Genomic DNA, 57,671 nt, shown 5'->3' on the forward strand with positions numbered 1-57,671 from the left:
CCCCGGCGCCCACGAGGCGGCAGACGCTGTCTGATGCCTGGGGAGCCCCGCAAGGCCTGAGGCGCGTGCCTCGGCGGCGTCCTCACGATGGGGAATATCCCGATAGGAGCTTTATCCATGCGCTTCGGTGGAGTCGAGGTGGGGCGCGGTGACGTCCAGGGCCGGCGGCGCCGAGTGCAGACCGCCCCTTTCGGTGGGGTCTTCGCCGAGTGGCCCATCGTCCCGGTTCCACCACCCCGCTCATCGAACCGGACGTGCGGATTTCCCGCATCCGGCTCTCCGACTGGTTTCATGCGTAGGCTCACGGTGGGGACCCCAGATGCAGCGTTCGCAGCCGCAGGACTCCGAGTTCACCGAAGATCCGGTCGGCCGGGAAGCGCCGGGTGCCGCGCGTCGGCACCTTGTGGCGTCGCCTGAGAAAGTGGCGCACGCAGTGGTAGACATACTGGTCCACTGCCCGATATGCCAGGGTGCGCGTTCCGTAGCTGAAGTAGGTGGCCCATCCCCGCAAGGCGCGGTTCAGTCGCGTGACCACCTCGGGCCACGGGGCTTGATTCCCCGGCCGCAGGATCCCTCGCACCGCCTGCTTGACGCGGCGGACGCTCTTCCGGGATGGCTGCGCGGCCACGTACGTGTGGCCGTCTTTCCGGTAGCGTTCGATCCCAAACCGATACCCGAGGAAGTCGAACGTCTCTCGGCGGGCGTTGCGGATGCCGGTCTTGGTCTCGTTCAGGGTCAGCCCGATCGCTCGCATGACGCTCCGTGTCCACTCCAGGGCCGCCGCCGCGTGGCCGCGGCTGACGATCACCAGGTCGTCCGCGTAGGTGATGATGCGCGCCCGGTACTGCCAGTCCTTCCCCTGTCGTCGCCACGCCTTGAGAATGCGGTTCATGTAGATGTTGGCCAGCAGCGGGCTGATGACGCCGCCCTGGGGCGTGCCCATCCGGCTCCGCTTGCCGCCTGTCATCGTCCGATTCCCGCGCTCATCGCGATCTTCGACCGGCACCTTAAGCCAGTTCTTCACCAGCTTCAACATGCCTCGGTCCACCACCCGCCGCGCCACGCTCTGCATCAGCTCGGTGTGCGGGATGGTCTCGAAGTACCGCGACAGGTCGGCGTCGACCACGTCCGTAAATCCATGACACAGGGCCGTGTGAACGACCTTCACGGCTTCCTGTGCGCTTCGCCTAGGCCGATAGCCGTAGGCACTGTCCTCGAAGTCGGCCTCGAAGATCGGTTCCAGCACCAGCTTGGCGGCGGTCTGTACCACTCGATCCCGAATCGTCGGAATCCCGAGCGGTCGCTCGCCGCCTCCCGGCTTGGGGATCATCACCCGTCGCACGGGGTCTGGCTGGTATGTCTTTTCGTGCAACTGCTGTCTCAGCCCCGCCAACCACGTCTCCACGCCCTGCGCCTCAATGTCCGCGAACCGCACCCCGTCCACGCCCGGCGCTCCGCCGTGTTGCCGCGAGAGCCGGTATGCATGGGCCAAGATGTCTTCCCGGTACACCTTGTCGTAGAGCCGGTAGAAGCGGTACGCGGGCTCCGCCTTCGCCTTCGCATACAGCTTCCTCTGGAGCTGCCGGATCAACTCCGGGGTCTCAAGGCTCACGCCAATCCCCTTCCGCTCGCTCCGTCCGAAGCCCCCAGAAGTGAGGCCCCTTCCCTCCCCCGGCGTTACCCGGCTTCGTCAGTACTATGGGCCTCTCCGACGCCCGCTCGGGCGGTGGCCTCACGCCACATCGAGGGTCGCGACCCCTCACCCGTCCGGGCCTCCCACGTTTCGCACAGGACCTTCCCCACGTGCCGTCCCCATTACCCCGGTGGACCGCGCAGGGTGCACTCATCGGCTGCTTCCCCCACGCGCGGCGGCCTTCCCCGTTATTCAGGCGGGTCGGCGTCCACGACATCACTTTCGAGGCCTGCTCAGGGTTCACTCGCGTTACGGCCCATGACGTTGCGCACCCACCCACGGTGGGCGATGTTCGCCGGGGCTTTGACGGCCGGCGTTGCCACCGTCCGCCACCCGGGTCGCTACCCAGTTGAGCCGACCACTACTGGGACGGATCTCTCATCCGCTGGTCCTCTGCGCCTTCGTGGCGCACTGAATAATGCGGGCTAAGTAGATCGTACAGCCAGTCGCGACTCACTCCGGGGACCACGCTGCTCAAATGGTCTGCCCAAGCATCAAAGCTTTCCTTTGATACCCCAACAAATGGCAACCCTTTGAGAGTAGTTCCGTCCTTCCAGAGAGCGGACAACCAACCCACAATTTCCTGGAACGTTTCGTCGTCGGGTCGAGCTTCGGCGGCCCTCTTCCACGACTCGACCAGACCATGACCACCGTCGAATAAGCGGTGTTCCCCGCCACCGATATGCGTGCGGAGATACGTGGCGTCAAGTGCACGATCGTACACGGTTGCCGCACCCTCCGTGATGCCTTTGCTCCAACGAAGCAATGCATCTGGAGATAAAAAAGCCGCTACCGGGCTTACGTAGTCAACGGCGTACCCCGCAGCGGACTTACCCACCTCGAGTCCGCGAGCCATGAACTCTGAAACTTTCGCAGCTGTTTGGCTGTCACTTACCGCAGCCCATTCTTCTCTCGCACGCTTTCCCCACGACTGTGCTTTTTCACGGGCTTTACGCCAGATATCCTTTGAGCGATTGGGCTCGGACATTGGAACTCCTTGTACACCTAACGCCAAAACTAACCCGCCGGCCTCCGACATAACGAGCGAAGCGAGCGGCCCCGCTGGCACCCGGTCGGGTTGAGTGCCGGGTTAGGCGATTGGATCAAAACCCAAAGAATCTCATTCTCACCATGGTGAATACCGTACCGAAAATGAGGAAGCCTATGATCCCATATATGAACCAGTTCCACAAAGTGCTGCGAGTTCTGCTCGTACGAGAGTCGAACGAGCTGTATGGTTTAAAAACGATTCTTGAAACCCAATAGAACACGACGAGGCCAGCCGACACCCAACTCGTGATTAGCCAGATATTCTGACTTCTTAGGGTCATCGCAGGCGAGAAGAACACGACGAGAGGAGAAAGGGAAAAGACAATGAGCTCTACGACGATTGGGGGGTTATAAAACCAATTAAAGTTGCGGTGCGGCTCTAAGAGTCTTTTCAATCCATCGCACAGCGCGGTCGCTAATTCTCTTGCATTCCGTGCATGGCAATTGATAGACAGTTCTGAAGAGGCTCTGCGACGATGAAAACGCAGTCTGACCATTAACAACTCTTGCTTCGAGTAAAGACGACTGGCCTCGACTGTAATCCCCTGGGTCCGATCGGAAAACAAGGCTGGGCCAAAGTCAGAGATACTCTTAAGAACCTCGGTACCGAGGCTATCGGTTATAGACAGAGTATATTCATCGCGAAACGCTTCTTGCTGGTTACCATAAAGATTACCCATGGCAGTCTTGAGGTAATCTTCCAGACCACGGAGTAAATCCTTATCTACGCAGCAAGAAGGGAGGATCATCTCCAATCTAAACTCTGTCATCGCGCCCGCTATGACTCCGATCCGGAAAGCCTAACAGCAAAACTAACCCGCCGGCCTCAGAGCCAACGAGCGAAGCGAGTGAGCGCCGCCAGCAGCCGGTCGGGTTGAGTGACGGGTTAGGCAGCACTCAGTCATCGTCAGTTGTACTGTCCGACTCGCGGAAGGCGGCTCCGTGAAATCCTCTCGCCTCACCGACAACAGGAAAGCCGGGATCATTTGGATCTGAGTATCCCGCGGAACCGCGCTTTCGGGCGCGGCGACCGGCGAAAACCAGGAAGAATCCCAGCAGTATGAGTCCGACTCCAATGGGATAGTAGACGATGGCCACCCAATGACCAAATGGGAAAACCATCGCGCCAATGCCCGCTATCAACACCCCGATAAGTTCTCGTGGACTCATGTGTGGCCTAACGCCCGAACTAACCCGCCGGCCCCCGGCACAACGAGCGGGAGCGAGCCGCCCTGCCGGCACCCGGTCGGGTTGAGTGTCGGGTTAGACCGCTTATGGGTCTCGGGGTTTGGCGATGGCACGTGTTTGTGCCTTATGTCCAGGCAAGTTCTCATTCTCCCAGTTAGCGAACGCGTCTAGACGAAGACCGACAGGTTTCTCCAACCATTGATCAGAGAAGAAGTGTGTCCAGACGTACTCTTTGAGAAATCCAGCTCGGTCAACATCAGCCAGCTGATCGAAATATGAGTCCACAGGGGTAGGAGACTTTTCTTTCAGGGAGAGCCAGTACTCAACAAGATTTCTTCGCGCATCCAGCTCTTCCGAGAAGGAATAACGATAGACGCCTTGACCCGGAAATGTCCTTATGAACTTCCAATCTATCCACTTTGCCCTCGCGTTTGCGTACACCAGCCACCCGACCAGCACCGATTCGTTTGTCTTGTCGAGCGTATCATCCACCACGATAACGGATGTTGATGGCTCAAACGACAAAGTGGCTGTCACGCAATAGTGTAGAAACAGAACGGTCAGGAATAGCAGCCGGCCTCCATAGCGCCATGGAGTGCTCACTATCGATACAGTGGGTAGCATCAACTCAATCGCGGTCTAACGCCAGAACTAACCCGCCGGCCTCCGAGCCGACGAGCGCAGCGAGTGAGCCCCGCTAGTATCCGGTCGGGTTGAGTGCCGGGTTAGACCTGCCATCTCGTGAGTAGATTGTTGACTTTGCCGTCGGCGTGAGCCTTCCGACCACTTGGCAGTACCAAGCACACCGAACCTTCTGGGAGCTGATAGTCGCGCTCAATACGCCGAGTGATGCCGCCCACCGTTGCATCGACGCGCGCCGCCCTGAACCGCACTGGATTCTGCTTCTTCGGTTTCCTCTTTGCCATTCCGAGTCTCCTCGTGTGGAGGTCTAACCATTGATTGACTTGCCAAATTGCCCTGATAGTGCGATATTGGCGGGGTTTTCAGGCAGTGTTACCCCATACCGTTATCACCGATCAGGGCACCGTGGCTCCAACCTTATGCCTGACCTGACGGGAAGTCAACGACCCAGGCTCCTGGACGACGTGCGGAACGTGCTCCGCCTTCACCACTATTCCATTCACACCGAACGATCCTACGTGGATTGGATCGTCCGGTTTGTTCGTTTTCACCGGATGCGCTCACCACAAGGCGGCGGTTCGACGCGCCGAGTTGACCAAGCCGATCAGCGCGCATACCTTTCGCCATTCCTTCGCCACCCATCTCCTTCAGCGCGGAACTGACATCCGAACCATTCAAGCACCTCCTGGGGCACACCGATGTGTCCACCACCATGATCTACACCCACGTCCTGCAGCAGGGCGGTCACGGCGTCGTGAGCCCACTGGACGATCTGGGTGCCTGATCATCCTTCCGTTGGCTTAGATGCACGAGGGACCGGCCCCGGGCGAGGTTTTCGAGAGCCGGAAGATTTATGCGGTGGAGGCGATGACCCCCCCGCCGACCACCACGTTGCCGTCGTAGAACACGATGGACTGGCCCGGAGCGACCGCGCGCTGGGTCTGGTCGAACACGACGCGCAGCAGCCCATCGCGATACGGACTGAGCGTGGCACAGGCCTCGGGTGTCTTGTAGCGGTACTTGGCGGACACCCTGGTCGGCTCGGTGATGGCGGCCACCGCACCCAGGCGCACGTCCTCGACCTCGCACGCGTTGGTGTACAGGTCCGCCTCGCCACCCAGCACCACCAGGTTGCGCTCGGCGTCCAATTCCGTGACGTAGCGCCGCTCGCCGGCAGCCACGCCCAAGCCGCGGCGCTGGCCCACGGTGTAGAACGCCACGCCGCGATGGGATCCGAGGGCTTCGCCGCCCACGCCCACCATCGCGCCCGGCTGTTCGGTCTCGGGCAGTTGAGCCGCCACGAACTCCCGGTAGTCCTTCTGCGTGACGAAGCAGATTTCCTGGCTCTCCGCGATGTCGTCCACGGGCAAGCCCATGGCCTCGGCCCGCTGCCAGACCTCGGCCTTGGTGAGTCCACCCAGCGGGAACAATGTGCGGCGGAGCTGATTCTGCGAGAGCCGATACAGGAAGTAGCTCTGGTCCTTGAGAGGGTCGACGCCCTTGAGTAGGCGATGGCGACCGGAGCGTGCGTCGTGTTCCACGCGCGCGTAATGCCCGGTGGCCAGCAAATCAGCGCCCATTTCTTCGGCAGCTTCAGAGAGCAGCGCGAACTTTACGCGCTCGTTGCACAAGACGCACGGGTTGGGCGTGCGGCCGGCGGCGTACGTAGCGCAAAAATCGTCGATCACCGCGCGACGAAACCGCTCCCGCGCGTCGATCACTCGATGCGGAATCCCCAGTTCCTTTGCGACGTATTCGGCGATCCCGATCTTGCAGCACGAGCGATCCTGCCAGCGCTTCTCGCGTTCACCCGGCTCGGACCAGGTGCGCAGCGTCACACCCTCGACACGATACCCGAGAGCGACGAGCATCGATGCCACCACCGCGGAATCCACCCCGCCGCTGAGGCCGACCACAACCTTTTTCCCTCGGTTCATCATGCTTGTGTTGGATTATAGGGCAAGCCTAGAGCCTGCCCAAGGCGTGTATCTTCGCTATTGTGGGTACTAAATGCAAGGGCGGCCACAGTGGCCGCCCTTGTTGGCCGCCCAGAAGGCGGCGGATGCAAGGCGGAACGAAGCCTCGCACCGCAGCGTACTGTATCGTACGTGAGGATGCGAGGCTGAAGTGACAACGCAGCAGCCGCCGCCTTCTGGGCGGCCGGCCGCGCCGGTTAGTCGTTCGCCGCGATGGCGAGCGGCTCGCGATCCAGCATCACTTCGGTCCGCGCCTCACCCTTCATTTCGCACTGCCCGTTGAACCGTACGCCGGCTTCGATCATCAGCGCGGGAGTTTTGATCGAGCCGGTGACCACGGCGGGATTGAGCAATTGGACCTTCTCGGTCGCCGTCACATTGCCTGTGATCTTGCCGCCGCAAACCAGCGTGCCGACCGACACTTCCGCGTCGATCACCGCGGTGTCGCCCACCACCAGCGTACCGCTGGAAACGATTTCTCCCTCGATGTGCCCATCGACCCGAACCGTGCCTTCATACGTCACCACGCCTTTGAACCGCGTGCCCTTGCCCAAAAACGCGATGATCTCGTCGGGATTGCCGCTTCGCTTTTCGCGATCGTCCACTCTCCTGTTCAGCATCTCGTGGTCTCCTCTCTGTACGTGCCTTGCGGGTCGGGGGCCCTCATAGCCCTTTCGATAAACCGGACGCTGCCGGTCCAGCCTCCAGCCATTCTAGCAGACGTTCCAGCTCCTCGCTCGACGCGTACTGGATACGGATCTGCCCGGCACGGGCCGTTCCGACAATCGACACTCGCGTGCCGATCGCTCGCCCGAGGCGAAGTTCCAGATCCGCGACTTCCACCGGCACCGAGCGACGACGGCTCTTGCGCGAGCCCACGCCGGCCAGGGCTTCGGTCTGTCGCACCGACAGTCCTTCGACCATGACGCGGCGGCCCAGCGCGAGCTGTTTATCAGGCTCCAGTCCCAACAGAGCCTTGGCGTGGCCGTGGCTTAACCGACCGTCGAGCACTGCGTGCTGAAGTTCCTCCGGGAGTTGCAGCAGCCGTAGGGTATTGGCGACGCTCGACCGGTCTTTATGCACGCGATGGGCCAGATCATCCTGGGTCAGACCGAACTGCATCATCAGCCGGCGGAACGCATGAGCCGCCTCCATGGGGTTCAAGTCCTCGCGCTGGAGGTTTTCGACCAGCGCGAGCACCGTGGCATCCTCGGGCGAAGCCTCCTTGATCACCGCCGGAATCTCGGCCAGCCCCGCCCGTTGTGCGGCGCGCCACCTCCGCTCTCCGGCGATCAACTCATACCCATTCGGTATTTTTCGAACCACCACCGGCTGCAGGACCCCTTGGGACTTGAGGGAAGCGGCCAGCTCCTCAAGGGACGACTCGGCAAAGCGCTTGCGCGGCTGGTGCGGGCTTCGCGTGATCAGGTGCACCGGGATCATGACACCCTGGCCCCGTTCTGGAGGTGGGCTCGCGTCTCCCAAGAGCGCCTCCAGACCCCGTCCCAATGCTTTGCGCTCGCCTCCGGGGCGGGCCTTCACCGCCGAGGCGGCGTGTTGATGTTCTATGCCGTCCGTTTGAGCACCTCCTTGGCAAGCTGCATGTACAACTGCGCGCCGCGCGATGCGATTTGGTACAGCAGGACTGGTCTGCCGTGGCTTGGGGCCTCGGCAAGCGTCACGTTGCGCGGAACGATCGCATCGAACACCAACTCCCCCAGATGACTTCGCACTTCGGACGCGACTTGCACCGACAAATTGTTGCGTGGGTCGTACATGGTCAGCAAGATCCCTTCGATACGCAAATCCGGGTTCACGGATTGCTGCAGATGGCGGATCGTATCAAGCAATCGGCTGAGCCCTTCCATCGCATAGTATTCGCACTGCACCGGGATCATGACCGACCGCGCGGCCGTGAGCGCATTCACCGTCAGCAGCCCGAGCGAGGGGGGGCAATCAATGAACACGAACTCATAGTCGCCCACCACCGGATCCAGCGCCCGCCGGAGAAACAACTCGCGTTCAGGCAGGCCAACCAGCTCGACCTCCGCGCCGGTCAAATGCACGTCAGCCGGAATCACGTCCAGGAACTGCAGATCGGTCTTTCGGATCGCCTCGGCCGCCTTGCACGCGCCGATGAGCGCGGCGTAGCTCCCGGCTCCAGGTTCACCGTGCAGACCGACCCCGCTGGTGGCATTGCCTTGGGGATCGAGATCAACGAGGAGGACGCGTCGCTCAGCCACGGCAATGGACGCCGCAAGGTTGACGGCAGTGGTGGTTTTTCCCACACCGCCCTTCTGGTTGGCGACTGCGATGACGCGGCTGGCTCCGTCCATGGTCCGCTCAACGGGCCGCATGGTAGCACAACCACGCGATCAAATGATAGACGTGGACAATTTTTGTGAGAGATGTTCCACGTGGAACATCTCGATGTGGTCTCACGTGGTCGTACGCGCGACCAGCAGAGCAGAGGCGATGTTCGTTTCGGGGAGGTGGTACCGATGGACGACGAACCCTGCTCCAGCGCGATCCGCCTGCTCCCTGGACGCCCAGATCACGACTCGACCGCCCGAAGCGAGCAACGGCACAGCGAGCGCCTTGGCCATTCGGGGCTCGGTGACCGCGCGCATCAACACACAGTCGAATCGATGGCCCAGGTCCGTCGGCATCTGTTTGAGCGAAATCGTCGTCTCCACCACGGTCACTCGTTCGAGCTTGAGTAGGGCGCAGACCGTGGTCAGAAACGCAGCACGTTTCTGACGCGGCTCGATCAAGGTCATGCGTAGGTCGGGTCGAGCCATCTTGATGGGAAGGCCTGGAAACCCAGCCCCCGATCCTAGATCAGCGACCTCCGCGCCCGGAGGCACATCTGCCAACACGGCAAGGCCAGCCAAGGAATCGAGCACATGCCTGCTGATCAGTTCTTGGAGATCAGTGGTCCCGGTGAGATTGATCCTGCGATTCCACTTCTGGAGTTCGACGAGATACCGTTCGAACTGACCGAGTTGGGCTGCAGAAAGGTGCGCGCCCAGTTCAGCGGCGCCACGTTCGAGGATCTGAAGCGGGGTGACAGCTTTCACCCGAGAGTGATCAGGCGGGCTGGAGCCTGGTGGTTGATCCGCCACGGCGTTCACGTTCAAGCGCCACGAGCAGAAGCGAGAGCGCGGCTGGTGTCACGCCGGAGATGCGCGAGGCCTGGCCCAGAGAGCGCGGGGAGACAGCAGTCAGTTTCTCGACCACTTCTCGGGACAGCCCAACGACCTGGGCGAACTGGAATCCGATCGGGATCTTCCGATCCTCAAACTGTTTGAATCTGGCAACGTGCTGCTCTTGCCGCTTTAAGTATCCCTCGTACTTGATCTCCAGCTCAATCTGCTCTGCCAGCTCGGGATCAAGTGCTGCGAACTCAGGCCACATCTCAGCCAGGTCAGCCAACCCGACTTCCGGGCGCTTCAGGAACTGAGCTGCTGTAATATCCGACGAAAATCCTGGCCGAGCTGATGATGGCGCGACAGCCGACACACGGGTGCGCGAGAGCTTTGCGATTTGTCCCTCTATCAAAGCCCGCCGCGCCCTAAACCGCTGGTGGGTCTCAGCATCGATCAGGCCGATCTCTGCTCCGAGGTCCATCAGGCGGACATCCGCATTGTCGTGCCGAAGCAGCAACCGGTACTCGGCGCGAGACGTAAACATCCGGTACGGCTCGTTCGTGCCCTTGGTGACAAGGTCGTCAATCAACACCCCGATATAGGCTTGGGAGCGCTCCAACACCACGGATTCGCGCTCCTGCACAGACAGCGCCGCGTTGATACCCGCCATCAGGCCCTGTGCCGCGGCTTCCTCGTATCCCGACGTCCCGTTGATCTGGCCCGCGTGGTAAAGGCCCGGCACCAGCTTGGTCTCGAGCGTGGGCCAGAGCTGCGTGGGTGGAACAAAGTCGTATTCAATCGCGTACCCGGGCTTGATGAACTCCACGCGTTCGAGGCCAGGAATCGTCCGCACGAATCGATGCTGCACATCGACCGGCAGGCTCGTGGAAATCCCGTTCGGATAGTAGATGGGAGTATCCAGACCATCCGGTTCCAGGAACACTTGATGGCGCTCTTTGTCGCTGAACCGGTGGATCTTATCTTCGATCGACGGACAATACCGCGGGCCAGTGCCCTGGATCACACCGGTAAAGAGCGGGGAGCGATCGAGATTGTCGGCGATGATCTGGTGTGTCTCGGCGCTCGTGTAGGTCAGAAAACACGGCACCTGCGCCTGGGAAATGCGGTCCGTACGATAGGAAAACGGCCGAGGGGGATCGTCTCCGTGCTGCGGTGTGGTGACGGAAAAATCGATCGTGCGGCCGTCCAACCGCGGCGGCGTGCCGGTCTTCAGCCGGCCGAGCGTGAACCCCAACGCTTCCAAGCTGCCGGATAGTCCCTCCGCTGCAGGTTCGCCCGCGCGCCCGGCGGAAAACCGAGTCAGGCCCACATGGATCAGCCCTCGCAGAAACGTGCCGGTCGTGACGATCACGGCCTTTGCGCGATACAGCGTCCCATCCTTGGTCACCACGCCCTCAACGCGTCCATCGCCCGCTACCACACGATCCACCTGTTCGGGCACGATCGTGAGACTCGGTTGGGCCTCCAGCGTGGCCTGCATGGCCAGCCGGTATCGCACGCGGTCCGCCTGCGCCCGCAGCGCCCGTACCGCCGGGCCCTTTGATGTATTCAGCATTCGGAACTGAATACCAGTCTCATCAATGGTGCGCGCCATCTGCCCGCCAAGCGCATCGATCTCCCGGACCAGATGTCCCTTGGCAATCCCGCCAATGGCCGGATTACACGACATCTGGGCAATGTTCTCGTAATTCATCGAGAAAAGGAAGGTGTGGCACCCCATCCGAGCCGCTGCCAGCGCCGCCTCACACCCTGCATGGCCGGCGCCGATGACGATGATATCCAAGTTTAGTCCGGTCTTCATCGCACCACTTTGGCGATCATTCGGTGACTGTTCCACGTGGAACAGTGGTTTTGATCGATTGCATGTCGTAGAAGACGCAGCACGTTCCAGCTTTGGGTCGCAATGTTGCCCCGCAAGCGCGACATTCGTAGCTGATCAGCCATGCGTCAAGAGGCATTATTTCCTTGATCTCAGCCCGGCACTGTGGACACGTGATCGTGGTTGAGGTCATCATTTTCCAACGCAGAATCTGGAAAATATCTCGTTCAACACGTCGTCTGTTGTCACGGTCCCCAAAATCTCTCCAAGCGAATCGACGGCACCACGCAGATCCAGGGCAAGACACTCGTGAGGGCCGCCCTGATCCAGTGTTTCCTGCAGGTGCACAAGAGCGGATTCGGCGCGTTTGAGCGCATCGACGTGGCGGAGCTTGGTCACGAATGCACCATCCTTGGCCGCCACGCCTCCGTTGAAACGGGTCACGATTTCGCCGATCAGGGCTTCGATGCCTTGGCGCGTGACGGTGGAGACCCGGTGGACTGATGTTCCGCCCAGCGCTTCGGAGATCGCGTCGACATCTACACGCTGTGGCCGATCCGCCTTATTGGCCACCGCGATCACTGGACGCTCTTTCATCTCAGCCAACAGCGCTTGATCATCGTCTGCCAGCGCCTCGGAGCCGTCAAATACAGCCAGGATCAGATCAGCGGTATCGACCGCGTTCTTTGTGCGGCGAATGCCTTCGACCTCCACCGGGTCGGTCGTCTGACGCAGGCCGGCGGTGTCCGATAATCGCACAGCAATCCCGCCGAGGTCGGCCACTTCTTCAATCGTATCGCGCGTCGTGCCTGGAATCGGGGTCACGATCGCGCGGTTCTCGCGCAGCAACACGTTGAGCAGGCTGGACTTGCCCACGTTGGGCCGACCTGCAATCACGATTGATGCTCCTTCGCGGACGATGCGCCCGCGATCGGCTGTGGCCAGCAGCCGCCGGAGTTCGCATCGCGCCTCGTCCACCGCTGCCACCAGCGCTTCGCGCGGGAGAAACTCCAAGCCCTCTTCGGAGAAGTCGATGCTCGCCTCGATCTCGACCAGCAGGCCGACCAACCGCTCTTGCAGGGTGCGGATTTCTGCCGACAGCTCGCCGCGCAAGTGCGCCACCGCGGCGCGCGCACCCGCATCGCTCTGGGCGCGGATCAAGTCCATCACGGCCTCGGCCTGCGCCAAATCGATGCGGCCGTTGAGGAACGCGCGTCGGGTAAACTCGCCGGGTTGAGCCATGCGCACGTCAGGAGCGAGCAGCAGGCCGACGACCCGCTTGAGCACGTGCGGTCCACCGTGGCAAGACAGTTCGACCACGTCCTCGCGTGTGTAACTCTTCGGGGCCCGCATCACCGTGATGAGGACCTCGTCGACAATACCTTTATGGGATTCATCGATCACGTGGCCGAACGCCACGCGACGATCTTCGAGGGCCTTCACCGGCTGGTTGGACTGCAGGCGCACCACGCGGTCGGCCGCGGCAATCGCCGCAGGTCCGGACAGACGGATGACGCCGATCGCGGCCTCGCCGGGCGCGGTCGCGATCGCACAGATGGTGTCAGGCGGAGCTGAACGAGCCGGCATCCGAACCCTCGGTCACGTGGACAACCCTTTGGGGATCACGAGGGGTTGCGGCTTATAGTACCGCAGCGTCACGTACTGTTGCAGGATGGTCAGAATATTGTTGGTCATCCAGTACAGCACCAACCCGGCGGGAAACGCCAGGAAGAAGAACGTGAAGACGATCGGGAGCATCAGCATGATCTTGGCCTGACGGGGATCCATGGTCGTCGGCTGCATCTTCTGCTGAACGAACATGGTCACCCCCATAAGGATCGGCAGCACGTAGTAGGGATCCTGAACCGACAGGTCGCTGATCCAGCCGACGAACGGCGCCTGCCGCAATTCGATGGAGGTGTAGAGGATGTTGAACAAGGCGATGAAAAACGGGATTTGGACCACCATCGGCAAACATCCCCCAAGAGGATTGACCTTGTTGGTCTTGTACAAGCTCATCAACTCTTGGTTCAGCCGCATCTTGTCGTGTTTGTATTTTTTCTGCAGCGCCTGGGTTTGCGGCTGCAGGGCCGCCATCGCCTTCATGGACACGAAGCTCTTGTGCGATAACGGCGCGAAGGCCGTCTTGATCAGCGTGGTCAGCAAGATGATCGCGACGCCGTAGTTGCCGGTGAACCCGTGCAGGAACTGCAGGAGCAGGAACAGCGGCTCGGCGATCAGCCGCACGAGCGACCAGCTCCCGTAGATAAACCACCCGAAGTCGATCGTCTCCTGCAAGCCGATCTGGAGCGCAGCCAGTCGGTCGTACTCTTTGGGGCCTGCATACAGACGGACGGCCACGGGTTTGCCGTCCGCGGGCGCGGTTTCGCGAAGGCCGATGGTCAGCCGCTTCTCCGCGAATCGCTCGGCGACCACCGTGCCGATGGGCGACGCGGGAATGAGCGCGGTCAGGAAATACTTGTCCTGCAGCGCGGTCCAACTCACGCGCCCGGGATGCACCGCCGGCTGCTCGAGCTTGGACGGCTTGTCTTGGATGACCCTGCCATCGACCAGGCTGCTGGGCCCGATATAGCCCACGAACGTCGCGTCGCCCCATTCGCGAATTCCGAAGTTCTCGCCCAACGTCAGGCGATAGCTCCCCTCGAGTCCCCAGGTCGTCACCTCAACATCCACCAGGTACTCGTCGTGGTGGAACGTCAGTCGTTTGACGAGGACGGCTCCACCGGGCGCTCGCGCTTCGAATCGCAGGGTCCCGGTGGGATGGTTCGCGGTCAGGCGTAGATCGTCGCCTTCCAGCGTGAACAAGCCGTCCTGGAAGGTGCGCCGCACCTCCTCGTCACTCCCGTCGACCACCACCGATAGCGGGCCCAACCCCCCGGCGGGAGGCGGCGTCAACAAGTCGATCGGAGTCTGGTTCTCAGGGCCGTTGGTGTACCGCGCCAACCGCCACGAGGTGATCACGCCGCCGCGCGTGGACAACGCGGCTCGATACAGATCCGTCTCCACCACGACGGTCCGTTCCGCACCCGCGACGGTGCCAGACGGCGCAGGGGGTAAAGCCGCGACCGCCTCCGGCGGCGCCTTAGCGGGCGCATTCCCTCCGGACCCGGGCTCGCTCGTCGAGCTCGCTTGACCCTGCGCGCCATCACCGGTCGGGGGAGGCGGCGCGGGAGGAAACAGCACCGAGTACCCGATGATGATCGCAATCGACAGAATGAGAAACAGGACGGCGTTGCGTTCCATGGCGTCGGAGAGAAGACGTGCCGGTCAGGTGCCGGCGGCAGGCAGCGGAGCAGTCCTCACGGCACCGGATCGTATCCGCCCGCGTGCAGCGGGTGACAGCGCAGCAGTCGGCGGGCCGTCAGCCACACACCGCGGGCCGCGCCGTGACGGTCCACCGCCTCGGTCGCGTACGCCGAACAGCTCGGGAGGAAGCGACACCGTGGCGCGAGCAGCGGAGACACCGCCGCGCGATATCCCCACAGGAGCGCCAGACACGTGGTCGCGGCGGGCTTCTGGCGGAATCGATTCCAGGATGAACGCAGCCGTCTCATCGCTTTTCGGGATGTCTCCAGTTGTCAAACAGCGCGGAGACCCGCTGGCTCAAGGTGACCGAGGACCACACTCCGGCCGGCGCGCGCGGTAGCAGAATCCAGTCCCAGCCTGGCGGCACGGTGTCGGGGTGCGTGCGAAGCAACTCCCGCAACCGACGCTTGATCCGGTTGCGCGCAACCGCTCCGCCGAACCGGCGCCCGACGATCACCCCGACCCGGCGCATCTCCCGACCCGGATCCTGGCGAACGCCGATCAGAGTCAGAGGGCCTCGGGAAAGGCGTCGACCGCGGTCAAAGATCCTTCGGATCTCCACACTGCGTGTGATCCGCCCCACTGGGCCCGCGCCGTTTACACGGTCAGGCGTTTTCTCCCCTTGGCGCGGCGCCGCTTGAGCACACGACGCCCATCGGTTGTGGACATGCGTTTGCGGAATCCGTGAGTGCGCTTGCGGCGCAATTTGCTGGGCTGCCTGATCGTGACCGACATCGGTGTGGACCCCCGTGCTTGTTATTTCCGAAAAAACGCCATATTATAGGGAACCCCCCTGGGGGTGTCAAACCCTACGACTCGACCACACAGATGCACGGCACACCAACGAACGCAGCGGACCTCGACGAGCGATCCGCGTCCCTTTCCACGACGACCGCCGCGGATCGCGACACGCTGCTTCGCTTGCTCTTCGAGCGGGGATTCCGGTTCAGCCAAGAGCCGGCGTTTCGACTGGCGTCCGGTGCCCTCAGTCGGTACTACCTGAACGGCAAACTGGTCACTCTCGATCCCAAAGGCGCCACACTGGTCGGCCGGCTGGTGTTCGAGCGCGTCCGGGGTACGGATATCCGCGCGATCGGCGGGCTCACCCTGGGCGCCGATCCGATCGCGCTCGCCACCGCAATCGCCAGCGAGGCGGCGGGCGCCCCGATCGCCGCTTTTGTGGTCAGGAAGGAACCCAAAGGCCATGGCACCGCCGGGTGGATCGAGGGCCCCCTGCCCCCCGGAGCGCCGGTCGCCGTGGTGGACGACGTGGTGACCACCGGCGGATCAACCGAAAAGGCGTTGGACGTCTTATTTCAGCTCGGGCATCCGGTTCGGAAGGTGATCGCTCTCGTTGACCGCGACGAGGGTGGCCGCGAGGCGATCGCTCGACGAGGCGTGCCGTTCGAAAGCCTGTACACCATCAGCGATTTCTTGGCCCTGTGGAATGCCAGCGCTTCATGAGCCGTCTTATAACCAGTCGGGCTGCGTCAGGCGGTCCGCGGGACGGCTTCTGAGGGCGCCGGCATCCGTGAGATGCCCGTCCCAAGCCGCAACCGACATCGTGGCCGGCGCGAGGTCCCGCCTCCCTGAACAAGCGGACACTCCGTCGCCTCATCGGAAAGGAAGGGACGTGTGAATCGACGCAGGGCTGTTTTGGCACTCGGCTGCCTCGGTGCGTGGTTAGTGATCGCGCCCGCGCAAACCCAGGCTTCGCTTCTGGCTTCCGAGATCGTACAGAAGTCCGAGGATGTGCATCCCGGAAAGGATCAGCGCGCGAAGTTGACCTTTACGATCAAGGAGGCGGACGGCGGCGAACGGAAATCGGTGCTTCGCCGCTACTGGAAAAACTACCGCGGACAGAACGGACTGGACTTCAAGGTGCTCGTGTTCAACGAGTATCCCCCGGACGCAAAAGGCAGCTCGTTCATGTTGTGGTCATACGATCCCCGAAGCGGCAAACCCGCGGACCGGTGGTTGTATATCCCGATCCTCAATAAAGTCAACAAGCTGTTGCCCAATGCGGAGACCGCGGGGATCGCCAGCTCCGACCTGAACCCAAACGACATGGTGTCCCGTCCGGTCGACCGCGACGTCCACAAGCTGATCGGCGAAGAGGTGGTCGGGAACCGCTCCTACTACGTGATCGAAAGTACGCCCAAAAAACCAGACCCGTTGTACGCCTACAGTAAAGTCGTCAAATGGATCACCAAAGACGCCTTTTTGAAGGAACGTGTGGACTACTACGACCTTCACGGGAAGCTGCTCAAAACGCAGTACATCACCTGGAAACCCATCAAAGACGCCTGGGTGTGGGAGAAGGTCGTCATCAACAACGCCCAGACCGGTTCCGAGACGTATCTGAGCATCAACGATATTAAAACGGACTCCGGGCTTCAGGATTCCTTTTTCAGCGAACGATCGATGAAACTGGGGCTCGATCACTTGCCATGACCACCGGGGAAACCGGGCGACCCACTCGGTTTCGCCTGCGGCTATGGCGGCCGCGGCTCAAAACTCGCCTCGGATTGTTCATGCTGACCGCGGGCCTGGTTTCAGGCGCCGTGGCGCTCGGCTTCATCTATTTCATCGGCACCGCGACGCTCAAGACCGCGATCGGGCGCAGTTTCGAGGAGCTTGCGTCATCGACCAGCGCCAACATCGACACCCTCTTCAGCCACCACATCGAGGAAGCCCGACTGCTGGCTTCGGCACAGGCCGTCCTGTCCTTGGTCGAGGAATCCAACGCCTTCTTCAGCAGTGACTCGCCGGAACAGGTCCGCGCCAGAATCCGCGACATCGACGATCGCTGGCGGCACGCCCAGGGCGTCGACGCGTTCCTCCTCGAAATTCAAGGCAATCGCGCCACCGCGTCGCTGAGGAGGTTCGTGTCCCAGGCACCCGACCCCAAATTGTACGTCGCCATCCTGGTCACCAATACCTACGGAGCGCTGGTGGCAGCCGCAGGCCAGCCCGCTCGCTACGACTACAGCGAGGAGGCGTGGTGGACCAAGGCCTCCCAGAACGGAACCGGACGCCTCTTCATCAGCGGTCCTGAAGGAATCACCGAAGCCGGAGACTCGGCCATCGTGATCGCCACCCCCATTCTCAAAAACGAACAGGCGATCGGCGTGTTGGCCGTGGTCACCCGCGCCGACACGCTGCTTCGTGGCGTGACCTCCGCCAAGATCGGAACAACCGACCACACGATGATCGTCACCAAACGCGGAGACGTGGTGTTCTGTCCGATGGCGCCTGCCAAGAGCCATACCCTGACCGCCGCACAAATCGCCGCGGTTACGCAGGACCGCGCAGGGTGGATCGCCACGCGCGATGACGTCCACTACCCCGGACGCGAGGCCCTCAATGGTCACGCCCCAATCATGATCACGCAACGCCTGGACCTCGACAACTTCGGCGGTCAGCCGTGGTACGTGGTCACCAGCCAAAATCCCTCCGAGAGCTATGCCTCGATTTTCACCCTGCTGCGCTGGATTGCCGTCGCGGGATTGGTCGGCACCCTGATTTTTGCCCTCCTGGGACTCCTCGCCGCCCGTCGGATTGTCCGACCCATTCAGGTGTTGCAGGCAGGCGCCGACTTGATCGGTCAAGGAAATCTGAACCACCGCATCGAAATCGCGACCGGAGACGAAATCGAGGACCTCGCCAACCAATTCAACAAGATGGCGCACAAACTCAAACTGTTTTACATCGGGCTCGAGGAGAACGTCAAAGAGAAGAGCTGGAAAATCGAACACCAAAATAGAGAGTTGTCGATCCTTTACGCGATCGCCGCTACGCTGAACCAAGCCCTGCCACTGCGGGAGCTGCTCGACCTGACCTTGAATAAAATGCTTGACGTCATGGAGGCCGACGGCGGTATTATCTGGATGGCTCAGCCACCGCCTGGGTCATCCCCGATCACGGCGACCAAGCTGCCGACGCTGTCGCCGGGGCAGATGAGTAGCCTGATCGAGTTGATCCACCACATCAGTCTCCAGGTCCGGCAGACCGGGGAGCTGTGGGCGACCGAGAACCTGGCGGTGGACGGCCGTCTGGAAGGGGTGCGATCGAGCGATCCCGGGTTCGTGTCGCTGGCGGGTATTCCCTTGATCGCCCGGGATCATGTACTGGGCATTTTGTTCCTGCTGTATCGCGATATACGGGCGCTGACGTCGCGGGAGGAAAAGCTGCTGGCGTCCGTTGGGAGCCAGATCGGGGTGACCATCGAACACACGGCGTTGGCTGCGCAGAGTCGGGAGGCCCCATCCTCCCCCTAAACGCTCGATCCGACAGGAGAATATTCTCCTAGTACGAATGGTCTAAATTGTACAATGCTTGGCTTTAACGGACCAGAGCAGGCCAGGAAAACCGAGTTCGAAGAGCTAACGCTCCCGTATCTCGACTCGCTCTACGGGTTCGCCATGATCCTGACGGCCAACAGCGACGATGCCCACGACCTTGTCCAGGACTCGTATCTGCGGGCGTTTCGCTTTTATCATCGCTACGAACACATCGCCAACTATAAGGCCTGGTTGTTCACCTTGACCAAAAACCTGTTCATCAACCGATATCACCAACGGGCCCGTGAGATCTCCTTGTCGGACATCGATATCGTTGACGATGAACCGTACGAATCACCCGCCCCGTTGTTGCTGTTTGCGTACGATCGTCACGAACGGGGCGTTTTCCGGCGCGACATCCAGCTGGCCCTCATCGCGTTGCCTGACAAATTGCGGCTCGCCGTGCTGCTCAAAGACGTCGAGGGCTTCGATTACAAAGAAATCGCGGAGATCATGGGGTGTCCACTGGGCACAGTGATGTCGCGACTGTCTCGAGGCCGCAACCTGCTCAAGAAGTCGCTACGGGATTACTGGCACCCCGGCGAAGGTCGGCAGGCCGACCGCCCCGCCCACAGGGACGCGTCCTGATGTACGACTGCTCCACCATCATGAAGTTGGTGCACGCCTACCTCGACGGTCAATTGGACGTCAAAGAATCGCTTCGCGTCGAATCGCATCTCCAAGAGTGCCAGGACTGCCGAGAGAACTTTCTCGCCGAGAAAGAATTCCAGAGCCTAGTGCATCGCAGCGTGACCGTCGCCCCGGCGCCTGAATTCACTTCCCGGTGCCTGCAGGCGGCATTGGACCGAGAAGTCAGACATCGCGTTCGAGCGCAGCGTTTTCGTCGTCTGCCGTGGATGGCAGCCGCGATCGCGCTGACCGCTGCCGTGGCCGTATTCGTGGCAATGAGCGAGTCGAAAGCCCGCGTGCCCCGCCTGGTCACACTCGCGGTCGATGCGCACGCCACCTATCTGCGCGACCCGGCCGCGCTGGACGTCACGAGTACGGATGGCACGGTGGTGTCCTCATGGCTGTCAAACCAACTACCCTTTGAAGTGGCTATACCCAGCAGAGGACTGCCCGGGTTTGAATTGGTCGGCGGGAAAGTCATCGCCGATTCCCAGACGCCAGCCGCGTACCTCGCCTACGGAACAGGCGGGGAGACCGTCTCGCTTCTCATGATGCCTCCCCAGGAAACTCGTCTGACCGGGCGGGAGGTCATCAGCTTCCGCAATATCCTGTTTCACCCCGCCGACGTGTCCGGCTACCACACCTTAGAGTGGTCCGACAACCGGTACACCTACGTCCTCGTATCCTCGAGTCGCAGGGCCGTGGATCAGGCGTGCCTTCTCTGCCACCAGTCAAGCGCCGGTCGCGAACTCGTCTCAGGCTTCGCGAACGGCCTTAACGGAATCTGATCACCACCAGCGATTCGTTTTCTGCCTAACTGATCTTCCTCGACCCATCGCAGAACTCTCCCTGTCGCGGGGACCGAGGTCGGTTGCTGGAGCTTGTGCGGATCAGGATGCACGCACGGGCGTGCGGCGATGCTACGCGGACTTGACTCCCATATCCTGGTCGTACACCAGGATGGGTTCCGCGGTATTCTGGATCGCTTCTTCCGTGATGATGCATTCCTTGACGTTTTTCGAGGAGGGAATTTCGTACATCAGCTCGAGCATGACGCGCTCAAGAATGGCCCGCAGGCCGCGGGCACCGGTCTTCTGCGCGTAGGCACGCCGAGCCACCTCGGCCAGCGCGCCGGCCGTGAACTTGAGTCGGACTTTTTCAAACGAGAACAACCGCTCGTATTGCTTGACCAGCGCGTTCTTGGGCTCCGTGAGGATCTTGACCAGCGCGTGCTCGTCCAAATCATCCAACGTGGCCAGGACCGGAAGCCGGCCGACAAACTCGGGAATCAGTCCGAACTTCAGTAAATCCTCGGGCTGAACCTGTGCCAGCGTGTCGCCAAGCCGACGATCCTCGCGGCTCTTGATGTCGGCTCCGAACCCCATGACCCGGTCCTGCAGGCGCTGACCGATGAGCGACTCGATCCCCACGAAAGCGCCCCCGCAGATGAAGAGAATCTGACTGGTATCGACCTGGATGAATTCCTGGTGGGGATGCTTTCGCCCCCCTTGGGGCGGGACGTTGGCCACGGTGCCTTCGACCAGCTTCAACAGCGCCTGTTGCACCCCTTCACCCGAGACGTCCCTCGTAATCGACGGCGAGTCGCTCTTGCGGCTGATCTTGTCGATTTCGTCGATGTAGACGATCCCTCGTTCGGCCTTTTCGATATCGTAATCCGCGGCCTGGAGCAACTTGAGAATAATGTTCTCAACGTCTTCTCCCACATAACCCGCTTCGGTCAATGTGGTGGCGTCCGCGATCGTGAACGGCACGTCGAGGATCCGCGCGAGGGTTTGCGCCAACAGGGTTTTGCCGGTGCCGGTCGGGCCGATCAAGAGGATATTGCCTTTTTGCAGCTCGACGTCGCTCGCAGCCGTGCCTGCGTTGATGCGCTTGTAGTGATTGTGAACCGCCACCGCGAGCACCTTCTTCGCCCGCTCCTGCCCCACCACGTACTGATCGAGGATGCGTTTGATCTCCACCGGTTTGGGTAACGACGAGGAGGTGACGAGCTGTTTCTCGGTCTCGGCTTCTTCGGCGATGATGTCGTTGCAGAGGTCGATGCACTCGTCGCAAATATAGACCGTCGGGCCGGCGATCAACTTGCGGACCTCGTCGCGGCTCTTTCCACAAAATGAGCATCGCAACGCCTCCGGCCGGTCTGCTTTTCGCTTGTCGTCCACCCTCATCCTCTCACGCGGCGCCCGCCTTCAGTAACGGTCCGCTTAGGTTTTCGCCCCGACTGGAACCCGCTCGAGGACGCCGTCGATGAGGCCGTATGCCTTGGCTTCTTCACCCGACAGGAAGTAGTCCCGCTCCGTGTCCAACTGGATCCGCTCCAATGACTGACCGGTGTGTTTGGCCAGAATTTGATTGAGCCGCTCGCGCGTCCGGAGGATCTCTTTGGCGTGAATACCGATGTCCGTGGCCTGCCCTTGGAACCCGCCGAGCGGCTGGTGGATCATGATCCGCGCATTCGGCAAGGCGAAGCGTTTCCCGTGAGCCCCGGCCGCGAGCAGCAAGGCCCCCATGCTCGAGGCTTGGCCGATGCAGATAGTGGACACGTCGGACTTAATGTACTGCATCGTGTCGTAGATGGCGAGGCCCGCCGTCACCAACCCGCCGGGGCTGTTCACGTACATGCTGATGTCCTTCGCCGGGTCTTCCGCTTCAAGGAAGAGCAACTGCGCGATGATCAGGTTCGCGGACACGTCGTCGATCGGCGCGCCGACAATAATGATCCGATCCTTCAGGAGGCGTGAGTAGATATCGTACGCTCGCTCGCCTCGGTTCGTCTGCTCAATCACCATCGGTACCAGCATGCTGCGCTCCTTACGAACTCAAAAGGGAAATCCCTCTCCCGTGACTACCTAGGCTCCTGACCGCCGGTGGAGCCGTCTTCTTCCCTGACCTCCGCGTGCTCGATCAACCAATCGAGGGCCTTCTCTCGTCGCAACGTGGCGCGAAGCCCGACGAACTCCCCGCTGTCGCCGGCCAAGATGCGACGCATCTCCCGGACGTCGGAGCGAGTTTCGGCTGCCAGACGCTGTACCTCGTGTTCAATTTCGTCCGATCCCACATCGAGCGCTTCCCGCTCGGCGATGGCTTCCAGCAGGAGGTCGCCCTTGACGCGTTCTTCCGCAGCGACCGCCGCCTGGCGCGTTAACGTTTCCGGGTCCACCCCGGGAACCGGTCGGGCTTGCGCGGCGGCTTCGAAGTGACGCTCCATCCGGTCACGGATCAACGCCGCCTCCCGTTGGACCAGGCTGGGCGGCAAGTCCACCTGATGTCGATCCACCAGGGCCTTGAGGAGGGCTCGGCGTTCCTCGGCGCGTTGGTCGGCTTCTTTCCGCCGGGTGATCTCGGAGCGCACCCGATCGCGCAGCACCGCCAGCGATTCCACTCCAACGTCCTTGGCCAATTCGTCATCCAACGCAGGCAACACCTGTCGCTTCACGTCCACCACGGTCACTCGAAACAGCACCCGCTGACCGGCCAGCTGCGGGTTATGGTGATCGGCAGGATACGTCACCTCGGCATCGAAGTGGTCCCCCCGGCGGCGACCGCTGAGCGCGGTTTCGATTTCCGGTACCACGGATTTCGCCCCGACGTGAACCACGTAGGCTTTAGCCCCGGCGTCAGGCAACGGTTTGCCGTCAACGGAGCCCTCAAAGTCGACGATCGCGAAATCACCCTCCGCGACGGTGTGACCCTCGTCGGTGCTCACCAACTCCGCTTGGCGTAAGCGGAGATTCTCGATCGCCGCGTCCACCTCGGGCACATCGACCACGACGCGACGCCGCTGGAGCGGCAGACCTCGATAGGGCTGCAACGCGATCGCCGGTCGCACTTCGACCACCGCTCGAAACGACAGGGGGGCGTCTCTGGACACCGAGAGCTGGTCAATCGTGGGGAGCTGGACCGGCACCAAACCGGCTTGCTTGATCGCTTGGTCGTAGAACCGCGGGACCAACCGGTTGACCACGTCGTCGGTCACCTCGCGGTGAAAACGTTTTTCGAGAACCGCCAGGGGCACCTTGCCCGGTCGAAAGCCCGCGACCTTGACCCGACGCCCCAACTCCGCGTAAGCCGACGCGAACTCGTCCCCCACCACTGATGGTTCAACTTCGACGGAAAGCGCGCGTTTGACTGGGGAGAGGTGTTCTACCGAAACCTTCATATCCGGTCAGAGCGATGGCACCGCAGGGTGACTACTGGTCCAAACGGACACGATCACACGCGAGCGGATCGTGGTGCGAGAGGGGGGACTTGAACCCCCACGGGGGTGACCCACCAGATCCTAAGTCTGGCGCGTCTGCCAGTTCCGCCACTCTCGCATGCATCGAGTACTACAATTCCCTTCCGTCGGTCCACGTCAATCCACCAGCCGCGGCGCCCATACATCTCTACAAGTCGTGTTACTGAGTCCTGCGGCATCAGGCGTCGCTAAGAGGCGGGTTGGTGAGCCGTGTAGGGATCGAACCTACGACCCGCTGATTAAGAGTCAGCTGCTCTACCAGCTGAGCTAACGGCCCACGAAACTGGACAATGGCGCGCCTGGAGGGAATTGAACCCCCGACACATGGCTCCGGAGGCCATTGCTCTATCCGCTGAGCTACAGGCGCAGGACCCAGCACCGCGCGGGCGGCTGCGGGCTTTCGCGCCAACCGGCACCCCGCTCCACCATACGCCCTTGAAAAGCGCGCGTATTCTACCGGAGCCCTCGGCGGTTTGTCAAAATCATCGATCGTCGGCCACCAAGTCAGCAGCATCGTCTCCTGAGCCGCACACGGCAGCCTGTGGTCTCGCGTGTTCAGATTCCGCGGTCGATCTGCCGGAATCGAGAGACGTTGGTGGTGGGTCCCGAGACCGCAGTGGGCTCAGTATCCCGCACGAAAATCTCGATCTTCGCCGACTGGCCCGGCGCGGCCAGCCCGCCGGTTTCGGGGTCCACCTTCGCGAACACGATGCCGTCCGGAATCGGGAACGCTTGAACCGGAAGCTGGGTGAACGCTTCCTTCATGAAGGTGATCCAGATCGGCAGGGCCACGGAGGCGCCGGCTTCACGGTCCCCCAGCGAACGGCGGTCGTCGAACCCGACCCACACACCGACCGCCAGGTTCGGCGCGTACCCGACAAACCACGCATCACCAAACTCGTTCGTCGTCCCGGTCTTACCGGCCACCGGCCGACCCAGCACGCGAGCGCGAATTCCGGTTCCGGACTGGACCACGTCTTCAAGCATGTTGGTGACGATATAGGCCGTCTCGCGGGACACCACCGCGGCCGGGGCCGGCTCGTAGTAGGCCAGCACCGTGCCCCCGTGATCGGTGACGGATCGCAACCCGACCGGCTCCACACGGTGCCCTTCCGCGGCAAACACGCCCAGCGCGGACGTCAGCTCCAACAATCCGACGCTCGAAGAACCCAACGCCAGCGACAGGTCCTTCGTCAACGGGCTCGTGATGCCGAGACGGCGCGCGAAGTCGACCGTCGACTGGATGCCCACTTGTTCCAGCAGCTTGACTGTCGCCACGTTCCGAGAGTGAATGAGTGCATCACGCATCGAGATCGGCCCGTAAAAGCGATCTTCATAATTGGTGGGCTTCCAGACGCGCTGGAGGACGGGATCATCGTACATCACCGGCGAATCCACCAGGATCGATGACGGCGTCCACCCTTTGTCGATCGCGGCGGCATAGATGAACGGCTTAAATGCCGAGCCGGGTTGTCGACGAGCCGACACCGCGCGGTTGAACTCGCTCCGCTTGAAGTCGTAGCCGCCCACCATGGCACGAATGGCCCCGGTTCTGGGGTCGACCGCAATCAGCGCCCCCTCTACCAGCGGCTCCTGTTCCAGGGCGAGCGAAAACGCGCCGTTGGATTCCCGTCGTTTGACGCGAACCAAGATGCGGTCTCCCGCCGCGAGAATCTTGTTCAAGGGCGCCTGTGGGCGCAGCTCGGCCGTGACAAAATCCGGCGGCCGTAAGCGTTTGCGCGCCCATGCGCCGTCCTCGATCGCCAACACGCCCGACCCGCCCGTCGCCAGGTCGACAACAGCCTGCTGCGGCCCCACCTTCGCGACCACTCCCTCCACGATGTCGCCCGGCTTGGGCGGCGGCGCGGTCAGGCGTCCGCCGGAGGAACCCGTCTCGGCCTCCGGCGTCTCCCCGCTGCGCCCCAAGGGCCCTCGGTAACCTTGGCGTTTGTCGATGGCCCGGAGTCCGTCCCGAAGCGCGTCCACCGCGGCCTTCTGCATATCGACGTTGAGCGTGGTGTAGACGTTGAGGCCCCCCTTGTAGACCATCTCCTCACCGTACGTCGCGGTCAGTTGTTGGCGAAGGTACTCCAGAAAGTACGGGGCGATGGCTTCCTGCGGTTGGTATTTGGCAAAGTACAGGTCCTGCTCGTACACGTCGCGAAATTCCTGGTCGGTCAGGAACCCTTCGTCGAGCATTCGCTTGAGCACGACGCCTTGGCGCTGTTTCGCGCGGTCGGGACTGAAGTACGGGGAATAGTTGTTGGGGGCTTTGGGCAACCCCGCGACAAACGCCATTTCAGCCAGCGTCAACTCGCCGACGTCTTTTGCGAAGTAGGTGCGGGAAGCGGCCTGGACGCCATAGGCTCCGTGGCCGAAATAAATCTGGTTGAGATACATCTCCAGGATTTCGTCTTTCGACAGCAGTCGCTCGATCTTGAGCGCCAGGAGGATCTCTTTGGCCTTGCGACTCAGAGTTTTCTCTTGGGTAAGGAACAATGACCGTGCCAGTTGCTGCGTAATCGTACTTGCGCCTTCGCGCAACTGCATCGAGACCAGGTCCACCACCACGGCCTTGATGATCCGGATCATGTCCAGGCCCTCGTGCTGATAGAACCGTGAGTCTTCCACCGCGATCACGGCGTTGATCAGCCCCTTGGGGATTCTGGCCAGTGGGGTGAGCACTCGCTTTTCGACAAAGAACTGCCCAATCTGGCGGTTGTCGTCCGCATACACCCGCGTGACGAGACTGGGCTGGTAGGATCGCAGCGCGCCGATGTCGGGGAGGTTGCGCGAGAGCGCCCAGACTGCTGCACCCCCCGCCACGGCTGCCACCAGGATCAGGACACCCGCGGCCATCACCCACGGTGCGAGGCCCCTCCACGTTCGCCGCAATCGATCGATGTTCACGTCCGACTCAGTGTGCCAAACGGCGATCCAGATTCCGATACTGGATCGCCTCCGCGACGTGGCCCGGCAACACGCGCTCCTGCTCAGCAAGGTCCGCGATCGTCCGGGCAACTTTGAGAATCCGGTGGTAGGCGCGCGCGGAAAGCCCCAGACGAGCCATGGCGTGCTCGATCAGGCGACGCGACTCGGGGCCGATTTCGCAGTACCGCTTCAACAGGCGGGGACGCAACTGGGCGTTGCAGAACAGGCCGTCACTCCTGTACCGATCTTGCTGCCGGGCCCGCGCGTTAGCGACCCGGGTGCGCACCGCGGCCGAGTCTTCGCGCACGCGATCACTGGCGAGGTCTCCGAACGGCACGGCCGGCACTTCAAGGTGCAAGTCGATTCGATCCAACAACGGCCCGGACACTCGCGTGCGATATCGCTGGATCTGGGTCGGCGTGCAGGCACACGGGTGGGCGCGGTCCGAGAAATACCCGCAGGGGCACGGGTTCATGGCCGCCACCAACATGAACCCTGCGGGATACGTCACGGAGGCCGATGAGCGGGCGATCGTCACTTTGCCGTGTTCCAGCGGCTGGCGCAGCACTTCGAGCACATTGCGTTTGAACTCCGGGAGTTCGTCGAGGAACAAGACGCCGTGGTGAGCCAGACTGACCTCCCCTGGCTTGGGAACTTGGCCGCCGCCGATCAACCCGGCGTCTGAAATCGTGTGATGGGGGGCTTGAAACGGGCGCCCGGACAGAAGCGGGGTCTCGGGTGACAACAGGCCCATGACGCTGTGGATCTTTGTACACTCAAGGGCCTCATCGAGGCTCATCCGCGGCAGAATCGCCCCCAACGCCCTGGCCAGCATCGTTTTGCCGGACCCGGGAGGCCCGACCATCAGGACATTGTGCCCTCCCGCCGCAGCGACCTCCAACGCGCGTTTGGCATGCTCTTGGCCCTTCACGTCGGCGAAGTCGTCGGCGTCGGCGAGGGAGCGGGGCGGTGACGCCCCGGTCTCGGCGGGACGGAGCGGCTGCCGACCCTCCAGAAACTCGATCACCTGGGGCAACGTGCTGACGCCGTATACCGGGAGGCCGTCCACGATAGCCGCTTCGCGTGCATTGTCCTGAGGAAGGATCATCCCCCGAAGACCCGCTTTCTTGGCTGCTAACGCCATGGGAAGGGCGCCACGAACCGGACGAATCTGCCCATCCAACGAGAGCTCGCCGACGAACGCATAGGGGGCGACCCGATGGGGCGCGAGCGCCTCTTCCGCCACGAGAATGCCCACGGCCATGGCGAGATCGAACGCCGAACCCTCCTTCTTGACGTCGGCCGGTGCCAGGTTGACCGTGATCCGCTTGATGGGAAAGTTCAGGCCGGTATTTTTCATCGCGGCGCGCACGCGGTCCTTGGCTTCTTTGACCGCCAGATCGGGCAACCCCACGATGGAAAACATCGGCAGTCCCTGTGCGATGTCCACCTCCACATCCACCAGGTACCCGTCGAGGCCAAACACCGCGCTGCTCTGCACCTTCGCCAGCATCGACGTCCTTCGAGCAGTGGATCGCCAACACACACGGTCAGGTAGGACCGCCCCGCGCAGACTGCTGCGTGAGGCGAGGGAGTGTACCACAGGAAACCGAAATTTGGCAGACAGGAGGAACGAGGGGTTCAGCGGCCTTGGACCCCGACCGTGGTCCCAACCTGGGTGTTCTGTGTCTGGGTGGTGTCGTTCGCGCCCAACGCCGACTCTACCGTAAAGCTGCCTTCCACCGGGCGAGAGGTCTTGGCGTCGTGGTCGATCAACGTCACGCTGAACTGCAGGGCGCCCAACTCCGGGATCGTAAGCGGCACACGAACCTCCCAACGCCCCTGGGTCGCGCCCTCGATCCCGGGCGCCAGCACCCCGAGATCGAACTCGTTGTAGCTTTGCCGCCCGGACGTGGGACCGTTGATATCCACGATCAGTGTCTCCAGCCGGTTGGCGAAGCGGAAGACCACCGTCACATCGACGGTGACCAAATACTGCGTCGGTTCTCCCGACGGCGTCATCAGCGCCGGGGTGCTGTACTGCTCCAACCCCACAAAAGTCAACTCGGGGACGCTGTCGTCGAGCGCCGTCGGATCAGTCGGCGTGCCACATCCTGCGGCCAGGATGGTCGCTGCCAACACGCCCAGGCCCTGTAAAACAGCCCCCGGAAGACCGCCGTGACGCACGAAACCACTCTAAACCACACGAGGGAGCGGAGTAAAGTGGCGCACCGAACCGCTGGGCTTGGGGCCTTCTCAACTGCATCGCTAACAAGGACTAACGGACTAGATGTACGGGCAGAAGTCTCCCTGCAGCGTGCCGATCGGGTGGGCCACCGGGGTCTGGCTGAGCGCCGCCGAGCCGTCTTCAAAACCCAGTTCCAACGCGCGGTTGATCTGGAGTTTCTTGTGAAAGTCCATGAATCCCAGGCCCAGGGTTTTGGACGGCGTAATCACGGTGAGGTCCACGAACTTGTAGCCGCTGCCTTGTGCCGTCAGATTGATGCGACGAGCCAACTCGATGTCGACGAGCAGATTCGAGCGCTGGGCCAGGTTCATCACCTGAATGGCCCACTCCAGGTTGTTGCGCGCGGCCCGTCGATGATCATCGGGATGGTCGCACACCACGGCATAGATACGTTCGGCGCCGGCCGAAATGGCCGGCTTCAACGGCCAGACCGTTGCCCCTAGATCAACGTATTCTTGTCCGTTCATCTCGACCGGCGGAAACACGAGCGGAATCGAGGTACTCGCCAGCAGCGCACGGTGCAAATCCGGAAAGTGGTTGTCGAATCGCTCGACCCGGTGCAGGGTTTGGTTGTAGCAGGTCACGATCAGCGTGCGGGAACTGGATCGAATCTTGTCGAGCCTCACGTTCTCGCGAATCAGGCGCGCAAGGGGCTCGGAACTGTACGCAGGATACCGATAGGGACGAATGAACGACAGAAAGAACTGCACCCGCGATCGCAGCCCGTAGACGTGGGACGGCGTCAGATGCCGCCAGATCTCGGCGAGCCGCGCCTCTTCACCCGCGACCACCATTGCGGCCACCAGAGCGCCGACCGAGGTCCCGGACACGATCTCCGGACAAACTCCGTGCTGGGCGAACGCAAGCGCGACGCCCGCATTATATGCGCCGCGGGCTCCGCCGCCGGAGAAAACAATCGCAGTCTTCGAAGGAATCGCGCCCACCGTGCCGTTCGCCACTTAAAACGTACCGTCGCGCCAACCGCTTGTCAACGCCCGGCGGGACGATCACAGCGGGCGGACCTCCGCCTACACGTTCACCGCACGGCTCTCGGTGGTGGCTTGTCCGGCCACGCTGGCTGATGCCGAACTCCTCACCAGCGTCACCGTCAGTCCGTCGACCACAACCACTGAACTCTGGCCCCCCAGGCTGTCCTGCACCACCAAGCCATTGCTGGGATCCTCACGCCATTCGTCGTCGATCACGAATTTATATTGGTAGCTGCCTGGCGCGAGGAACACGAACTTTTTCCAGACGCCCCCCTCTTCCTTCAGGCTCAACACGTCGCGATCGGGCACCCAGCTGTTGAAGTCTCCCGCCAGCTTGACGTCGTGTGCGCCCAACGCCCGGATCGAAAACAACACGCCGGACTTGGACTGCGGGCCCAATGCCACCGCTGCGTCCGCTGCGCGGGGCTTGGTCTTCTCCGAGGCGATCACCTCCCGAGCCAACGCCATATAATCTTTGAATCCGGCCGAATCCGGCGCATACTCGGTGATCGGAAGCCCCAAGCTCACGGCCTCTCGAAGCTTGTCGTTCAGGTTGATCGTCGTGGCCATCGTGATCGGAGCGAACCGCTCCCTGATCTTCGTGAGCACTTCTTTCGCGTAACCGGCGCGGCGGTCGAATTTGGTCGGAAGGATCCGCACCGCGATCTCATGGCCAATCTTTTCGCTGATCAGCTTAATCGTTTCGGACAGCTTCACGACCCCTTGGAGGGAAAAGAAGCTGGTCTCAACCGGGACAATCGCCTCCTGGCAAGCGATGAGCGCGTTGAACGTCAGCAAGCCAACGCTGGGCGGGCAGTCGATCAGGATGTAATCGAACCCATCAGCCAGCGTGGCAATCCGCGCGGCGAGCTGACGCTCTCGTTCCGGGGTACCTGCCAGAAACTGTTCGATTGCGCTGAGCGCGATGTTCGATGGGGCCAGCGACAAGTTGGGCAGAATCTGCCTGACCACGTCCTCAAGGGGAGTTTCGCCGATCAACACCTCGTACATTCCGCGTTCGGCTTCCTCCGGTTTGATGCTCAACCCCAACGTCGCATGGGCCTGGGGATCAAGGTCAATGAGCAAGACACTGCGCGATTGCGCGGCAAGGCACGCCGCCAGATTGATGGCCGTGGTCGTCTTTCCACACCCACCCTTTTGGTTCACGATTGCCATCACACGCATGGTCCAGCCTCCCTGGTGGCAAGCGGCCCTCTCCGGAGCCGCATCACACAAACCCTCGCATCACCCGTCGCTAAATAGCACATAGCTCTACTAATTTGTGTCTCTGCTCTCACCTCCTTCCCCTTGATCCCCGACTCTCTCGCCGTCATAACTCGTCAATAATGCGTTATATTTTCTATACTGATCTAACAGGTACAGGTTCGTAACACAGCAGACTAGCGTTGTCAAGAATAAAAGTAACTAACTTGAGATTTGTGCTGATCGAAATCCACGGGGACTCGGACGGTTAGACTGTTTGGGAAGAACGAGAGAGAACGCGCTAGACCGGGTGCGGCGAGGGAAGTCGATCGACCTCAAACCCGAGATCCTGGACCATCGCCACCGCGTCGGCGGCGGACTGACCACCGGTTGTCAGGTAACCGTTGATGAAGAGCGAATTCCCGGGATACAACGCCAGCGGCTGCAGACTGCGCAGGTTGACCTCCCGCCCGCCCGCAACGCGAATCTCGGTTTTCGGCAGCAGGAAACGGAACAGGCAGAGGATCTTGAGGCACCGCCAGGGGGTCAAGACATGCGTCTCTGCGAGCGGAGTTCCGGGAATCGGGTTCAGGAAGTTGACCGGGACAGAATCGACGCGCAACGCGCGCAACGCACGCGCCACGTCCACCAGGTCCTGATCGCTCTCGCCCATTCCTGCCAAGACACCGCTGCAGGTGGAGAGCCCCGCGGTTTGCACTGCTTCGACCGTAGCCACGCGGTCCGCATAGGCATGGGTGGAACAGATCGCTGCGTAGTGTCGCTCACTGGTATTCAGGTTGTGATTCACCCGATCAACGCCGACCTGCTTGAGGCGTTGCGCCTTGTCGCGATCCAGCAATCCAAGAGAACAACAGACCTCGATCGGCACCGAGGTTTTGATCGCTTGTACCGCACGGGTTACGTCGTCCAGCTCGTGATCCGTGGCGCCTCGACCGCTGATAACGATACAGAAGCGATGGGCCCCTGATTGATAGGCTCGTCTCGCGGCGTCGCGAATTTCTCCGGCGGACCTGAGAGGATAGCGCTCGATGTCCGAGGTAGCGACCGAGGACTGCGAACAATACCCGCAGTCTTCAGGACAGAGACCGCTTTTGGCGTTCATGAGCACATGAAACTGCACGCGCCGGCCGAAGGTCGCTTTGCGCACACGGAACGCGGCGTCCAACATGTTGGGGAGATCGTCAAGCGGGGCTGCGAGCAGTTGAAGGCCCTCTTCTTCAGTCAGAACTGCTCCGCCCAATGAGCGCTCTGCAATGCGTTCGTAGTCCATCCCTGGCCCCTCTGAAGCGAAACGTGCGGGCAAGCTATACCCCTTTTGGAGTTTTTTTTCAACACAATCTTAGGGTTATAGCCTATCCGGTTAGCGCCCTACGAATATCCGATGGATCTCACTGGTTTTTATCGGTGTGAGGAGCCCGAATCTGATCGGTCTTGGGGTGGGTGCCTGCCTCCTTGCGGCATGCGGAGCAGGGCTACCGCCCGAAGAGGACTCGGGGGCGCAGGCCGCGGGTCCACTAGGGTGCGAATCAGTCGGCCAAGGGATTGATTTTCCAATTGATAACAACGCGGGAACGATTTTCTGGGCCGCAGATCCTCGGATCAATCCAGCGGATGCTACGGTCCAGTCTCAGATCAAGTTCTTGTTCGATATCCCCCAGGGTCAGTTGCCCACCGGGGTGTCCTCGGCCCGAATACGGATCAGCCCGGTTCGCAACAACCTTCTCCCGGCTGGGGGCCATGTTGATACCGCCTTTGAGATCAGCGCCATCGAACCGACCGACTTGACGGGTTTTACCGGAACTGGGGATGTAACCCTGAGGCTGACCGTGCGGTACGATCCGGTCGCGTGCGAGATCCCGGCCGAGACCGAGCCGAACCTCGTGCTCGGGCGCTTTACCGCCAGCGGAGCATGGCAAGAGGTGTGTGGGGATCCCGCGAACGTCGGGTTGGCGATCAGCGAGGTCTCGTGTTCGGACGGCGACCTCAGCTTCGGGATCTTCGGCGTCATCCCGAAGCCCGGGGTGACCCTGGAGGACCCGACACCGCCTGTCTTTCCTCAAGGTAGTTTGTCGCTGACCCTCCGCAGTCGCTGTGACACCTGCCCGGTCCCATCCATCGAACTCGAATGGGGTCCGGCGTCCGATGGCAGCGGCAGTGGGATCCTCGGTTACTGGATCTACGTGGACGGGGTCCGGAACACATTTACGTCGGATATCGCGACCAACCCCGTGCGCTTCACCCTCCAGTCGTCTGGAACCACGTTGGACACCACGCAGGAGCACCTCTACCAGGTTCAGGCCGTCGACAACGCCGGGAACGTTTCGACCCTGTTCGGCGCCCTGCGGACTTAACGCGGCGCGAGGTGTTGCGTTCGCGACGATCCGTTCGCTACCATACAGCCTGACAACCTGACTTCATTGACCGTGCGCCCCCTCCGGCCGGCGTCATGCGACCAGCGATCGTGAGCACCGCGACCCCATCCAACGTGACGACCTGGTCCAGGATCCTGAGACGGGGCTCCGCACAGCGGCTGACCGCCGAGGCGCTGCTCGGCGCGGCCGCGTTCCTCATGGTCGTCGCGTCGCCCGGGTACGCCGAGTCCGACGCGGAGCGCCACGCCCGGGCGCTCAAGCAGGCGATCGTTGCATTTGCCGCGTCCGCGCTCACCTTGCGCGAGGCTCCGGTATCTCCTCCGGCCCACCTCGAGATGTTGTTCGGGGTTCAGAGCCGCGGCGAGCCGGTTCACGCACACCACCTTCCTGGTTGGCTCAAGGTTTCGCTGGATGGGCTGCCGGCGGTCGAACACGCCTATACTGATCGAGAGTGGCATGCGCTTGCCGATGGTGGTCTCCACCTGCTTCTGACCGCGCCCAACACGTCGGGATCACGCACCCTCACGGTCCACTTTAAGGGCATCGACCGGAACGGGAAACCCTACCTGCGAACCAAGACGTTTTCCTTCGAGGCGTCTCGCCCCTCGGACCACCGTGTGCTGTGGTTCCGCGCCGCAGCGAACGAAGAGCCGAGTCTCTCGCTCGACACGCTCGGCGAATCGCTGCTGCGATCGCCGACGACCGGGCAGCCGACGGATGAACCGTTCTATCGAATCGGCCTGTTCGAATCTGCCTCCGGAAGTCACGCCACGGCCGCCGCCTATTTTCTGGCCGCGCTCGAGCCCAGGGTCTCCGGCGCTCATCAAACCGAGGCCCGCCTTCGCTTGGCGGAATCGTACGCCGAAGTCGGCGCACCCGAGGAGGCCGAAGCGCTCCTTGAACAGGTCGCGACCGAAAACACGGATCCCGTGGTGCGCGCGCGGGCCTGGCTGTTCGTCGAACGGATCGCGGCGCGTGAGGGTCGTCACCGCCGGGTGCTCGAGGCCCATGCGCGCATCGGCCCGGCGCTCCCGCCCGAGCTCGCTGGCGAAGCGCATACGCTGGCTGGACTCAGCGCGCTGGCCCTGCGCGCGTACCCGCAGGCAGGGGGGCTCTTTCGTGCGGTGCCGAAGTCGAGTCCGGACGCTCCGTTGGCGCTGTTCGGACAAGCCCAAGCGCTTGCGGGCCAAGGTGACGCCTACACGGCCGGGACCTTGTTTGCCAAGCTCGGCGACACGCGCGCCCTGTTCAACCCGGTGCAATCGCGGGTCACCGAATACGCGCACGCCGCGTTGGGGTTACAGCTGGTCGCACAGGGGCGATACGAAGAAGCCGTCGCTCAGCTTGGACGCGTGCCGTCCGATCATCCGTTGTCGGAGTCCACGCTGTTCGCCATCGGCTGGTGCCTGCGGGAAACCGGTGAACACGTCAAGGCCATCGCGGTGTTTGACGATCTCTTGGCCCGCGCACCCGGCGGGCGTTACGCGCACGAAGCCCGACTCGCCACGGCCGCCTCCTATGCCGACCTCCGCGCCACCACTCGCTCCGTCGCCGCGTACCGCGCGGCCTTGGACGCGTTGACCGCGTCCAGCGCCGCGCTCGATCAGTGGAACGCCGTCGTGCGCGATCCGGTGTGGGACCCGTTGGCTCAAGATCAGTCCGCCGTGCCCGCTGACGCCCGCACCATGGTGCTGGAGGATCCCGCGATTGTCCGGGCGGTGGCGCGGTATCGCTGGCTGGTTCGGTTTGGACAGGAATTGCGGCGCGCCCTGGACCGATTTCCGGGGTTTTTGGCGGCCCCCCAAGGCCCAGCCACGTTGGGAAGCCGCCTTCAGACGGTTGACGGATCGCACCTGATCAGCCGGGGACAGGACCTGATTGCTCGGCTCGATGTCGTAAAGAAGGAGTCTCGCGACGCCCTGTCGATGCTGATCACCCAAACCCTGGCCCGCGAACAGGAGCGGCTCGAAGAGTGGTCGGTTGCCGCCAGCCTGGGGATCGCACGTAACCTCCGCGACGATGTCAGCGGGGAGGTCCTGACCCTTGAGTAGCGGTTCACGTTGTCCCCAACGCTACTGGTCGGTATTGGCCGTGGGTGCCCTGGCGTTGACGCTCGGCCTGCCGGCTCAGGGACAGTCGGCCCAGGACCAGCCGATCGTGATCGATCCCGCCAAGCGCCGGGCCATCACACAAGAAGTGCTGTCGAGCCAACGAGATCCGCGAGGGAGAGAGCAGAAGCTGGAAGCGCTCCGGGCGTATGAGCGGTTCGTGATGGAGGATTTGGTGGGGCGATCCGCGCTGCGCGCGGAGGCCATGCACAACTTGGGCGATCTGTACTCCGAGATCGAAACCGCGACCGAGCGCACCGCGCGTGGGCGGAGCAGCAGCGTGCCCAGCCCTTCGCGTGCCAAGTCGATCGCGGTCTACGAGCGGCTGCTGGCGCTCTACCCCGGTCGCGCCGAAAACGACGGGGCCCTGTATCAATTGGCACGAGCGTATTGGGAGACCGGGCGGTTGGATGACGCCGCAGCACGCCTGCGCCGAATTCTCACGGAACACTCCAAGAGCGCGTACGCCTCCGAAGCCGCCTTTCGACTGGGGCTTCGCGCCTTTTCGGTTCGCGACTTCTCCGGCGCGGCCGACCTGTTCGCAAAGGCCGCGCGCGGACACGATCCCGAGCTCGTGGCAGCGGCCCGGTTCCACCTGGGGTGGACGCTCCTCAACCTTCAGGAATATCGCTCGGCCGCCGACGCCTTTGCGTCGATCCTCGACACCGCGGCCACCAAACGCCGGGCAACCCCGAACAGCTTCACCCTGTCCGAATTTCCCGAGGCCGAAGCCACGTTCCTGTCCGAGGTCGTGAAAGCGTTGCTGCTTGCGTTCGACTACTTGGGCGGGCCCGACGCCATGGCCGCCTATTTCAAGGCGGGTGAGCGGCGCCCCTACGAAGAGACTCTTTACCGAACGCTCGGCGGGCTTTATCAAGAGCAGGACCGCACCGCCGACGAGGTCGCGGCGTATGAGACGTTTCTAACCGTGGCACCGCTGCACCGAGAGGCGCCGCGGTTTCAGGTTGCGGTCGCCGAGACGTACGCGCGCGCGAAGCGCCAAGCCGCGGTGATCCAGGCGCGTGAGCGGCTCGCGGAGCGATATGGTTCCGGTACCCCCTGGGCCCGCGCCAATCCCGAGGCCGCCAAACAGGTGGCCCAACCGCTCGTCAAAGACGCGCTCTACCAGCTGGCGCTCTATGAACACGCCCAGGCCCAGAACACGCGGCGGGTTGCCGCGTGGGAGAAAGCCGTGGGGCGCCACGATCGCTTCCTCGCGTCGTTTCCCAGGGACGTGAACGCCGCGCGGGTGACGTGGCTGCGCGGCGAAGCCTTGTTCGAACTCCAGCGATATGCCGAGGCAGCCGACGCGTACCAGCGCAGCGCGTACGACTACCCCCTGCACGCTCAGACACGGGAAGCGGCGTACGCCGCGGTCGCGGCCAGGGAGCGTCTTATCCCCGCCGACGGCGCCGTAGCGCCGGACGCCGCAGAACGCCTCGCGGCCACGGCGTCGCGGTTCGTCGAAACCTTCCCGGACGACGGGCGCAATCCAGACCTCCTCATGAAAGCGGCTCAGTCCGCGGAGCGCGCGAATCGAACCGACTTGGCCGACTCGCTGGCGCGCCGGCTCGTCGAGCGCTACCCCACGAGTCGGTGGGCCGCGCCGGCGCAACGGATTATCGGGCAGTCTCTGTACGACAAGGGCCGGTTCCTGGAGGCAGAACAAACCTTTCGCCGCGCCCGCACCGACGCCGCGGACTCAGAGATGGCCGCGTTGAACGCGCTCGCCGCCTCCGCGTTGTACCAACGCGCCACCCAGGACCGACGCGACGGCCGCACCGTGGACGCCCTCAACGAATTTATCCGGGTCGCATCGGATTACCCGTCCACGTCGTTGGCCCCCTCCGCGTTGGCCGAAGCGGCACAGATCAGCGACACGTCCGGTCGGTCCACGGATGCCGCGGCACTGCGACGGCGCCTCGTGGACACGTACCCCAACAGTGCCGAGGCACCGGCCGCTCTCCGGATGCTCGCCGGAGCGGCCGAAGCATCCGGCGACCTGGCGGGCGCCATCGAATGGTACGAGCGCCTGGCGGCCCGCAGTGAGCCCGCCGCGCGGGACGAGTTGGCCTGGACGGTCGCGGCGCTCGCCGAACGGGCGTCCGATTGGAAGCGCGCCGAGTCGACCCTTGGCGCTTTGGCCGCACGGTCGGATCTGCCGGCCGCTCAAACGGTCGAAGCAGGGTTTCGCGCCGCGGACGCCGCTGCGCGGCAGGGCCGAGGAGCCGCCGGCGCGGGCTTCCGCGAGGCAGCCCTTGCGCGGTACCGCACGTGGCGAACCCAGGACCCGGCTCGCGAGCTCACGAGGGCCGACGTCCTGGCGGCGCAGGCACTCGTGGAATTGGGCGATCAACGCGCAGCCGCGTGCGCGGCGATCCACTTGCGCGAACCCCTCGAACGGACGTTGTCCGACAAACGCGCGGCGCTCGACGCGTCCCTGGACGCCTATACCGAAGCGGTCACGGTGCGGGTGCCGGAAACCACGACCGCGGCCACCCATAAAATCGGCACGGCGTTGGATGAGTTTTTCCAGGCACTCCTGGCCTCCGAACGCCCGAGCGGACTGACCGACGAGCAACGCGAACAATACACGTTTCTGCTCGAGGAACAGGCCGCCCCGTTCGAAGAGCGTGCGGTCAGCGCCTACGAGGCCAACGTCCGACGCGCGCAGGAACTCGGCCTGTACGACGGCTGGATCGCCAAGAGCTACGAGCGACTGGCCGCGCTGAGACCTGTTCGGTACCACCGACCCGAGGCTCCCGAGTTGGTGCACAGCGATTGGGATCGCGCGCCATGACCCGGTGGATCATGCGGGCGCTCTTCGCGGCCGGCTGCGTGCTGCTGCCGGCGTGCAGCGGGTCCGCGGTACGTCCGGACCCGCCGGCGGACGCGCCCCGGGCGCCCGATGCGCAGGCGCTCTTCGCCCGCGCGTTGGCCGCTCAGCAGGCCGGCGAACGCGATCGAGCGGAAGCGTTGTGGAAACAGGTGATCGCGGCCGCTCCTGAGCACGCCGCCCCGCATACCAATCTCGGCATCGTGTACCGCACGAGCGGACGACTGGAGGACGCGATTCACGAGTACGAGACCGCCATCCGGCTCGACCCCGCCGATGCGGTGACGTATCACAATCTCGGCCTGGCCCAGCGCGCCCGCGGGGCCTGGACCGATGCGGAGCGAGCCTACCTCCGCGCCCTGGAGCTGCGCCCGCAACAGGTCGAGACGCATTATAATCTGGCCATTTTGTACGAACTCTTCCTCGATCGACCGGAGGATGCGTTGACGGAGTATCGCGCGGTACTGTCGCTCGGCGGTCCTGAGGCGGACGCGGTGGGGCAGTGGATTCGAACCCTTGAGCGGCGGCTCGCGCTGCGCGAACCGGCCGTTTCGGGAGCGCCGTGACCCCGCATACGCTCATTACGGTGATCGCGACCGCCGGCCTGATCACCACGGCCGCGCTCACGCCCGCGCTGGCGGCCCCGTCGGGTCAGGCTCCACCGGCCGCCCAGGCGCCGGTCACCCGCGATCAGCCCGCGTCCAAGACCAAAACCAAGCCCCGCCGCGTCATCATCTTCGGGACCACCATCGTCGGGGACGTCCTGAAACCCCCGATCGAGAAAACGGTTCCCTGGCAGCGTCCCGCCGCGTTTCAATCCAACGCCGCCCCGCTCGCCCACGACTTTCTGACCGAACTATTGACGCCGCTCGACCGTGATGCGATTCTTCAGGACGCTGGAGACCACGCGCGTTGAACTCCGCCGGCGTCTCACGTCCCACAAAGGAGTCTTGATGGAAATCGTTCAGTTTCTGGTCGCCAACTTCAAAGCCGGCGGAATCTTCATGTACGGCATTCTGTCCGTTCTGGTGCTCGGGACCGCGATCGTGGTGGAGCGCGCGCTGGCGTTGCTGATCCGGGGACGCGTCAACGCGCGGGCGTTGTGGCAGGACCTCGACGCCTTGATCGCGCACGATAAGCTCGCGGACGCGCTGCAACGCGCCCAAGCCGTGTCAGCCCCGCTCGCGCGTGTCTTGGCCGCTGGCCTGGCAGCGGCCCAGCGAGGAGAAGGCCGCGAGAGCGTCGACCGGCACCTCGAGGAGACCATCCGCGAGGTCCTGCCCCAGCTCGAAAAGCGCATTCACTATCTGTACACGCTCTCCAATGTCGCGACGCTGATCGGCTTGCTGGGCACGGTCGTGGGGTTGATCACGGCGTTCACGGCCGTCTCGCTCGCTGATCCGGCTCAAAAAGCCGCGTTGCTCGCCAACGGAATTTCCCTCGCGCTCAACAACACCGCGTTCGGCTTGATGGTCGCCATCCTGCTGATGCTCGCCTACTCCTTCATGCAGTCACGCGCCGCGCGGCTCGGAGACGAGATCGACGAGTTCTCCCTTCGCCTGGCCAATCGGTTGAGCGACCGGGCGGGACGCTGATGGTCCCACGGCTCGCCACCCGCCGGCGCCGTCCGGTCGCAGACGAAGCGATTCACATCGTGGCGCTGTGGAATTTGATGATCATTCTCATTCCGTTTCTGTTGCTGTCCGCCGTCTTTTCGCAGACGTCGATCCTCAACCTGTACCTGCCTCCGCCCGCGGCGGCGCCCGCGCCGAACCAGACCGCTCCCGACAGCGTCGCGAAGCCCGTGGTCTCGATCCTGCGCGACGGATACGTGTTGAGCGACGGACCGCAGGTCATCGCCGCGGTTCCGTTCGATGAGGACGGCCGCTACAACACGCGCAAGCTCACCGAGCTCCTGGTCGCCATCAAACAGTCGATCCCGACCCAACAGGATATCGTGATTCTGAGCGAAGCCGAGACCTCGTACGAAACGATCGTCCAGACCATGGATGCGGCGCGGGAATGGGTCTCGCGCGAAGACGATCACGCGGCGGTCCAACCGCTGTTCCCGAACATCGCCCTGGGGCGGGTAGGCGGCGCAGGCGCGGCGCCGGTGCAGAGCACGCCGTGAAACACGAACCTGGCGTGCGCCGTCATCTCGAACCTCCGAGACTCAACCTGACCGCCATGGTCGACGTGTTCACCGTGCTGTTGGTCTTCCTGCTCAAAAGCTACTCCGCGGAGGGGACGCTGACAGCCGCGGCGCAAAACCTGGAGCTGCCCGCATCCACCTCGAGTCTGACTCCGCAGCCCACGATCACGATCACGATCTCTGAAGACACCCTGTTCGTCGACGACGAACGGGTGGGGGCGCTCGTCGAGCTCACCGCCGGGGATGCTCCCTATATTCCGGAACTCGGGCAGGCCCTCAAGGCTCGCGTGGACAAGGCGCGACTCATCGCGGGAAGTAACCCGTCGCATTCGTTTCAGGGTCGGGTCACGATCCTCGGGGACAAGAACACCCCGTTCGCCACACTTGAGCGAGTCATGTACACCGCCTCGCTCAGCGAGTTCGGCGACATCGCGTTGGCGGTGTACCAGAAAGGGAGAAGCGGGTGAGGAGCCGGTGGCTGGCCGGAGTCGAGCCAGAGGACCGAGAGTTTCTCCTGGTTCTCGGCGCGTGCACGCTCGCGTACGGCCTTGCGGTCTGGGGTCTGTCCTTCGTGCCCACGCCGACGCGGTCATCAACCGATGTGGCCAGCCTGCCTCCTCGGATCGCCAAGCTCATTATGGAGGCGCCTCCGCCCCCCCCGGTCGCGCTCAAGCCGCCCGAACCCGTGGCAACGTCCCCAGCGCCCGCCAAAGCCACTCCTCAAAAAGCTCCGAGCAAGGCCAAGACCGAGGCCAAGCCTGCTCCGGCCCGCGAGGTACCGCCTCCTCCCGAGCCTGTTCCGTTGTCCGAGGAGGAGCTGCAGGCACGCGCCGCCGCCGCGCTCGAGGAGGCCCGGTTGCGCCTGGAAGCCGAAACCGCGGCGCGCCGCGAGCAAGCCCGCGCCGTCGCCAAGCAGAGTGGTCTCCTCAAAGCGCTGGCGGACGCGGGCGGGGGAGGAGGCGTGGGCCAAGGGCCTGCGCTGGACCGCGTTTTAGGGGACGTGGCCGTGCTCAGCAACCCGGCGTTGCCGCCGAGCGGGTCGGCTGGTTCAGGAGCGGGGTTGGGCCAAGGAACTGGTCAAGGGGTGGGACCCGGGTCTGGAGGCAGTCGCTTGAGCGTGGACGAGATCGTCGCCGGGCTGAAAGGAGACGGGACCGGTGAGGCCGTGGTGCTCGCGGGAAAAGCCACTGCTCGGGTGAGCAGCGCACTCAGTGTAGAGGAAGAATTACTGGCCAAGCGGAGCGACGAATCGATCTACAAGATGCTCAAGACCCTGGACCCATGGCTGAAACTCAAATACCACGCCGCGCTCAAGGATCACCCCGGGCTGGGGGACTTTTTGAGCGTGCGCTTTACCATTACCCCTGAGGGCGATGTGGTCGACTGCCAGGTCCGCGAAAGCCGCCTCGGCTATCCGCCGTTGGAAGAGACGGTCCTGAAGCGGATCTGCCTCCTCAAGTTCCCGCCCCTCACCCAAGGCATCGGAGAAGTCATCGACGCGACCTACACGATCGACTTTACGCGCTTTAGCTAGACCCGCGCGCCCCGATGACGGGGAGGTGCCTTGACGGCACGATCGGCCGGGCAACCAGGTCGTATCCCAGGGCCTCGGTGATTTCCACCTCGACAAAATCTCCCGGCTCGCCGGCCATCTCCTCCAGATACACCACGCCGTCGATTTCAGGCGCCTGCGTGGCGAGGCGGGCTTCCAGCGCGAACTGATCGTCTTGCGCGGGCCCTTCGATCATCGCTGTGCGGCGGAGCCCGACCGTGGCGTCACCCCGGGCCTGCGAGATCCCCAGCTGCAGATCAAGGAGCCGCTGACGCCGCTCGGCTTTGATCTCGGCTGACACCGGATCGCCCAGCTTGGCCGCAGCGGTTCCTTCCTCCTTCGAATAGGTGAAGACCGCGATCCGGTCGAACCGCTGTTCTTCCACAAACGCTGCGAGGCGGTCGAACTCACGCTCGGTTTCCCCTGGAAACCCCACGATGAAGGACGTGCGGATCGCCACATTGGGAACCCGGTCCCGGAACACGTCCAGTGTGCGACGGATCTCGGCGCTGCCCCCACCGCGGTTCATGCTGCGAAGAATACGATCGTCGATGTGCTGGACCGGCATTTCCACGTAGGGCACGAGTTTCGGTTCCTCAACGAACAGGTCGACCAGGCCCGCCGGCAACTTATGCGGGTACAGGTACATGAGGCGGATCCATTGCAGGTCGTCGATCTTGCCCAATTCACGGACCAAGGCGATGAGGTCGCCCTTGCGCCCGTGGTCCATCCCGAATGCTGGAAGGTCCTGGGCGATCAAATTGATCTCGCGAACACCCTCGGCCGCCAGGTGTTGGGCCTCAGCGACCACCGAGCCGATGGTCCGGCTGGCAAGATCGCCGCGAAAGCTGGGAATCGCACAGAACGCGCACCGCTTGTCGCAGCCTTCGGAGATCTTGACGTACGCCCAGTGCCGTGGACCCAGCCGCCGCCGCAGCGTCGTCGCGTCGTAGAGGAACGTGGGGTGTTCGAACCACGAGCGCGCGGCGGCCTTGGCGGTTCCCAGCCGCGACCGGACGATCTCGGCAATCTGGGGGAAGTCCCCGGTCCCGACAATCGCATCGAGTTCCGGCAATTCCCGAATGAGTTCCCCTTGATAGCGCTGCGTGAGACACCCGGTGGCGATGAGGGTGCGGCACCGCCCGGACTTCTTGAGTTCGCCCAGCTCGATGATCGTGTTGATGGACTCTTCCCTGGCAGCATCGATGAACCCGCAGGTGTTGACGATCACGACGTCGGCGCGTCGTTCATCGCTGACCACGCGCAACCCCGCCTCGGCGAGCTGCCCCAACATCACCTCCGAGTCGACTTGGTTTTTGGGACAGCCCAGGGTGACCAGAGCGACCGTCCGACGGTCGCTCGTGGGCCCACGATCCGACCGCCCGATCCTGGAACGACGGTGACGCAATGATCCGGTCCCGCGTGCTGGCATCTATTTCGCGCGCCTCACGCGCGCCACGCCCCCTTTGTAGCCCATCCATACCGAGCGATCAGGGTCGACCGCCACGGCGTACACATCGCCTTGGACGTAACGGTGATCTGCCGGCACCGTCGTCCAGGTTCGTCCATCGTAGGTCGACAGACCGTGGTTGGTCCCGAACCACAGACGGCCCGTAGGGTCTTGGGCAATGGCGTAGACCACGTTCCCAGCGAGCCCGTCCTCGGTGGTGTAGTTGGTCCAGGTGGTGCCATCGAAGCGGGCGACCCCGCCGCCCCAGGTGCCGATCCACTTCACGCCCCGCGGATCGACCAGCAGGGAGAACACGTAGTTCTCGTTGTACGTCTCGCGCCCCTCAGGGTCCAGCGCGGTCAGATCGTGTCGGTGCGTCGTGCCGCCCGTCAACGACCCGAAGCCGGTATTGTCGCTCGGATCCAAGCGCTGCGTGTTCGGCGCGCCCAGTCCGTCGCGATGGGTCCAGCTCGTCCAGGTGGCGCCGTCGAACCGGCTCACCCCGCCCTCGGTTCCGAACCACACCGAATCGTCACGATCCACCGCAACGGCGTACACCCAGCGGTTGACCAACCCGTCCTCGACGCGGTACGACGTGAATCCGCGTCCGTCGTATCGGCTGACGCCGTTCCACGTCCCGATCCACATCGTGCCATCGCGCTGATACGCGATGTCGTAAACCCACGGGTCCGCGAGTCCGTCGTTGACGTGAAACGTCTTGGTCCGATCGCCGTCCACCCGCGCCAGGCCCCCGCTATTGGTCCCGAACCAGGTCACGCCGTGCTGGTCAACGGACACGGTGAAGGCATAGTTCACCAGCAGGCCGTGCTGGGTCGTAAAATGGCCGACCTTCCGCCCGGCCGCTCGATCGATCTTTAACACGCCCTCCGACGACGCGACCCACAAAAACGGGCCGTCGATCGCCAATGCGCGCACAAACGCGTGCTCGTCGGTTTCAAAACTTTCCACCACGCGGTAATTCTCAGACGACCGGGGCGTACACGAGAGAGCGAACAGGGCGATGAGCAGCGCCCCTAGGACTCTGCGCGGAGCCGTCACGACAGACGCAATAGTTCGATGTGATGCTCCGAGAGGAGGGGCCAGGTATCCATGCAAGGTGTACTCGCGTGCCAACCCACGTTACCATAGCCCCGCGGCGCAGAGCAAGACGGAGCGCGCCGAGACCGCCTCACCGTTCACAACTTGACCTGCCCCGGCCTCCAGCTATCCTAGGGACGCTTATGCGCCTCCGAACCGGTCCGCTCCCTACCATTGACGTGCCCATTGAACACGATTTGCGGCAGATCGAACGCAGGGAATGGCACCTGTGGGTACTGACGCTCATCCTGCTTCTCGTCTTCGTCGGGGTGATCGTGCTCACTTCATACATCCTGCTCGAACACGAACCCGAGAGCTCGGGCCTTTTCCACCTGATGGTCTATCGGGGTTTGCCCGGGCTTGTGGTGCTGATGGCGCTGTTTTGCGCCTACATTCTTCACACGCGCGTGACGTTCGGGCGCATGCGGCGCCTCTTTGAAAAACAAGCCATGCGCGACGCGTTGACCGGCTTGCTCAACCGGCAATACGTGGGCGACCGCCTCGGCGAAGAACTGGCGCGTGCCGAGCGAAACCGCGGCGAGTTCGGCATCTTGCTCTGCGATCTCGACCATTTCAAGGCCGTCAACGACAGCCACGGTCATCACGCCGGGGACGAGGTGCTCAAAGAGGTCAGCAAGGCGGTGCTCGAAGCCACCAGGGGCTCGGACCTCGTCTTTCGCTGGGGTGGGGACGAGATCCTGGTGGTGTTGGCCCGGACCACTCGAGACGGCGTGCTCACGGCTGCGGATCGTATCCGCAAAGGCGTCAAGGCCGTGGGAGACCGCCGCCACGTGATGTTGGACGTCAGCGTCGGGGCGGCTTTGTATCCCGAGCACGCCCAAACCGTCGACGCGCTGATCCGGCTCGCGGACCGCGCCCTGTACATCGCGAAGCGCGGCGGGGACAAGGTGCATATCGGAGAGGAAGAGTATCGATTGGACGATCAGGCGGTGCAGGTCGTATTCCAAGCGGTGGTGGATCGGACCACCAACAAGGTATTGGGACACGAGGCTCTCAGCCGCGATCCCCAAGGGAAACTGAGTATCGGCGAGCTCTTCCGGCGGTATCAGGCCGTGGGGCAGCTCAATGAACTCAAGTGCCTCTGCTTTCGCCTCCAACTCAACGCCGCAGCCGCGGCCGGGCTCAACCGCGTGTTTCTCAACGTAGACTTCGCGGTCCTGGATCTCCTCGAGGTCGTACCCAAACCGGCGGGGATCGAGGTGATTCTGGAAATTTCCGAGGCCGAGGCCGTTCGCGACGTGGAGCGCCACCTCCAGACCACCAGCGTGTGGCGGGCCCAGGGCTACAAGTTCGCCATCGACGATTTCGGAGCCGGGTTCATCTCGCTCCCGTTCATCGCGCGCCTGATCCCGGACTACATCAAAATGGACCGTTCCACGATCGTGCAGGCACGCGCTTCTCGGCAGTTTCTGACGTTTCTGCGCGATCTGGTGGTGGCGCTGCGCAATTACTCGAAGGAAGGCATTATCGCGGAGGGCATCGAGACTCCCGAGGAACTGCAGGTCGTGCGCGATCTTGGCATCGGCCCGGTTCAGGGCTTCCTGCTCGCCGAGCCGCAAACGCTGGTCGCCCGTCCCGACCACCGCGTGACCCGCCCGGCGGCGTAGCACCCCGCCTCAACCCTCACAAGCTGGCGCGCCTGGCTGGAATCGAACCAGCGACCCACAGCTTAGAAGGCTGTTGCTCTATCCGACTGAGCTACAGGCGCGCATGGGTGAAAGACGAGGGGAGAGGGGGGTGAGCGGTGAAGGCCCCGTCACCCCGTCGTCTCTAAGCAATCGGGGCGACTGGATTTGAACCAGCGACCCCCTGCGCCCAAGGCAGGTGCGCTACCAGGCTGCGCTACGCCCCGTTGAATTCCTTCCCGCCGAGTCCGGCATCGATACGGATATCAGCATACCACGAACGTGCGCCAAGGCGTCGAGACAGAGCCTTCGCTCAGGGCCCTACAATGCGAGCGCTGGACCGAGCGCGGCTTTCTGGTACGCCGCCAGTCTCTTGATGCCGGTCGCTGCTAACTGCGTGAGGTCCACCAAATCGGCGGCTGAAAACGGCGTGCGTTCCGCGGTTCCCTGCACCTCGATGAACCCACCCGAACCCGTCATGACCACGTTCATGTCCACGTCGGCCTGGGAATCTTCGACGTAGGTCAAGTCCAGCACCTGCCGTCCGCCGACCACCCCGACGCTCACCGCCGCGACGTATTCCTTAACCGGCATCCTCGAAAACAATCCGCCCGCCATGCCTTTGCGGCACGCCGCCACCAGTGCGACGAACGCACCCGTAATAGACGCCGTCCGCGTCCCGCCGTCGGCCTGGATCACGTCGCAGTCAATCCAGATCGTCCGCTCCCCCATGGCGGCAAAGTCCATGACCGCGCGCAGCGATCGCCCCACCAACCGCTGGATTTCCTGGGTCCTGCCCCCGATTTTGGTCCGCTCCCGCTGGGTACGCTCCGCGGTGGCGCGAGGGAGCATGGCGTATTCGGCCGACACCCATCCGGCGCCTTTGCCCTTGAGGAACGGGGGCACGCGGTCCTCGATGGTGGCGGTACAGACCACCTTGGTCTCACCCATTTCGATGAGCGCCGAACCTTCGGCCGGTTTGATGAAGCCCGGCGTGATGATGACCGGGCGAAGTTGTTTGGGCGTTCGTCCGTCGGGCCGCACAAGGGTCCCCAAAACGTACAGCGCGCCACAAGGGGGCGCGCCATCCCATGGGCCGCAGGCCACCTCACACGTGGCGCAGCAAAGTGGGGGCCATTATAGGAAAGGTGGGGCGAAAGAGCAAACCCGGAGCGCGCCAAAGGCGCGCTTGAAAATTGACGCCGTCGGCGCCCCTACGGGTGGCGCGCCATGCCATGAGCGCTGCGGCAACCGGCCTGCTGATCAGGCCGCGGCTGGTATGGGAAAGTCGTCGTCCCGCCGCCGATTCGCTTGCCGGCGGTCGTAGCTGACCGGATCAAGCGGGATGGAGACGATAAACGTGGTCTGACGCCCGAGTTCAGACTCCACCGAAATCGTGCCCCGGTGTTCTTCGATCACCTGGTGGCAGGCCAGGAGTCCTAACCCGCTGCCTTCGTGGCCTTTGGTCGTGAAGAACGGGGTGAACAGCTTTTCAATATTTTCAGGCGGAATGCCTACCCCGGTGTCCGTGACGCGAACCGTTGCATGCGGAACCCCGCGAACAGTCACGGCACGGGTGCTGACGGTCAGGGTTCCACCCGAGGGCATCGCCTGGATCCCGTTGAGCATCAGATTTAAGAACACCTGCTTCATTCGTTCCGAGTCCATACGCACCGGCTGCAAAGACGGATCCCCCTTCACGTCAACCGATACCCCAAGTGACCGGGCCTGGGGCTCCAAAAACGTCGCCATTTGGGCGAGCAGCGCGTTGAGGTCTCCTGCTTCGATCTTGAGCTCCGACTCGCCGGTAAACTTGGCGTAAGAGAGCAGTTGCCGGATCAACCCCCGGATGCGCTCGACCTCATTGACCGTCACCCGATACAACGTGCCCCAGTATTCCTCATCGGCTTGCGCGTCCTTCCGCTTGGACGGCAGCATTTGCAGAAACGTCGAAATCGGCACCAGGGGATTGTTGATCTCGTGAGCCAGGCCAGCCGCAAGCGTGCCGACGGCGCTCAGGCGGTTGGCGCGAGCCATCCGTTTCATGGTCTCGATCTTTTCCGCGTAGAGTCGGTCGCGTTCTTTGACCAGCACATAGCGCTCGATCCCTTCCCGAAACGCCATGCGCACTTCGCGCTCGTCGTAGGGTTTGGTGAGGTAGCGACAGACGTTGCCCAAGTTGATCGCGTCCACCACGCTCTCGAGGTCGGAATACGCCGTCAACAACATGCGCACCGTCTCGGGATAGGCTGCCCGCACCCGGGCGAGAAATTGCGTGCCCACCATGTCCGGCATGCGTTGATCGGACAGGACCAGCGCCACGTCGCGCGTGCCGAGGATATCAAGCCCTTCCGCTGCACTTGCCGCCGAGAGAATCGTGAACTCCCGCTTGAACTGCCGACGCAGCGTTTCCAACGCATACGGCTCGTCATCCACGTACAAAATCGGGTACGCCTTGTAGTCCAAATCCTCAAACATTGCGGACTCCCGACTCCAGCTCTACGCGGCCTGCGACAACACCTGCGCCAACGGCAACACGACGGTAAACTCCGCGCCGTGGCCGGGCTCGCTTTTCACGTCGATCCGTCCTCCAACGTCCTGGACGATTTGATAGCTCACGGACAAGCCGAGCCCGGTGCCCTGGCCGACCGGCTTGGTCGTGAAAAACGGCTCGAACAACCGCGGCATATGTTCGGGCTTGATCCCCGGCCCGGAATCGCGCACGGTCACGGTCACCATATGTTCGTGGTCGCGAGACTCCACCCAGATCTCCCCGGATGGGCCCACGGCCTGGACCGCATTCTGCAGCAGGTTCATCCACACTTGGTTGAGTTTACCAGGAACTGCCAAAACCGGGGCGCTGGACTGCATGTCCGTGTGCAGGACGATCTGTTTACCCATCGTCGGACGGACGAGCCCAAGCGTCGACTCCAGTCCATCCCGAACCGAAACCGCGACCTTTTGATTCTGATCTTTACGAACAAACGTTTTGAGTTGCCCGATGATTTGCTCCGTGCGCGACACACCGTTTTTGACGATGCCCAACGACGCATCCACATCTTCCACCGCCTCAACCGCCTCCGCCTCGGCATGCTCTCGCACCAGCAGCGGCTTCAGCTCGTCCCACGCGGTTTGGAGCACACTCAGGCTGTTTTTGGCGAAGTTGATCGGGTTATTCATCTCATGCGCCATTCCAGCGACCAACATCCCCAGGCCCGCCATTTTCTCGGATTGCACCAGCTGCGCCTGCGTGGCCTTCAACTCCTCGAGCGCAGCTTCCAATGCTTCGTTGCGCTGCTGGATTTCTCTTTCCAACCGCCGAAGCTCTAAGAGCGATTTGATCTTGGCGCGCAACTCCTGGGCGTTAAACGGCTTGGTCAAATAGTCGTCGGCCCCGTGCTCCAAGCCTTCGATCTTCATCGCCATGTCGGCGCGCGCCGTGAGCAGGATGATCGGGATGTGCATGGTACGAGGGTCTTTGCGGATTTCTCGGCAGAGCTGATAGCCATCCATTTCCGGCATCATGACGTCGGAAACGATCACATCCGGAAGCTGCTCTGCCGCAACCCGCACCCCCTCGATTCCATTGGCGGCCTTGAGTACGCGGTATTCCCCCTGCAGCTCGAATGCGATAAATTCCCGCATATCGGGGTTGTCCTCCACGACGAGGAGCTGCCGACCGTTCGCTGGGGAGAGACTGGTTTCCGCCATAACAGTGGGTTCCGTGGGTATACCGACCCCTTGGCGGTCGGCGGCTACACGCAGCGTTTGCGTCCAGTCGGCTGACCCGACATCGTCGCCCTCGGGCTGAGAAGCCTTCTCCTTGTCGGTTGCATTGTTCGGACCTTCCAGGAGTAACGGGACTGTGAACGTGAACGTTGACCCCCGCGTGGGTTCGCTTTCAACCTGGATCCGTCCGCCATGCAACTCCACGATCTCTTTGGCAAGAGCCAGACCAATACCTGTGCCCTCGTAACGGCGGTTGGTAGCAGAATCCACCTGGGAAAACCTTTTGAAGAGCTTAGGCAGGTCTTTTTCCGCAATGCCGATGCCAGTGTCCGTGACCTGAACTCGCAACTGTCCATCAGCCGACCGGCCCCACGACAGGGTGACCCGACCACCGGAGTCGGTGAACTTGATTGCGTTAAACATCAAATTCAACACGACCTTCTCCAGACGATCTCGATCAAAGTAGACGCGGGGAGGCAATGGTGATTCGCCACGACCTGCAAGCTCAATGCGCTTTTTCTCCGCCATCGGCGCGACCGAGGCCACAAGCCCCCGGAAAAACGTCTCCAGGTTTCCCTGCCGGAACTCAAGTCTCATGCGCCCAGCGTCTAACTTGGTTAAATCGAGCAGGTTGTTGATCTGCTTAAGCAACCTTAGCCCGTTTTGATGCATCACCGTCGCGTGGCGCTTCACTCCATCAGATATCGGACCTGCCTCTCCCTTAAGCAATGACTCCAATGGCGCGAGAATTAGCGTAAGAGGCGTTCTTAACTCGTGACTAACCGTTGCGAAAAATTGTGTCTTGGCCGCATCGAGTTGTTTGAGTTCGTCAACTGCAGTTGCCAGTTGACTTCGCGTCTTCTCGAGCGTCTCATTGCTCCGCGTTAGTTCATGGCGTCCCAAGAATTCTCGGTACCTGAGACGATGCGAGAAAAAGCTGGCCGTCAATGCGATGATCATCGTCATCGTAAGAAAGAATGTGTTGTTCAGAAAGAGGGGCAGATTTTTCACGCTCTCGAACAACGCCAAAGGAACGAAATACGCGCTATAGATCACCGCATAGACTAATGCGGTTCTCCCAATGCTCCAAGGCATAAGCAGACTGAACGCCAAAAACATCAGATTTAGTCCCGCATAGTACGTACTCGTATACCCCCCTGTCATCACGACCATGGCCTCGATTATGAGGCTCATCGGCAGAATACTCGCGGCTCCCAACGCGTACATTGCCCGGTCGGCGACAGAGGTGTAGCAAAGGAGAAGTACAGCCAGATTGATCGAAGCACTCACAAGACGAAGGGCTAGGAACAAACCGAAATGCTCTGGAGCTACAACCGAGTCGAGTATCGCAAAGGCCGGGAAGAAAGGAATGGCTAGTGCACAAATGATCTTGATTCGCGAAAGGCTAATGGCGTGGGTCTCCGACTCGAACGACCCGCTGAGAATACGGTCACCCTCCGGCTCGCGAGAGTCCGATGCTAACATCGGCGCCCGACAATAATTACCCCTTGTGGAGGATCTCCAAAGGTCGGACAGAGGTCGACGACTAAAAACCCGGCCTCCTCTACGAATGTCCTTAATTCGGATTCGCTGAAAAAGCGGAACAACCGTTGCTCTTCGAGATCAGTTAGCCGGGCTGCCGAATTGATGTAAGATTGCAGAGCGATCAGTATCGTATCCCGATCCAGTTCGGTAAAGTAAGGAAGATAGCTTCCTGCTTTAATCTTTTCGACGAGTCGATGGACTGGCAGTGACATATCCGTGTCTGGCAAGAGCGTCGAAGCCACCAACAAACCACCGGGGCGGAGGAGCCGTGCGCATTCCCTCAATACCAGTTCTGGTTCGTGGACATACGAGAGGAATAGGCTCGCGAGAATCTTTGAAACGCTTCCTGATTTAAAGGGAATGCGGTCACTATAGACCCCTAGATCGAGATTCGCTTCCACATACGAAAATGTCGCTTCGGACGCCACACTCGTATTCCGTAGATGTTTATTCCGCGCGGCATCAAGCGCTCGGCGCACAAAATCGATCAAAACAATCCTGGGGCCTTCAATCGCCCTTTGCCCCCGCTCGCTGCTCCGTTCAAGGTACCGGAGCCCAAAGTTCCCGGTACCGCCTCCAAGATCCACCACCAAGTCCGTCGGGCTGATATCGAGCAGTTCAATCTGGCGATCCATTAGCCCAAGGTACTCATCGGTCAATGTTATGATGTCGAATCCAATTTCGCCGGGTTTGGAGCCTAGCAAGTAAGACCGCCAATACCGCCTCAAATCGAGGTGCGGCTGTTGCACCCGTCCCCACTCGGAGCGTTCGAACTCCAGACGCTCGCTTTCGGATGGAATCCGTGGAGTAATCTGCGTGCCATAGTGGTCAGTCCAGATCAGACTGGTGATCAACCCGAATACGTCCAGCGCATCCTCGCCGCTTCTTACAATATGCCCGCACGGCACCTCATATACGTGCCGCCGAGCACTGGTTCGTATGCTCATTATGTCAAGCACACGGCGCCTATTGATCCAATAGTCATATTTCCCATAGATCCAGGTAACAGGAGTCGCTATTCTTGCCAGATCTCGGCGGGCGTCTTGGAGATACGCCATGCGGTTTAGAATAACGTCGCGGCAGAATCGGTCAAGGTCTACCAATTGACCAAGCACTTCCTTCACTCCGAGATGTTCTCCGTTTTCAAAATCCACCAGGTAGTCGATCCCTCCTGTAGAGTTTCTCATGAGGTCGTCAGAATCTGATGCTCCCATGCAACTGATCCACTGACGTATAGTCGAGTTCTCTGACTCCGCGAGGAAGCGGCGCGCGGCAATCGAGGCCATACTAAAGGTGACAAGCGTTATGGTCTGGGGGGAGAAGAACGGCGTCGAAGTTGCGTAGCGAACGGTTTCCCGAATATCGTCAGCAAGTTGAGATAAGGTGTAACATCCCATCTCCCCACAGTAGCCTGGGTCTGCTAGATTGGTGCTTTCCCCGACGCTACTGATCCCGTCAAACCTAATTACCACAAGGTCCCGTCCCTGGTGCCGAAAGGTTTCGATGAGCGTCCGCGCCAGGAGCCCGGTTGTTTCCTTTCTTCGAGCAAACGCGGGAGGAATAATCACCACCGGAGCTTCGTGGAGCACGCCTTGCGGGGGGGGCCATGGTCCGGTGGCGTTCACATATGCGGCGATTTCGTTGCCACGTTCGGTTCGATAGCGGACGGGATGTGCTCCAGAGGCAACGGCCGTGTGCTTCAGAAGGCGCTTACTGATAGTCTCCATGACTCGTCTTGTGCTACGAATGAGTGGTGCCGTGAAGGGGACGAGAGGGCGCCGAGCCTGAAGGTCGATTACGTCCACGTTGAGTTGGCATCTGTCGATGTGGAATTGAACTCCGACTCGAAAATCGCCTGAGCGGAACGGACTCGCATAGACGACACTGGCTTGCTGGGCCGAACTGACGCCCTTCTCAGTCCGAACCAAGAGGGCGGGTAGAAAGTCACCTGGACTTGGCACGTCCGCCCCGGAGCCCACGACAAACGAAGCACCCGAGTCGGTCGCCTCCAGCAGCTGGCGCTTTACTGGCATCAAATTCGCTGCATCGCTGCCGATCTCGACCACTCCAGTCATATCGAGTGTTGGGAGTCGACGCGGCTCCACCCGCCGTTCCGCAAACAGCACTACCTCCGGCTCGATAATCCTGAGCTCTTGTCCCTGCATCGACACAACATATGATTCGAAGTAAAACCACTGTGCGGCGGAACGAATCCTCCCGTACACAAGATCGTATCGATTCCACGCAGTTCGCGCTGACGGAGCCGCCAAATTCAGGACCAGGTCACCAGCGAACCTATCTGTCAAAGTCGCTGGCTGCGAGAGGTCGCGACCGCGCCATAAAAGCTCGACTGCTGCTTTTTCTCTAGCCGCCCTCTGAAATAGCGTGACCACGATGTGTGCGTTCCTCAGCGGCTTCAAGTTAGTTTCAGTGGCACCCCCTTTTTCCGCTAATCGACGCTGGATCTGTTTCACCGCAACAGCAACGTGCTGGTCTAAGAGATACGCCGTCCAGACCGAAAGATTCGAACTCTGCGTCTCCCGAAACCGGACTCCAATGCCAGCTCCTTCACCGTGGGCAGGACCCGCTCGGCGAACTACTTCGCCCGTAAACTCAACGCAAACGCGTCCGGATGGAAGCGTAAGCCGTCCCCGTATCACCGCATCACGTGGGTCCAGAGTTTCGTTTGAAAGGAATAGCCCCGCTGCACTCAGATTCCGCACATCAGCCGAAGGACAGCCCGCTCCCACTAAGTCTGTGATGGGGAGTAAGCACCGCTTTCTCTGTGCCACGCGGCGATCGAGACTTGCCTTCTCAGGGTCTTCGCGGATCATAGTGGGTTCTTTTCCGCACTTCGAGGCAATGGATGAAGGAACGCGGCCACGATCTTGAGCTTCAGGTACTCCTCGTCCCGGTAGCCGTAGGCCCGGCGCTGGAGGACGCGGATCTTGTTGTTGAGCCCCTCGACCAAGCCGAGGCTCACCTTGTTCTCGGGGTGGCAATAGGAGACGATCCCCTCCCAGTGCCGCTCGATCATCGCCGCGAACCGTTCGTAGGGCTTCAGCCGCTGCCACTTCAAGCTCGCCTTCCAGCGCTCGAAGAAGGCGCGGGCCCAGCCCGGGGTCTGGTAGCTCCAGAGTTGCCCGAAGGACTCCTTGAGCAGGTAGGCGGTGTTGAGCCGCTTGTTGGCCTTGAGCAGCTTACGCAGGTTCGCCCGCCCGTCGTGGGAGAGGTGCTCACGGCGGGAGAGCAGCGTGTAGCGCTGCCCCTTGATGAAGGCGCGGTCCTTGTTGGCCAGCCGCCGATATTCGCGGCGCCGCACCTCATCGAGCGCATCGCCGAGATGGCGCATGATGTGGAACTTATCAAAGACGATTCGGGCATTCGGCGCATTCTTGGCCAAGGAGTTCCGGAAGGGCTTCCACATGTCCATCGCGGCGAGCTCGATGCGCGCCACCTTGTTCGCGCCCAACGCGGCGAAGAAGCCGTCCAGGTCCGCCTCAGTGCGGCCCCGGCCGCCCACCCAGATCGGCCGACCGCGCTCGAGGTCGCTCACCACCACCCGGTAGTCGTGGCCTTTGCGGATGGCGATCTCGTCGACGCCGATGGCCCGCGGCGCCGGGAGCCCGGCCTGCTCAACCTGTTGCTGCATGTAGATGGTGTCCAGGGCCTTCACCGTGCTGTCGTGAAGCCGCTCCAGCTCAGCGACCGCGGTGTTCGTCATCTCGCGGCAGAGCGCGCCGACGTGCAGGGCGAACCGCTGCGTGTAGCGCGGATTCTTCGCCAGCCAGTCGAGCCGCTCTACGCAATCGAGGCGAGCCGCTTATAGGATTCAGGTCAAAAACCGTAGTCTTTGGCGAGATCTCGGTACACGATCATTTTATGTATAGGCGATGGACCCTCGTAGAGCTGCATCAATTTGGCATCGCGCATCAGTTTTTCCATCGGAAAGTCCTTCGAATAGCCGTAACCGCCAAAAAGATCCAGCGCTTCGCTTGTGACCCTCATCACCATATCGCCCGCGAAATCTTTGGCCATGGAGGAGGCCTTCGCGAATGACCGACCTGCGTCATGAGCGCACGCCGCACGCCAAGTCAAAAGGCGTGCGGCATCAATCTCACGCGCGAGGTCAGCTAATCGAAATTTTACATACTGGAACTCCGCCAACGGTTGATCGAATTGGATGCGTTTCTGTACGTGCCGTAGCGCGTGTTCCCACGCGGAGCGCGCGATACCCACCGCTCCGGCGGCAACGTTGATCCGAGACCGCGCGATCGAAGACAGTGCGACTTTGTATCCGCCTCCCTCCTGACCGAGCCGCTGGTCTTCCGGGATTTCCAAGTTCTCAAAGAAAATCTCGTTGGCGTTCGCCGCGCGCTGTCCCATCTTGTCTAGAGCCTTCCCCAACCTGATGCCCTTCGATCGTGCAGAAACGACGAACGCTGTAATTCCTTTGGTGCCCAGGCTGGGATCGAGGGTTGCGAAGATGACGTAATAATCGGCTACCGCTCCGTTCGTAATAAAACACTTCGAGCCGTTCAAGACATAGACGGCTCCTTTTTTCTCGGCACGTGTCGCAATCCGGCTGGGATCCGATCCGGCATCCGGTTCCGTGAAACAGAACGAGTAGAGGCTCAACCGTTCGCAATACGGCTTAAGAAATCGCGCTTTCTGCTCATCTGTTCCGGCGAGCAGGAGCGGGCCTACGCCGAGGAGGTTCACCATGATGGAAGTGCCCATGGCCATGCACCCAGCACCGAGTTCTTCGGTGATCAGCGCAGTTTCGAAAAGTCCCCATCCTGACCCCCCGTACTCTTTCGGAATATATCCTGTAAAGAACCCTTCGCTAAATGCCTTGCGGACTACGTCCCATGGATACTCACCTGAGCGATCGTAGTTGGCAGCGACCGGTCGAATCGATTCGTCGGCAAAGCGACGCGCAGCGGCTTGAATTGCCCCTTGCTCAGCGCTTAACTCAAAGCTCACCCCTTTCGCGACGCCTGCTGCTGGTTGCGTGAACTCGACTCCAATCTTCAGGTGCCGTGTCTGTCCCGCAATTGGTGATACGTGCCTGACGATTGCAGCCCTCGTCTCAACCCTTTCGCCTTCAACGATCTGCACCTTGGGAAGAGGGGTTCCGGGAAGAAAGTAGCTCCGATCAAGAGGGCTTCGGAACGAGAAACCCAGTGGGCTTCTGTCAAGAAGTGGCCACGAAGCCGAAGGTGGACTGCCGTATGGAAGGCTCAGCTCAATATGATGCGGCAGGCGTGCTAGATCATGTTGGTGTCTAGGAACCGCACGGCGCTCTTGGAAGTAACCTGTCGTCACACAAGATCCTCTCAGCAGACAGCTGCCACAGGTATCACCGATCCCTCTTAAAAACTGAACCGAACACTCAGCACCACCGAGTGAACGACCGTGCGGTACGTCCCATTTGCTCGGGCGTCGATCGCAGGTATCGCTGGAGGGGAGCCTGCCGAACTGAAGTTGCTTCCATACTGATTGTCTTTTACTCGTTGGAACAGTATCAGGTGGTAACCGAGGTCAGCGCTCCACCGCGATGCTTTATACCCGGCACCAGCCGAAAACCAGTGCCGCGTCCCATCTGGCAAGATCGGGCTAACCGTATTGTCTGGAATCGGAGAATAATCGAGCGTGTAGCCACCTCGCACAGCAAAGTTCGACCATTCGTACT

At 62.1% G+C, this 57,671-nt stretch carries 49 protein-coding genes, 5 tRNA genes and 3 pseudogenes (1 of these 57 running past the window's edge); 17 read left to right on the forward strand and 40 right to left on the reverse strand.

The window, feature by feature from the left end; genetic code table 11:
* Window positions 1-301 precede the first annotated feature (301 nt).
* From ltrA to AB1451_05445, 4 genes are all read right to left on the reverse strand, one after another.
* On the reverse strand, window positions 302-1,612 hold the full coding sequence (gene ltrA / locus AB1451_05430) for a group II intron reverse transcriptase/maturase (protein ID MEW6682355.1): 1,311 nt from the start codon (window positions 1,610-1,612) through the stop codon (window positions 302-304).
* A 442-nt stretch (window positions 1,613-2,054) separates the two neighbouring features.
* A complete protein-coding gene (locus tag AB1451_05435; GenBank protein MEW6682356.1) occupies window positions 2,055-2,681 on the reverse strand; it encodes a hypothetical protein in 627 nt (208 codons plus the stop codon).
* Between the two features lie 115 nt (window positions 2,682-2,796).
* The gene (locus AB1451_05440; protein MEW6682357.1) at window positions 2,797-3,498 is read right to left on the reverse strand and encodes a hypothetical protein; all 702 of its coding nucleotides are present in this window, start codon (window positions 3,496-3,498) and stop codon (window positions 2,797-2,799) included.
* A gap of 517 nt (window positions 3,499-4,015) precedes the next feature.
* Window positions 4,016-4,423 carry a hypothetical protein gene (locus tag AB1451_05445; GenBank protein ID MEW6682358.1) on the reverse strand — a complete coding sequence of 136 codons (408 nt, stop codon included), beginning with the start codon at window positions 4,421-4,423 and terminating at the stop codon, window positions 4,016-4,018.
* Between the two features lie 569 nt (window positions 4,424-4,992).
* Here AB1451_05445 and AB1451_05450 point away from each other — a divergent pair.
* Window positions 4,993-5,235: a phage integrase N-terminal SAM-like domain-containing protein gene (locus AB1451_05450; GenBank protein MEW6682359.1), complete on the forward strand. Its 243-nt coding sequence runs from the start codon at window positions 4,993-4,995 to the stop codon at window positions 5,233-5,235.
* Window positions 5,141-5,357 (forward strand): annotated as a pseudogene (locus AB1451_05455) (tyrosine-type recombinase/integrase). The gene AB1451_05450 and the pseudogene AB1451_05455 overlap by 95 nt, the downstream one beginning before the upstream one ends.
* A gap of 67 nt (window positions 5,358-5,424) precedes the next feature.
* Here AB1451_05455 and mnmA read toward each other — a convergent pair.
* From mnmA to rpmH, 12 genes are all read right to left on the reverse strand, one after another.
* Window positions 5,425-6,513: a tRNA 2-thiouridine(34) synthase MnmA gene (mnmA, locus tag AB1451_05460; GenBank protein ID MEW6682360.1), complete on the reverse strand. Its 1,089-nt coding sequence runs from the start codon at window positions 6,511-6,513 to the stop codon at window positions 5,425-5,427.
* Between the two features lie 233 nt (window positions 6,514-6,746).
* Complete coding sequence (locus AB1451_05465; protein ID MEW6682361.1) at window positions 6,747-7,169, reverse strand: polymer-forming cytoskeletal protein; 423 nt, start codon at window positions 7,167-7,169, stop codon at window positions 6,747-6,749.
* Window positions 7,170-7,212: 43 nt separating this feature from the next.
* Window positions 7,213-8,091 (reverse strand): ParB/RepB/Spo0J family partition protein, encoded by an 879-nt coding sequence (locus tag AB1451_05470; GenBank protein ID MEW6682362.1) that lies wholly within the window; start codon window positions 8,089-8,091, stop codon window positions 7,213-7,215.
* A 23-nt stretch (window positions 8,092-8,114) separates the two neighbouring features.
* A complete protein-coding gene (locus AB1451_05475; protein MEW6682363.1) occupies window positions 8,115-8,885 on the reverse strand; it encodes a ParA family protein in 771 nt (256 codons plus the stop codon).
* Between the two features lie 102 nt (window positions 8,886-8,987).
* The gene (gene rsmG, locus AB1451_05480; protein ID MEW6682364.1) at window positions 8,988-9,629 is read right to left on the reverse strand and encodes a 16S rRNA (guanine(527)-N(7))-methyltransferase RsmG; all 642 of its coding nucleotides are present in this window, start codon (window positions 9,627-9,629) and stop codon (window positions 8,988-8,990) included.
* 10 nt (window positions 9,630-9,639) lie between these two features.
* Window positions 9,640-11,520, reverse strand: coding sequence for a tRNA uridine-5-carboxymethylaminomethyl(34) synthesis enzyme MnmG (gene mnmG / locus AB1451_05485; GenBank protein ID MEW6682365.1), 1,881 nt, complete (start codon window positions 11,518-11,520; stop codon window positions 9,640-9,642).
* 16 nt (window positions 11,521-11,536) lie between these two features.
* On the reverse strand, window positions 11,537-11,734 hold the full coding sequence (locus tag AB1451_05490; protein MEW6682366.1) for a GDCCVxC domain-containing (seleno)protein: 198 nt from the start codon (window positions 11,732-11,734) through the stop codon (window positions 11,537-11,539).
* The gene (mnmE, locus tag AB1451_05495; GenBank protein MEW6682367.1) at window positions 11,731-13,125 is read right to left on the reverse strand and encodes a tRNA uridine-5-carboxymethylaminomethyl(34) synthesis GTPase MnmE; all 1,395 of its coding nucleotides are present in this window, start codon (window positions 13,123-13,125) and stop codon (window positions 11,731-11,733) included. Before mnmE ends, AB1451_05490 begins: the two co-directional genes overlap by 4 nt.
* Before the next feature lie 12 nt (window positions 13,126-13,137).
* Window positions 13,138-14,802: a membrane protein insertase YidC gene (gene yidC, locus AB1451_05500; protein ID MEW6682368.1), complete on the reverse strand. Its 1,665-nt coding sequence runs from the start codon at window positions 14,800-14,802 to the stop codon at window positions 13,138-13,140.
* 56 nt (window positions 14,803-14,858) lie between these two features.
* Entirely contained in the window at window positions 14,859-15,113 is a 255-nt protein-coding gene (gene yidD, locus AB1451_05505) for a membrane protein insertion efficiency factor YidD (protein MEW6682369.1), read from the reverse strand.
* Window positions 15,110-15,448, reverse strand: a complete 339-nt coding sequence (gene rnpA / locus AB1451_05510) for a ribonuclease P protein component (protein ID MEW6682370.1) — start codon at window positions 15,446-15,448, stop codon at window positions 15,110-15,112. The genes yidD and rnpA overlap by 4 nt, the downstream gene beginning before the upstream one ends.
* A gap of 14 nt (window positions 15,449-15,462) precedes the next feature.
* Complete coding sequence (gene rpmH / locus AB1451_05515; protein MEW6682371.1) at window positions 15,463-15,600, reverse strand: 50S ribosomal protein L34; 138 nt, start codon at window positions 15,598-15,600, stop codon at window positions 15,463-15,465.
* Window positions 15,601-15,693: 93 nt separating this feature from the next.
* On the opposite strand from rpmH, the gene pyrE reads away from it, so the two are divergent.
* The 5 genes from pyrE (at window position 15,694) to AB1451_05540 (ending at window position 20,626) form a co-directional block, all read left to right on the forward strand.
* Window positions 15,694-16,329, forward strand: coding sequence for an orotate phosphoribosyltransferase (gene pyrE, locus AB1451_05520; protein MEW6682372.1), 636 nt, complete (start codon window positions 15,694-15,696; stop codon window positions 16,327-16,329).
* Between the two features lie 171 nt (window positions 16,330-16,500).
* Window positions 16,501-17,319 carry an outer membrane lipoprotein-sorting protein gene (locus AB1451_05525; GenBank protein MEW6682373.1) on the forward strand — a complete coding sequence of 273 codons (819 nt, stop codon included), beginning with the start codon at window positions 16,501-16,503 and terminating at the stop codon, window positions 17,317-17,319.
* Complete coding sequence (locus AB1451_05530) at window positions 17,316-19,145, forward strand: cache domain-containing protein (GenBank protein MEW6682374.1); 1,830 nt, start codon at window positions 17,316-17,318, stop codon at window positions 19,143-19,145. The genes AB1451_05525 and AB1451_05530 overlap by 4 nt, the downstream gene beginning before the upstream one ends.
* A gap of 54 nt (window positions 19,146-19,199) precedes the next feature.
* A complete protein-coding gene (locus AB1451_05535; GenBank protein MEW6682375.1) occupies window positions 19,200-19,796 on the forward strand; it encodes a sigma-70 family RNA polymerase sigma factor in 597 nt (198 codons plus the stop codon).
* Complete coding sequence (locus AB1451_05540) at window positions 19,796-20,626, forward strand: zf-HC2 domain-containing protein (GenBank protein ID MEW6682376.1); 831 nt, start codon at window positions 19,796-19,798, stop codon at window positions 20,624-20,626. Before AB1451_05535 ends, AB1451_05540 begins: the two co-directional genes overlap by 1 nt.
* Window positions 20,627-20,758: 132 nt before the next feature.
* Here the strand turns inward: AB1451_05540 and clpX are convergent, their stop codons facing one another.
* From clpX to bioB, 12 genes are all read right to left on the reverse strand, one after another.
* The gene (clpX, locus tag AB1451_05545) at window positions 20,759-22,021 is read right to left on the reverse strand and encodes an ATP-dependent Clp protease ATP-binding subunit ClpX (protein MEW6682377.1); all 1,263 of its coding nucleotides are present in this window, start codon (window positions 22,019-22,021) and stop codon (window positions 20,759-20,761) included.
* A 42-nt stretch (window positions 22,022-22,063) separates the two neighbouring features.
* Window positions 22,064-22,660 (reverse strand): ATP-dependent Clp endopeptidase proteolytic subunit ClpP, encoded by a 597-nt coding sequence (gene clpP, locus AB1451_05550; protein MEW6682378.1) that lies wholly within the window; start codon window positions 22,658-22,660, stop codon window positions 22,064-22,066.
* A 44-nt stretch (window positions 22,661-22,704) separates the two neighbouring features.
* Complete coding sequence (gene tig / locus AB1451_05555) at window positions 22,705-24,018, reverse strand: trigger factor (GenBank protein MEW6682379.1); 1,314 nt, start codon at window positions 24,016-24,018, stop codon at window positions 22,705-22,707.
* Window positions 24,019-24,089: 71 nt separating this feature from the next.
* Window positions 24,090-24,175: transfer RNA gene (locus AB1451_05560), tRNA-Leu, on the reverse strand.
* 122 nt (window positions 24,176-24,297) lie between these two features.
* Window positions 24,298-24,373 (reverse strand) — tRNA-Lys (locus tag AB1451_05565).
* 14 nt (window positions 24,374-24,387) lie between these two features.
* Window positions 24,388-24,463 (reverse strand) — tRNA-Arg (locus tag AB1451_05570).
* Window positions 24,464-24,651: 188 nt separating this feature from the next.
* On the reverse strand, window positions 24,652-27,006 hold the full coding sequence (locus AB1451_05575; GenBank protein ID MEW6682380.1) for a PBP1A family penicillin-binding protein: 2,355 nt from the start codon (window positions 27,004-27,006) through the stop codon (window positions 24,652-24,654).
* Between the two features lie 7 nt (window positions 27,007-27,013).
* Complete coding sequence (locus tag AB1451_05580) at window positions 27,014-28,540, reverse strand: YifB family Mg chelatase-like AAA ATPase (GenBank protein MEW6682381.1); 1,527 nt, start codon at window positions 28,538-28,540, stop codon at window positions 27,014-27,016.
* 128 nt (window positions 28,541-28,668) lie between these two features.
* Window positions 28,669-29,169 (reverse strand): hypothetical protein, encoded by a 501-nt coding sequence (locus AB1451_05585; protein ID MEW6682382.1) that lies wholly within the window; start codon window positions 29,167-29,169, stop codon window positions 28,669-28,671.
* Window positions 29,170-29,313: 144 nt separating this feature from the next.
* A complete protein-coding gene (locus tag AB1451_05590; protein ID MEW6682383.1) occupies window positions 29,314-30,234 on the reverse strand; it encodes a patatin-like phospholipase family protein in 921 nt (306 codons plus the stop codon).
* Window positions 30,235-30,303: 69 nt separating this feature from the next.
* Window positions 30,304-31,449 carry an AAA family ATPase gene (locus tag AB1451_05595; protein MEW6682384.1) on the reverse strand — a complete coding sequence of 382 codons (1,146 nt, stop codon included), beginning with the start codon at window positions 31,447-31,449 and terminating at the stop codon, window positions 30,304-30,306.
* A 319-nt stretch (window positions 31,450-31,768) separates the two neighbouring features.
* Window positions 31,769-32,758, reverse strand: a complete 990-nt coding sequence (gene bioB, locus AB1451_05600) for a biotin synthase BioB (GenBank protein ID MEW6682385.1) — start codon at window positions 32,756-32,758, stop codon at window positions 31,769-31,771.
* A 370-nt stretch (window positions 32,759-33,128) separates the two neighbouring features.
* Here bioB and AB1451_05605 point away from each other — a divergent pair, with 370 nt between their 5' ends.
* From AB1451_05605 to AB1451_05645, 9 genes are all read left to right on the forward strand, one after another.
* Complete coding sequence (locus tag AB1451_05605) at window positions 33,129-33,839, forward strand: hypothetical protein (protein MEW6682386.1); 711 nt, start codon at window positions 33,129-33,131, stop codon at window positions 33,837-33,839.
* 110 nt (window positions 33,840-33,949) lie between these two features.
* Window positions 33,950-35,911, forward strand: a complete 1,962-nt coding sequence (locus AB1451_05610) for a tetratricopeptide repeat protein (GenBank protein ID MEW6682387.1) — start codon at window positions 33,950-33,952, stop codon at window positions 35,909-35,911.
* On the forward strand, window positions 35,904-38,768 hold the full coding sequence (locus tag AB1451_05615) for a tetratricopeptide repeat protein (GenBank protein ID MEW6682388.1): 2,865 nt from the start codon (window positions 35,904-35,906) through the stop codon (window positions 38,766-38,768). The genes AB1451_05610 and AB1451_05615 overlap by 8 nt, the downstream gene beginning before the upstream one ends.
* On the forward strand, window positions 38,765-39,370 hold the full coding sequence (locus tag AB1451_05620; GenBank protein ID MEW6682389.1) for a tetratricopeptide repeat protein: 606 nt from the start codon (window positions 38,765-38,767) through the stop codon (window positions 39,368-39,370). Before AB1451_05615 ends, AB1451_05620 begins: the two co-directional genes overlap by 4 nt.
* Window positions 39,367-39,720 (forward strand): hypothetical protein, encoded by a 354-nt coding sequence (locus tag AB1451_05625; protein ID MEW6682390.1) that lies wholly within the window; start codon window positions 39,367-39,369, stop codon window positions 39,718-39,720. Before AB1451_05620 ends, AB1451_05625 begins: the two co-directional genes overlap by 4 nt.
* Window positions 39,721-39,757: 37 nt before the next feature.
* Complete coding sequence (locus tag AB1451_05630) at window positions 39,758-40,399, forward strand: MotA/TolQ/ExbB proton channel family protein (protein ID MEW6682391.1); 642 nt, start codon at window positions 39,758-39,760, stop codon at window positions 40,397-40,399.
* A complete protein-coding gene (locus AB1451_05635) occupies window positions 40,399-40,935 on the forward strand; it encodes a biopolymer transporter ExbD (protein MEW6682392.1) in 537 nt (178 codons plus the stop codon). The genes AB1451_05630 and AB1451_05635 overlap by 1 nt, the downstream gene beginning before the upstream one ends.
* Complete coding sequence (locus tag AB1451_05640; GenBank protein MEW6682393.1) at window positions 40,932-41,423, forward strand: biopolymer transporter ExbD; 492 nt, start codon at window positions 40,932-40,934, stop codon at window positions 41,421-41,423. The genes AB1451_05635 and AB1451_05640 overlap by 4 nt, the downstream gene beginning before the upstream one ends.
* Window positions 41,420-42,490, forward strand: a complete 1,071-nt coding sequence (locus tag AB1451_05645; GenBank protein ID MEW6682394.1) for an AgmX/PglI C-terminal domain-containing protein — start codon at window positions 41,420-41,422, stop codon at window positions 42,488-42,490. The genes AB1451_05640 and AB1451_05645 overlap by 4 nt, the downstream gene beginning before the upstream one ends.
* On the opposite strand, the gene rimO is transcribed toward AB1451_05645, so the two are convergent.
* The gene (gene rimO / locus AB1451_05650; GenBank protein MEW6682395.1) at window positions 42,483-43,940 is read right to left on the reverse strand and encodes a 30S ribosomal protein S12 methylthiotransferase RimO; all 1,458 of its coding nucleotides are present in this window, start codon (window positions 43,938-43,940) and stop codon (window positions 42,483-42,485) included. The two genes, AB1451_05645 and rimO, sit on opposite strands and share 8 nt — an antisense overlap.
* Window positions 43,941-45,017 (reverse strand): two-component regulator propeller domain-containing protein, encoded by a 1,077-nt coding sequence (locus AB1451_05655; GenBank protein MEW6682396.1) that lies wholly within the window; start codon window positions 45,015-45,017, stop codon window positions 43,941-43,943.
* Between the two features lie 182 nt (window positions 45,018-45,199).
* Between AB1451_05655 and AB1451_05660 the strand changes: the two genes are divergently transcribed.
* Window positions 45,200-46,684: a diguanylate cyclase gene (locus AB1451_05660; protein MEW6682397.1), complete on the forward strand. Its 1,485-nt coding sequence runs from the start codon at window positions 45,200-45,202 to the stop codon at window positions 46,682-46,684.
* A 24-nt stretch (window positions 46,685-46,708) separates the two neighbouring features.
* Here AB1451_05660 and AB1451_05665 read toward each other — a convergent pair.
* From AB1451_05665 to AB1451_05710, 10 genes and pseudogenes are all read right to left on the reverse strand, one after another.
* Window positions 46,709-46,785 (reverse strand) — tRNA-Arg (locus AB1451_05665).
* Window positions 46,786-46,855: 70 nt separating this feature from the next.
* Window positions 46,856-46,929: transfer RNA gene (locus AB1451_05670), tRNA-Pro, on the reverse strand.
* Between the two features lie 94 nt (window positions 46,930-47,023).
* A complete protein-coding gene (gene rph, locus AB1451_05675) occupies window positions 47,024-47,746 on the reverse strand; it encodes a ribonuclease PH (protein MEW6682398.1) in 723 nt (240 codons plus the stop codon).
* Window positions 47,747-47,965: 219 nt separating this feature from the next.
* A complete protein-coding gene (locus AB1451_05680; GenBank protein ID MEW6682399.1) occupies window positions 47,966-49,180 on the reverse strand; it encodes an ATP-binding protein in 1,215 nt (404 codons plus the stop codon).
* 21 nt (window positions 49,181-49,201) lie between these two features.
* Complete coding sequence (locus tag AB1451_05685) at window positions 49,202-51,916, reverse strand: ATP-binding protein (GenBank protein ID MEW6682400.1); 2,715 nt, start codon at window positions 51,914-51,916, stop codon at window positions 49,202-49,204.
* Window positions 51,910-54,141 carry a class I SAM-dependent methyltransferase gene (locus AB1451_05690; GenBank protein MEW6682401.1) on the reverse strand — a complete coding sequence of 744 codons (2,232 nt, stop codon included), beginning with the start codon at window positions 54,139-54,141 and terminating at the stop codon, window positions 51,910-51,912. The genes AB1451_05685 and AB1451_05690 overlap by 7 nt, the downstream gene beginning before the upstream one ends.
* Window positions 54,142-54,507: 366 nt before the next feature.
* Window positions 54,508-54,810 (reverse strand): annotated as a pseudogene (locus tag AB1451_05695) (PilZ domain-containing protein).
* Window positions 54,807-55,769, reverse strand: a pseudogene (locus AB1451_05700) (ISL3 family transposase). The pseudogenes AB1451_05695 and AB1451_05700 overlap by 4 nt, the downstream one beginning before the upstream one ends.
* A 44-nt stretch (window positions 55,770-55,813) precedes the next feature.
* Window positions 55,814-57,097 (reverse strand): acyl-CoA dehydrogenase family protein, encoded by a 1,284-nt coding sequence (locus AB1451_05705; GenBank protein MEW6682402.1) that lies wholly within the window; start codon window positions 57,095-57,097, stop codon window positions 55,814-55,816.
* Window positions 57,098-57,351: 254 nt separating this feature from the next.
* Window positions 57,352-57,671 carry the final stretch of an outer membrane protein transport protein gene (locus tag AB1451_05710; GenBank protein MEW6682403.1) on the reverse strand. The gene runs 1,099 nt beyond the window's last position, so the window shows 320 of its 1,419 coding nt (coding positions 1,100-1,419); its start codon lies off the right edge, out of view; it ends in the stop codon at window positions 57,352-57,354.

The sequence above is a fragment of the Nitrospirota bacterium genome, assembly GCA_040757335.1.
GTDB lineage: Bacteria > Nitrospirota > Nitrospiria > 2-01-FULL-66-17 > 2-01-FULL-66-17 > JBFLXB01.

Excerpts from the sequence above, each read along its gene's own strand:
- AB1451_05535 (MEW6682375.1), top strand. The coding sequence starts at position 19,200 with ATGCTTGGCTTTAACGGACCAGAGCAGGCCAGGAAAACCGAGTTCGAA.
- yidC (MEW6682368.1), bottom strand. The coding sequence starts at position 14,802 with ATGGAACGCAACGCCGTCCTGTTTCTCATTCTGTCGATTGCGATCATC.
- AB1451_05530 (MEW6682374.1), top strand. The coding sequence starts at position 17,316 with ATGACCACCGGGGAAACCGGGCGACCCACTCGGTTTCGCCTGCGGCTA.
- AB1451_05435 (MEW6682356.1), bottom strand. The coding sequence starts at position 2,681 with ATGTCCGAGCCCAATCGCTCAAAGGATATCTGGCGTAAAGCCCGTGAA.
- AB1451_05465 (MEW6682361.1), bottom strand. The coding sequence starts at position 7,169 with ATGCTGAACAGGAGAGTGGACGATCGCGAAAAGCGAAGCGGCAATCCC.
- AB1451_05540 (MEW6682376.1), top strand. The coding sequence starts at position 19,796 with ATGTACGACTGCTCCACCATCATGAAGTTGGTGCACGCCTACCTCGAC.
- AB1451_05635 (MEW6682392.1), top strand. The coding sequence starts at position 40,399 with ATGGTCCCACGGCTCGCCACCCGCCGGCGCCGTCCGGTCGCAGACGAA.
- pyrE (MEW6682372.1), top strand. The coding sequence starts at position 15,694 with ATGCACGGCACACCAACGAACGCAGCGGACCTCGACGAGCGATCCGCG.
- AB1451_05685 (MEW6682400.1), bottom strand. The coding sequence starts at position 51,916 with ATGTTAGCATCGGACTCTCGCGAGCCGGAGGGTGACCGTATTCTCAGC.
- AB1451_05620 (MEW6682389.1), top strand. The coding sequence starts at position 38,765 with ATGACCCGGTGGATCATGCGGGCGCTCTTCGCGGCCGGCTGCGTGCTG.
- bioB (MEW6682385.1), bottom strand. The coding sequence starts at position 32,758 with ATGGACTACGAACGCATTGCAGAGCGCTCATTGGGCGGAGCAGTTCTG.
- AB1451_05660 (MEW6682397.1), top strand. The coding sequence starts at position 45,200 with ATGCGCCTCCGAACCGGTCCGCTCCCTACCATTGACGTGCCCATTGAA.
- mnmG (MEW6682365.1), bottom strand. The coding sequence starts at position 11,520 with ATGAAGACCGGACTAAACTTGGATATCATCGTCATCGGCGCCGGCCAT.
- clpP (MEW6682378.1), bottom strand. The coding sequence starts at position 22,660 with ATGCTGGTACCGATGGTGATTGAGCAGACGAACCGAGGCGAGCGAGCG.
- AB1451_05595 (MEW6682384.1), bottom strand. The coding sequence starts at position 31,449 with ATGCGTGTGATGGCAATCGTGAACCAAAAGGGTGGGTGTGGAAAGACG.
- AB1451_05580 (MEW6682381.1), bottom strand. The coding sequence starts at position 28,540 with ATGCTGGCGAAGGTGCAGAGCAGCGCGGTGTTTGGCCTCGACGGGTAC.
- rimO (MEW6682395.1), bottom strand. The coding sequence starts at position 43,940 with ATGCCAGCACGCGGGACCGGATCATTGCGTCACCGTCGTTCCAGGATC.
- AB1451_05630 (MEW6682391.1), top strand. The coding sequence starts at position 39,758 with ATGGAAATCGTTCAGTTTCTGGTCGCCAACTTCAAAGCCGGCGGAATC.
- mnmE (MEW6682367.1), bottom strand. The coding sequence starts at position 13,125 with ATGCCGGCTCGTTCAGCTCCGCCTGACACCATCTGTGCGATCGCGACC.
- AB1451_05450 (MEW6682359.1), top strand. The coding sequence starts at position 4,993 with ATGCCTGACCTGACGGGAAGTCAACGACCCAGGCTCCTGGACGACGTG.
- AB1451_05475 (MEW6682363.1), bottom strand. The coding sequence starts at position 8,885 with ATGGACGGAGCCAGCCGCGTCATCGCAGTCGCCAACCAGAAGGGCGGT.
- AB1451_05490 (MEW6682366.1), bottom strand. The coding sequence starts at position 11,734 with ATGATGACCTCAACCACGATCACGTGTCCACAGTGCCGGGCTGAGATC.
- rpmH (MEW6682371.1), bottom strand. The coding sequence starts at position 15,600 with ATGTCGGTCACGATCAGGCAGCCCAGCAAATTGCGCCGCAAGCGCACT.
- tig (MEW6682379.1), bottom strand. The coding sequence starts at position 24,018 with ATGAAGGTTTCGGTAGAACACCTCTCCCCAGTCAAACGCGCGCTTTCC.
- AB1451_05690 (MEW6682401.1), bottom strand. The coding sequence starts at position 54,141 with ATGCAGGGACAAGAGCTCAGGATTATCGAGCCGGAGGTAGTGCTGTTT.
- AB1451_05680 (MEW6682399.1), bottom strand. The coding sequence starts at position 49,180 with ATGTTTGAGGATTTGGACTACAAGGCGTACCCGATTTTGTACGTGGAT.
- mnmA (MEW6682360.1), bottom strand. The coding sequence starts at position 6,513 with ATGATGAACCGAGGGAAAAAGGTTGTGGTCGGCCTCAGCGGCGGGGTG.
- yidD (MEW6682369.1), bottom strand. The coding sequence starts at position 15,113 with ATGAGACGGCTGCGTTCATCCTGGAATCGATTCCGCCAGAAGCCCGCC.